Annotated in this window: 46 protein-coding genes, 2 rRNA genes and 1 pseudogene (1 of these 49 running past the window's edge); 29 read left to right on the forward strand and 20 right to left on the reverse strand. The window is 35.3% G+C overall.

The window, feature by feature from the left end; genetic code table 11:
• Nucleotides 1-812: ribosomal RNA gene (locus ACO1DI_RS11435) — 23S ribosomal RNA — on the reverse strand (it extends 2,124 nt beyond the left edge of the window).
• A 225-nt stretch (nucleotides 813-1,037) separates the two neighbouring features.
• Nucleotides 1,038-2,589: ribosomal RNA gene (locus ACO1DI_RS11440) — 16S ribosomal RNA — on the reverse strand.
• The 16S and 23S rRNA genes sit together here, the layout of an rRNA operon.
• A 1,028-nt stretch (nucleotides 2,590-3,617) precedes the next feature.
• On the opposite strand from ACO1DI_RS11440, the gene ACO1DI_RS11445 reads away from it, so the two are divergent.
• From ACO1DI_RS11445 to ACO1DI_RS11460, 4 genes are all read left to right on the forward strand, one after another.
• The gene (locus ACO1DI_RS11445; protein WP_014462144.1) at nucleotides 3,618-4,958 is read left to right on the forward strand and encodes an FAD-binding oxidoreductase; all 1,341 of its coding nucleotides are present in this window, start codon (nucleotides 3,618-3,620) and stop codon (nucleotides 4,956-4,958) included.
• 494 nt (nucleotides 4,959-5,452) lie between these two features.
• Entirely contained in the window at nucleotides 5,453-5,734 is a 282-nt protein-coding gene (locus ACO1DI_RS11450; protein ID WP_014462143.1) for a hypothetical protein, read from the forward strand.
• Between the two features lie 72 nt (nucleotides 5,735-5,806).
• Entirely contained in the window at nucleotides 5,807-6,049 is a 243-nt protein-coding gene (locus tag ACO1DI_RS11455) for a hypothetical protein (RefSeq protein ID WP_014462142.1), read from the forward strand.
• 208 nt (nucleotides 6,050-6,257) lie between these two features.
• A complete protein-coding gene (locus ACO1DI_RS11460) occupies nucleotides 6,258-6,446 on the forward strand; it encodes a hypothetical protein (protein WP_014462141.1) in 189 nt (62 codons plus the stop codon).
• A gap of 152 nt (nucleotides 6,447-6,598) precedes the next feature.
• Here ACO1DI_RS11460 and hepT read toward each other — a convergent pair.
• Together hepT and ACO1DI_RS11470 are read right to left on the reverse strand one after the other, a co-directional pair.
• Nucleotides 6,599-7,002, reverse strand: a pseudogene (gene hepT / locus ACO1DI_RS11465) (type VII toxin-antitoxin system HepT family RNase toxin).
• A 69-nt stretch (nucleotides 7,003-7,071) separates the two neighbouring features.
• Entirely contained in the window at nucleotides 7,072-7,197 is a 126-nt protein-coding gene (locus ACO1DI_RS11470; RefSeq protein ID WP_423145258.1) for a hypothetical protein, read from the reverse strand.
• A 357-nt stretch (nucleotides 7,198-7,554) separates the two neighbouring features.
• Between ACO1DI_RS11470 and ACO1DI_RS11475 the strand changes: the two genes are divergently transcribed.
• The 6 genes from ACO1DI_RS11475 (at nucleotide 7,555) to ACO1DI_RS11500 (ending at nucleotide 13,830) form a co-directional block, all read left to right on the forward strand.
• On the forward strand, nucleotides 7,555-8,802 hold the full coding sequence (locus ACO1DI_RS11475; RefSeq protein ID WP_053074099.1) for a S8 family peptidase: 1,248 nt from the start codon (nucleotides 7,555-7,557) through the stop codon (nucleotides 8,800-8,802).
• Nucleotides 8,803-9,014: 212 nt separating this feature from the next.
• Nucleotides 9,015-9,695, forward strand: coding sequence for a DUF1796 family putative cysteine peptidase (locus ACO1DI_RS11480; RefSeq protein ID WP_423145259.1), 681 nt, complete (start codon nucleotides 9,015-9,017; stop codon nucleotides 9,693-9,695).
• 140 nt (nucleotides 9,696-9,835) lie between these two features.
• Nucleotides 9,836-10,531, forward strand: a complete 696-nt coding sequence (locus ACO1DI_RS11485; RefSeq protein ID WP_014462135.1) for a DUF1796 family putative cysteine peptidase — start codon at nucleotides 9,836-9,838, stop codon at nucleotides 10,529-10,531.
• A 403-nt stretch (nucleotides 10,532-10,934) separates the two neighbouring features.
• Nucleotides 10,935-12,026, forward strand: coding sequence for a non-hydrolyzing UDP-N-acetylglucosamine 2-epimerase (gene wecB / locus ACO1DI_RS11490; protein ID WP_014462134.1), 1,092 nt, complete (start codon nucleotides 10,935-10,937; stop codon nucleotides 12,024-12,026).
• Nucleotides 12,019-13,005, forward strand: a complete 987-nt coding sequence (locus tag ACO1DI_RS11495) for a polysaccharide biosynthesis protein (protein WP_014462133.1) — start codon at nucleotides 12,019-12,021, stop codon at nucleotides 13,003-13,005. The genes wecB and ACO1DI_RS11495 overlap by 8 nt, the downstream gene beginning before the upstream one ends.
• Nucleotides 13,006-13,830 (forward strand): dTDP-4-dehydrorhamnose reductase family protein, encoded by an 825-nt coding sequence (locus tag ACO1DI_RS11500; protein ID WP_014462132.1) that lies wholly within the window; start codon nucleotides 13,006-13,008, stop codon nucleotides 13,828-13,830. It abuts the gene before it with no gap.
• 204 nt (nucleotides 13,831-14,034) lie between these two features.
• On the opposite strand, the gene ACO1DI_RS11505 is transcribed toward ACO1DI_RS11500, so the two are convergent.
• The 4 genes from ACO1DI_RS11505 to ACO1DI_RS11520 form a co-directional block, all read right to left on the reverse strand.
• Nucleotides 14,035-14,223, reverse strand: coding sequence for an SPOR domain-containing protein (locus tag ACO1DI_RS11505; RefSeq protein ID WP_014462131.1), 189 nt, complete (start codon nucleotides 14,221-14,223; stop codon nucleotides 14,035-14,037).
• Between the two features lie 309 nt (nucleotides 14,224-14,532).
• On the reverse strand, nucleotides 14,533-15,156 hold the full coding sequence (locus ACO1DI_RS11510) for a DUF1796 family putative cysteine peptidase (protein WP_115652733.1): 624 nt from the start codon (nucleotides 15,154-15,156) through the stop codon (nucleotides 14,533-14,535).
• A gap of 137 nt (nucleotides 15,157-15,293) precedes the next feature.
• A complete protein-coding gene (locus tag ACO1DI_RS11515) occupies nucleotides 15,294-16,211 on the reverse strand; it encodes an NAD-dependent epimerase/dehydratase family protein (protein WP_014462129.1) in 918 nt (305 codons plus the stop codon).
• Between the two features lie 114 nt (nucleotides 16,212-16,325).
• Nucleotides 16,326-17,549, reverse strand: coding sequence for a glycosyltransferase family 4 protein (locus ACO1DI_RS11520; RefSeq protein ID WP_115652734.1), 1,224 nt, complete (start codon nucleotides 17,547-17,549; stop codon nucleotides 16,326-16,328).
• A 215-nt stretch (nucleotides 17,550-17,764) separates the two neighbouring features.
• On the opposite strand from ACO1DI_RS11520, the gene ACO1DI_RS11525 reads away from it, so the two are divergent.
• The 3 genes from ACO1DI_RS11525 (at nucleotide 17,765) to ACO1DI_RS11535 (ending at nucleotide 21,479) form a co-directional block, all read left to right on the forward strand.
• Nucleotides 17,765-18,655, forward strand: coding sequence for an NAD-dependent epimerase/dehydratase family protein (locus ACO1DI_RS11525; RefSeq protein WP_014462127.1), 891 nt, complete (start codon nucleotides 17,765-17,767; stop codon nucleotides 18,653-18,655).
• A gap of 276 nt (nucleotides 18,656-18,931) precedes the next feature.
• Nucleotides 18,932-19,663 carry a glycosyltransferase gene (locus ACO1DI_RS11530; RefSeq protein WP_014462126.1) on the forward strand — a complete coding sequence of 244 codons (732 nt, stop codon included), beginning with the start codon at nucleotides 18,932-18,934 and terminating at the stop codon, nucleotides 19,661-19,663.
• 571 nt (nucleotides 19,664-20,234) lie between these two features.
• Nucleotides 20,235-21,479 carry a glycosyltransferase family 4 protein gene (locus ACO1DI_RS11535; protein ID WP_115652735.1) on the forward strand — a complete coding sequence of 415 codons (1,245 nt, stop codon included), beginning with the start codon at nucleotides 20,235-20,237 and terminating at the stop codon, nucleotides 21,477-21,479.
• A gap of 34 nt (nucleotides 21,480-21,513) precedes the next feature.
• Here the strand turns inward: ACO1DI_RS11535 and ACO1DI_RS11540 are convergent, their stop codons facing one another.
• Both ACO1DI_RS11540 and ACO1DI_RS11545 read right to left on the reverse strand, forming a co-directional pair.
• Nucleotides 21,514-22,143 carry a glycosyltransferase family 4 protein gene (locus tag ACO1DI_RS11540; protein ID WP_423145261.1) on the reverse strand — a complete coding sequence of 210 codons (630 nt, stop codon included), beginning with the start codon at nucleotides 22,141-22,143 and terminating at the stop codon, nucleotides 21,514-21,516.
• The gene (locus ACO1DI_RS11545; RefSeq protein WP_423145262.1) at nucleotides 22,061-22,597 is read right to left on the reverse strand and encodes a hypothetical protein; all 537 of its coding nucleotides are present in this window, start codon (nucleotides 22,595-22,597) and stop codon (nucleotides 22,061-22,063) included. Before ACO1DI_RS11545 ends, ACO1DI_RS11540 begins: the two co-directional genes overlap by 83 nt.
• Before the next feature lie 154 nt (nucleotides 22,598-22,751).
• Between ACO1DI_RS11545 and ACO1DI_RS11550 the strand changes: the two genes are divergently transcribed.
• From ACO1DI_RS11550 to ACO1DI_RS11560, 3 genes are all read left to right on the forward strand, one after another.
• On the forward strand, nucleotides 22,752-23,468 hold the full coding sequence (locus tag ACO1DI_RS11550; protein ID WP_034327523.1) for a glycosyltransferase family 2 protein: 717 nt from the start codon (nucleotides 22,752-22,754) through the stop codon (nucleotides 23,466-23,468).
• Between the two features lie 145 nt (nucleotides 23,469-23,613).
• A complete protein-coding gene (locus tag ACO1DI_RS11555) occupies nucleotides 23,614-24,138 on the forward strand; it encodes a hypothetical protein (RefSeq protein ID WP_243558046.1) in 525 nt (174 codons plus the stop codon).
• Between the two features lie 15 nt (nucleotides 24,139-24,153).
• Complete coding sequence (locus ACO1DI_RS11560; RefSeq protein WP_014462120.1) at nucleotides 24,154-24,372, forward strand: hypothetical protein; 219 nt, start codon at nucleotides 24,154-24,156, stop codon at nucleotides 24,370-24,372.
• A gap of 1 nt (nucleotide 24,373) precedes the next feature.
• Here the strand turns inward: ACO1DI_RS11560 and ACO1DI_RS11565 are convergent, their stop codons facing one another.
• Nucleotides 24,374-25,690, reverse strand: coding sequence for a glycosyltransferase family 2 protein (locus tag ACO1DI_RS11565; protein ID WP_014462119.1), 1,317 nt, complete (start codon nucleotides 25,688-25,690; stop codon nucleotides 24,374-24,376).
• A gap of 243 nt (nucleotides 25,691-25,933) precedes the next feature.
• Between ACO1DI_RS11565 and ACO1DI_RS11570 the strand changes: the two genes are divergently transcribed.
• Nucleotides 25,934-26,368, forward strand: coding sequence for a hypothetical protein (locus ACO1DI_RS11570; RefSeq protein ID WP_014462118.1), 435 nt, complete (start codon nucleotides 25,934-25,936; stop codon nucleotides 26,366-26,368).
• Nucleotides 26,369-26,574: 206 nt separating this feature from the next.
• On the opposite strand, the gene ACO1DI_RS11575 is transcribed toward ACO1DI_RS11570, so the two are convergent.
• The 3 genes from ACO1DI_RS11575 to ACO1DI_RS11585 all read right to left on the reverse strand — a co-directional run bounded on the left by ACO1DI_RS11575 (nucleotide 26,575) and on the right by ACO1DI_RS11585 (nucleotide 27,943).
• Nucleotides 26,575-27,003, reverse strand: a complete 429-nt coding sequence (locus tag ACO1DI_RS11575; protein WP_014462117.1) for a spore coat protein — start codon at nucleotides 27,001-27,003, stop codon at nucleotides 26,575-26,577.
• 25 nt (nucleotides 27,004-27,028) lie between these two features.
• Nucleotides 27,029-27,589, reverse strand: a complete 561-nt coding sequence (locus ACO1DI_RS11580) for a spore coat protein (protein ID WP_014462116.1) — start codon at nucleotides 27,587-27,589, stop codon at nucleotides 27,029-27,031.
• Nucleotides 27,590-27,727: 138 nt separating this feature from the next.
• A complete protein-coding gene (locus ACO1DI_RS11585; protein ID WP_014462115.1) occupies nucleotides 27,728-27,943 on the reverse strand; it encodes a spore coat protein in 216 nt (71 codons plus the stop codon).
• Between the two features lie 296 nt (nucleotides 27,944-28,239).
• Between ACO1DI_RS11585 and ACO1DI_RS11590 the strand changes: the two genes are divergently transcribed.
• A complete protein-coding gene (locus tag ACO1DI_RS11590) occupies nucleotides 28,240-29,061 on the forward strand; it encodes a YncE family protein (RefSeq protein ID WP_014462114.1) in 822 nt (273 codons plus the stop codon).
• A 142-nt stretch (nucleotides 29,062-29,203) separates the two neighbouring features.
• Here ACO1DI_RS11590 and ACO1DI_RS11595 read toward each other — a convergent pair whose 3' ends face one another.
• Nucleotides 29,204-29,947 (reverse strand): hypothetical protein, encoded by a 744-nt coding sequence (locus tag ACO1DI_RS11595; protein WP_014462113.1) that lies wholly within the window; start codon nucleotides 29,945-29,947, stop codon nucleotides 29,204-29,206.
• A gap of 169 nt (nucleotides 29,948-30,116) precedes the next feature.
• Here ACO1DI_RS11595 and ACO1DI_RS11600 point away from each other — a divergent pair, with 169 nt between their 5' ends.
• The 6 genes from ACO1DI_RS11600 to ACO1DI_RS11625 all read left to right on the forward strand — a co-directional run bounded on the left by ACO1DI_RS11600 (nucleotide 30,117) and on the right by ACO1DI_RS11625 (nucleotide 35,277).
• The gene (locus tag ACO1DI_RS11600) at nucleotides 30,117-30,266 is read left to right on the forward strand and encodes a hypothetical protein (RefSeq protein ID WP_014462112.1); all 150 of its coding nucleotides are present in this window, start codon (nucleotides 30,117-30,119) and stop codon (nucleotides 30,264-30,266) included.
• Between the two features lie 240 nt (nucleotides 30,267-30,506).
• Nucleotides 30,507-31,163, forward strand: coding sequence for a PIG-L deacetylase family protein (locus tag ACO1DI_RS11605; RefSeq protein WP_033580846.1), 657 nt, complete (start codon nucleotides 30,507-30,509; stop codon nucleotides 31,161-31,163).
• Entirely contained in the window at nucleotides 31,160-32,464 is a 1,305-nt protein-coding gene (locus tag ACO1DI_RS11610; protein ID WP_049166414.1) for a glycosyltransferase family 4 protein, read from the forward strand. Before ACO1DI_RS11605 ends, ACO1DI_RS11610 begins: the two co-directional genes overlap by 4 nt.
• Before the next feature lie 3 nt (nucleotides 32,465-32,467).
• Nucleotides 32,468-33,643, forward strand: a complete 1,176-nt coding sequence (locus ACO1DI_RS11615; RefSeq protein ID WP_014462109.1) for a carbamoyl-phosphate synthase — start codon at nucleotides 32,468-32,470, stop codon at nucleotides 33,641-33,643.
• A 5-nt stretch (nucleotides 33,644-33,648) separates the two neighbouring features.
• On the forward strand, nucleotides 33,649-34,704 hold the full coding sequence (locus ACO1DI_RS11620) for a phosphotransferase (RefSeq protein WP_042992646.1): 1,056 nt from the start codon (nucleotides 33,649-33,651) through the stop codon (nucleotides 34,702-34,704).
• A gap of 102 nt (nucleotides 34,705-34,806) precedes the next feature.
• Nucleotides 34,807-35,277: a hypothetical protein gene (locus tag ACO1DI_RS11625; protein ID WP_243558044.1), complete on the forward strand. Its 471-nt coding sequence runs from the start codon at nucleotides 34,807-34,809 to the stop codon at nucleotides 35,275-35,277.
• Nucleotides 35,278-35,468: 191 nt separating this feature from the next.
• Here the strand turns inward: ACO1DI_RS11625 and ACO1DI_RS11630 are convergent, their stop codons facing one another.
• Nucleotides 35,469-35,981: an exosporium protein D gene (locus ACO1DI_RS11630; protein WP_154990972.1), complete on the reverse strand. Its 513-nt coding sequence runs from the start codon at nucleotides 35,979-35,981 to the stop codon at nucleotides 35,469-35,471.
• A 428-nt stretch (nucleotides 35,982-36,409) separates the two neighbouring features.
• Nucleotides 36,410-36,886, reverse strand: coding sequence for a hypothetical protein (locus ACO1DI_RS11635; RefSeq protein WP_033580848.1), 477 nt, complete (start codon nucleotides 36,884-36,886; stop codon nucleotides 36,410-36,412).
• Nucleotides 36,887-37,572: 686 nt separating this feature from the next.
• On the opposite strand from ACO1DI_RS11635, the gene ACO1DI_RS11640 reads away from it, so the two are divergent.
• Together ACO1DI_RS11640 and ACO1DI_RS11645 are read left to right on the forward strand one after the other, a co-directional pair.
• Nucleotides 37,573-37,824 (forward strand): hypothetical protein, encoded by a 252-nt coding sequence (locus ACO1DI_RS11640; protein ID WP_423145264.1) that lies wholly within the window; start codon nucleotides 37,573-37,575, stop codon nucleotides 37,822-37,824.
• The gene (locus tag ACO1DI_RS11645) at nucleotides 37,824-38,090 is read left to right on the forward strand and encodes a DUF4183 domain-containing protein (protein ID WP_148262944.1); all 267 of its coding nucleotides are present in this window, start codon (nucleotides 37,824-37,826) and stop codon (nucleotides 38,088-38,090) included. The genes ACO1DI_RS11640 and ACO1DI_RS11645 overlap by 1 nt, the downstream gene beginning before the upstream one ends.
• A gap of 86 nt (nucleotides 38,091-38,176) precedes the next feature.
• On the opposite strand, the gene ACO1DI_RS11650 is transcribed toward ACO1DI_RS11645, so the two are convergent.
• A complete protein-coding gene (locus ACO1DI_RS11650; RefSeq protein WP_243558042.1) occupies nucleotides 38,177-38,461 on the reverse strand; it encodes a DUF4183 domain-containing protein in 285 nt (94 codons plus the stop codon).
• A 316-nt stretch (nucleotides 38,462-38,777) separates the two neighbouring features.
• On the opposite strand from ACO1DI_RS11650, the gene ACO1DI_RS11655 reads away from it, so the two are divergent.
• The 3 genes from ACO1DI_RS11655 to ACO1DI_RS11665 all read left to right on the forward strand — a co-directional run bounded on the left by ACO1DI_RS11655 (nucleotide 38,778) and on the right by ACO1DI_RS11665 (nucleotide 40,692).
• Nucleotides 38,778-39,182, forward strand: coding sequence for a DUF4183 domain-containing protein (locus ACO1DI_RS11655; RefSeq protein WP_014462102.1), 405 nt, complete (start codon nucleotides 38,778-38,780; stop codon nucleotides 39,180-39,182).
• 211 nt (nucleotides 39,183-39,393) lie between these two features.
• Entirely contained in the window at nucleotides 39,394-40,095 is a 702-nt protein-coding gene (locus ACO1DI_RS11660) for a DUF1796 family putative cysteine peptidase (RefSeq protein WP_014462100.1), read from the forward strand.
• Nucleotides 40,096-40,203: 108 nt separating this feature from the next.
• Nucleotides 40,204-40,692, forward strand: a complete 489-nt coding sequence (locus ACO1DI_RS11665; protein ID WP_243558040.1) for a spore coat protein — start codon at nucleotides 40,204-40,206, stop codon at nucleotides 40,690-40,692.
• A gap of 415 nt (nucleotides 40,693-41,107) precedes the next feature.
• Here ACO1DI_RS11665 and ACO1DI_RS11670 read toward each other — a convergent pair whose 3' ends face one another.
• Both ACO1DI_RS11670 and ACO1DI_RS11675 read right to left on the reverse strand, forming a co-directional pair.
• Nucleotides 41,108-41,431, reverse strand: coding sequence for a hypothetical protein (locus tag ACO1DI_RS11670; RefSeq protein ID WP_243558038.1), 324 nt, complete (start codon nucleotides 41,429-41,431; stop codon nucleotides 41,108-41,110).
• 357 nt (nucleotides 41,432-41,788) lie between these two features.
• On the reverse strand, nucleotides 41,789-46,873 hold a 5,085-nt coding region (locus tag ACO1DI_RS11675; RefSeq protein ID WP_423145263.1), incomplete at its 5' end, for an Ig-like domain-containing protein.

A 46,873-nucleotide genomic window follows, 5' to 3' on the forward strand; every position in this document is an offset into this window, starting at 1 on the left:
ACCTCATCCCCGCACTTTTCAACGTGCGTGGGTTCGGGCCTCCATTCAGTGTTACCTGAACTTCACCCTGGACATGGGTAGATCACCTGGTTTCGGGTCTACAACCACATACTAAACGCCCTATTCAGACTCGCTTTCGCTACGGCTCCGCCTTATCAGCTTAACCTTGCATGGGATCGTAACTCGCCGGTTCATTCTACAAAAGGCACGCCATCACCCGTTAACGGGCTCTGACTACTTGTAGGCACACGGTTTCAGGATCTCTTTCACTCCCCTTCCGGGGTGCTTTTCACCTTTCCCTCACGGTACTGGTTCACTATCGGTCACTAGGTAGTATTTAGCCTTGGGAGATGGTCCTCCCAGCTTCCGACGGAATTTCACGTGTTCCGCCGTACTCAGGATCCACTCAAGAGGGAACGAAGTTTCAACTACAGGGTTGTTACCTTCTTTGACGGACCTTTCCAGGTCGCTTCATTTACTTCGTTCCTTTGTAACTCTGTATAGAGTGTCCTACAACCCCAAGAGGCAAGCCTCTTGGTTTGGGCTAATTCCGTTTCGCTCGCCGCTACTCAGGAAATCGCATTTGCTTTCTCTTCCTCCGGGTACTTAGATGTTTCAGTTCCCCGGGTCTGCCTTCAATATCCTATGTATTCAGATAAAGATACTGTTCCATTACGAACAGTGGGTTTCCCCATTCGGAAATCTCCGGATCAAAGCTCACTTACAGCTCCCCGAAGCATATCGGTGTTAGTCCCGTCCTTCATCGGCTCCTAGTGCCAAGGCATTCACCGTGCGCCCTTTCTAACTTAACCATTAGCGAATAAATGGTACAACATATTGTTGTGTTATTTATTGGTTTGATTAAAGAAAAGTTTCACTTTTCCTCAGCAATTACTGTTATCTAGTTTTCAAAGAACAATCGCAACCAAAATTCTTCTTATCTAATAAGAAGAAAGTAGTGTGCTTTCTATAATTGAGAGATTGAACTCTCAAAACTGAACAAAGTGTCAAAACGTACGTCATGTAAAAATCCTTAGAAAGGAGGTGATCCAGCCGCACCTTCCGATACGGCTACCTTGTTACGACTTCACCCCAATCATCTGTCCCACCTTAGGCGGCTAGCTCCTTACGGTTACTCCACCGACTTCGGGTGTTACAAACTCTCGTGGTGTGACGGGCGGTGTGTACAAGGCCCGGGAACGTATTCACCGCGGCATGCTGATCCGCGATTACTAGCGATTCCAGCTTCATGTAGGCGAGTTGCAGCCTACAATCCGAACTGAGAATGGTTTTATGGGATTGGCTTGACCTCGCGGTCTTGCAGCCCTTTGTACCATCCATTGTAGCACGTGTGTAGCCCAGGTCATAAGGGGCATGATGATTTGACGTCATCCCCACCTTCCTCCGGTTTGTCACCGGCAGTCACCTTAGAGTGCCCAACTAAATGCTGGCAACTAAGATCAAGGGTTGCGCTCGTTGCGGGACTTAACCCAACATCTCACGACACGAGCTGACGACAACCATGCACCACCTGTCACTCTGTCCCCCGAAGGGGAACGCTCTATCTCTAGAGTTGTCAGAGGATGTCAAGACCTGGTAAGGTTCTTCGCGTTGCTTCGAATTAAACCACATGCTCCACCGCTTGTGCGGGCCCCCGTCAATTCCTTTGAGTTTCAGTCTTGCGACCGTACTCCCCAGGCGGAGTGCTTAATGCGTTAGCTGCAGCACTAAAGGGCGGAAACCCTCTAACACTTAGCACTCATCGTTTACGGCGTGGACTACCAGGGTATCTAATCCTGTTTGCTCCCCACGCTTTCGCGCCTCAGCGTCAGTTACAGACCAAAAAGCCGCCTTCGCCACTGGTGTTCCTCCACATCTCTACGCATTTCACCGCTACACGTGGAATTCCGCTTTTCTCTTCTGCACTCAAGTTCCCCAGTTTCCAATGACCCTCCACGGTTGAGCCGTGGGCTTTCACATCAGACTTAAGAAACCGCCTGCGCGCGCTTTACGCCCAATAATTCCGGATAACGCTTGCCACCTACGTATTACCGCGGCTGCTGGCACGTAGTTAGCCGTGGCTTTCTGGTTAGGTACCGTCAAGGTACGAGCAGTTACTCTCGTACTTGTTCTTCCCTAACAACAGAGTTTTACGACCCGAAAGCCTTCATCACTCACGCGGCGTTGCTCCGTCAGACTTTCGTCCATTGCGGAAGATTCCCTACTGCTGCCTCCCGTAGGAGTCTGGGCCGTGTCTCAGTCCCAGTGTGGCCGATCACCCTCTCAGGTCGGCTATGCATCGTTGCCTTGGTGAGCCGTTACCTCACCAACTAGCTAATGCACCGCGGGCCCATCTGTAAGTGATAGCCGAAACCATCTTTCAATCATCTCCCATGAAGGAGAAGATCCTATCCGGTATTAGCTTCGGTTTCCCGAAGTTATCCCAGTCTTACAGGCAGGTTGCCCACGTGTTACTCACCCGTCCGCCGCTAACGTCATAGAAGCAAGCTTCTAATCAGTTCGCTCGACTTGCATGTATTAGGCACGCCGCCAGCGTTCATCCTGAGCCAGGATCAAACTCTCCGAAGAAATGTTTGACTTGCTCATTTAAAAAATAAAAATTAACGTTGACGTTTGTCGCTTTGTTCAGTTTTCAAAGTTCAAGCGCCGCCCTTAAGCGACTTTAATATCATAACAATCCATTAAACAAATGTCAATAACTTTTTTTAAAATCGTTATCAACACTTTCTCTCTTAAAGACGCTTTACTATTATAATTCACTTATTTTTAAAAATCAATAGTTTTTTATTTTTTATTTTAGTTGTATTTTGATCTCCTACCTGAATTGGTAACAATTATATTTCAGTTGTAAAATTTATAACTCAACCCAAAATAAGAGATTTGATGAAATAGTGTTCCATAGCTTAAACGAGACTTAATTAAAGTACCATACCCTTCAGAATATATGTTGAAACAAGAAAAAAGCAAAAAGATTAATCTTTTTGCTTTAAATTAACTATTACTCTATTCTATAAAAAATAAAAACGATTAGTCTTTAGAAGTACAAGGTATATTAGGTACACAATTTGGAACGTCAGGTACACAGTTTGGTATCTTAGGCATACAGTTTGGCACTTTAGGTAGACAATGCGGTATCTTAGGCATACAACGTGGAACATCAGGTATACATCTTGGCATCATTTTTGTCCCTCTTTTCAATATTCATTTACTTATTATATGTATAAACCTAAGGACAAGCTTGTACGCTCGTCCAATATCATTGAAATTTTTCTAACTTAATATATTGACGCAGATAGAAATAAACTTAGTATAATTCCTTAAATCGCATAATCTTCAATTAACGTAATTCATTCAAAGAAATTAGAATCATTCAGTTCAATAATTTTTATCATGTCTAAATAGGTGCAACCTCTTTTTTTCTTAATCCATAACCTTTCTAATAATAAAAATTTCTTTTCTAAAACATATTTATTACAAACAATACCTTTAACAACCTTGGCATATATTTTTTAGTTACTAGATAACTCACCCAAGAGTTTGTCCTATTTTCACATATACTAATATTAGAAATCTAACCTTTATTGGGAGTGAAATACATGTCAACACCGTTAACAGGACGAGTCATCTTTAAGGGAGATCCTGGCTATCAACAAGCGATTAAGAACTGGAACCCTTATGTTGATGTCTGTCCTCTTGTCTTTGTTTTTGCACAAAATTCTTACGATGTCAGTAATGCTATTAAATGGGCTCAGGAAAATAAAGTACCTTTACGTGTCAGAAGCGGACGCCATGCTTTAGATAAGAACCTTTCAGTAGTAAATGGCGGAATTGTTATTGATGTAAGTAACATGAATAGAGTTTGCCTTGATAAAAAAAGTGAGATTGCAACGGTTCAAACAGGAATTCACGTGGGTCCACTTGTAAAGATGCTAGCTCGAGAAGGCTTTATGGCTCCGTTTGGAGATAGCCCCACTGTTGGAATTGGAGGAATTACGATGGGAGGAGGATTTGGAGTAGTCTCACGATCAATTGGCCTTATAAGCGATAACCTTCTTGCCCTGGAAACAGTAGATGCCAAAGGCCATATTCTTCAAGCAGACCAATCTTGCAATAAGGACTTATTTTGGGCTTCTAGAGGTGGTGGCGGTGGGAACTTTGGATATAATACCGAATACACGTTTAAAGTTCACCGTGCCCCTAAAACTGCAACCGTCTTCAATATTATTTGGCCATGGGATCAATTAGAAACAGTATTTAAAACTTGGCAAGAATGGGCACCATTTGTAGACGAACGATTAGGGTGCATACTTGAGATTTACAGCAAAGTAAATGGTTTGTGTCATGCAGAAGGGATTTTCTTAGGTTCAAAAAAAGAACTGACTAAATTGTTAAAGCCTTTACTAAATGCTGGAACCCCAACACAAACAGTTATAGAAACATTGTCCTATCCAGATGCTATAGATTTCTTAGACCCTGACGAACCAATCCCTGGCAGATCCGATCAGAGTGTTAAATTTTCATCGGCTTGGGGACTTGATCTGTGGTCCGAAGAGCCTATTTCATTTATGAAAAAGTTTTTAGAAGAAGCTACTGGTACAGAAGCCAATTTCTTTTTTATAAATTGGGGTGGTGCTCTAAGCAGAGTACCAAGTAATGAAACAGCCTTCTTTTGGCGCCGTCCATTGTTTTATACAGAATGGACATCTAGTTGGGAAAATAAATCCCAAGAAGCTTCCAATCTTGCATCAGTTGAAAAAGTACGTCAGCTAATGAAACCATATGTAAAAGGGTCCTATGTTAATGTTCCAGACCAAAATATTGAAAAGTTCGGAAAAGCATATTATGGGTCAAACTTCGCAAGACTTCGAGAAATAAAGGCTAAATATGATCCTGAAAATTTATTTCATTTCCCTCAAAGCATCCCACCATCTTGTTAATTACTCAAAATTCAATCAAGCCTCAACCTATACAACTGAATATTTAATATAGAAAGAACTATTGACGGAAAAAAGCAGCAATAGTTCTTTCTATATTTAAACCCTATATAGTATAGAAATCTCTTTAATACAATGGCCTGTATATCACACATAAAAATCTTTCACCTTAAAAAATTTATCCAAATCTATGAAAAAGAGCTTTACTATTACATATAACCCCTAAACCCCCTTGGCTTTTATAACAGGCTGTTTTAGAAGTCGTAGTTTCCTTAGGAAGGAAATGTTCGTCCAATTAGATTTTTTAACAATAAAAACACCCCTTGTACATTTAAATGTACTTACTCTCGTATCACAACAGCCACTAGACCTAATATGAAAGGCTCTTTTTACCAAATATAGGCTTTTTCATATTGCAGCTTGTCTACCTATGAATACACTATTAATGAGTAAAAGTGAATTTACTCACGTCTTCTCCCTAACTTATCAGAAAAGAGGTGATCGAAATAGAAAGGAATAATTCTCATCATAATAAAAAATCTAATTGCAGCTCAAAAAACAAAAAGAAAAAAAGAGAAAAAAACTGCACCTATATTAGCATTTATATTTATAACCATGCAGAAACTGGAGGACAGATTAGTGGTAACCACAGTCAAAATGCTAATCAGGGCGGTCAGGTTGCTAAACATGGGGGACAAAATGCGAACCAAGACGGTGTAATTGTTAAAGAATGTGGAAGAAGAAATAAAAATGCTAAAGTAAAAAAAGTTCAGTTTTGAAGAGAAGTGAAGAAAAAACCATTCTAATAATATCTCGCAAAATCCCTCTAAAATATAAGGGGTATAGAAAAGGTGATTAAAATACAAACATATTATATGAAGTATAATTTTAAAAATGGTATGTATTATGTAGACAAGTCCTTCCCACAAAAAAAGAAGAAAAGAAGTGTAAGTATTAATCCCCCAGCAGAAACAGCCAGTAAGAACCCTAATTCTAAAATAGCTACTCATGCTTATAACGTAGGAATGGGATTTACAAACACTGAGATAATTTCTTCAAGGATAATTGTAATAGATGGCGGTATGAAGTTTTAGCTAGTGTGGAAATTCCATTATATGTAAGGACTTGAAAGAGATTTCATATAACAATTCCCTCTTAAAGTCCTTATTTTCAATCACAAAAAAAGATTAAATGAAAATGATTAAATAGTACAAGCCTTTGCTTAAAACTTACATATAATAAATTAAATATAGATTCATATGATCTGTATTTAATTTGGTATAGCAAGGGGGGACACCGCGTATGATTCCAGAGGTTTTGAGAATTCTTGATCCTGGCACACCGATTGCAAGTGTACTTTTAAGCGGTACTCAAATTAATAACGTTATTTTTTCAAGCTTCGATGAGGCAAGATCTTTAGCTTATTTCGCTACTTCAGCAGGAGTGATTGTTTTAGACGCTGAAGAAATCCAAGGTCTGCAAACAGCTTAATTATTTAAATTAGGACAAGCATTTAGTAGGGAAGCTTGAAAGTATGCTTCCCTACTGTCTAAATATATATTAGATACAACTTTAAGAGATATAACTATTCATTTAGAACAAAAACGAAGATTGTAGGCCTAAAGGTTCTAACACAAACTTAATTACATAATATGTAAGTTTCTATACACCTTATATTTACCAATGCCTTTCCAAAGCCCATAATAAAGAATTTGCTTTGTATAGGTAGTAAAATCACTTAAATGTTTGTCCAAAATTTGCTGAAGAATATCTTGATTAATGGCTTGATAATCGTGAACAGCAATATTTTTGAAACCTACCATAGCTTTCATTCTATAAACAATCTCGCTTGTAATAATAGATTGAGACTCCTACATGTCAAAAGCTTCTCAGCTCGTTTTTGGAAGACCCAAACGTTCTTCAGCTACAATGTGCATCGCTAAATCAATAAAAGCTTGGCAAGCGCGTTGTATATTTAAAATAATAGAGTCCTGTTTCGTATAATCCAGTAAGTTTTGGGAATTTTGCTGGTATACGTGTAGGACATATTGCATGTTTCAATCACATTTATTTTATTTAAAATGATATCATTTTAAATAAATACTCCCAGTCTCATCTACTTTCTGCAGTACACCTTTGCACACACCTTTAAAGCCTTCATTTGCTCATTCATACGCAGCGTGTCATCATCTGAATAAATAACAATGCCTGTCGTATAATTTTGGCTAATGGCTTTTCTCATACACAAGATGACGTAGAACAACCTGTAAATCAGGGCATTAAAGAAGGCAAAATTGCAGATTTAGAACACGTTTCTGGACCTTTAGATGACGATGATCTCGAAGAATTTAGCGATTTTTAAAGACTAAGCCACTAGATATACTAGTGGCTTTCTTTCTAATTACAAATTTGGTGCTTTAAAGCGAGACATAACACTCATTATCTAAAGATAAATTAGTAATATGACAGATAGGATAACTTTTCACTTTTAATAACTCTCTTAAAATACACAATTATTTGTTTAAATAAAGACTCTGTCCAAACCCTTTTAATAAATCGTGAATACTCTATAAAGAGTGCGATTTCCAGGAGGGAACAAATGCTTCATTTATTAGCTACTACTTTATCAGTTTCTGTTGTTATCCTGTTGTTTTATGCAGTGAAATATATTATTAAGATTTTAAAACAACAATCAGTCAAAAACCTAAAAACCATTCCAATAAAAAAGGCATCACCACTATTTAAGCGCCGTATCAACGCTAGTACTAAGGAATTTACAGCTGATGATTTTCAGAACTCAAGCCAAATCATTGTAAAGTTCAAAAAGAATGTGTGCTTTGAAAACCAAGTAAATATTCATCGTAAGAATAAATGTACACTGATATATCACAACAAAGATCTTGATTTCCAGGTCTTACATTCTAAAAAAAATATTAATGACTTAATTAAACGCTATAGTGAATTAACTGAAGTAGAATACGCAGAACCAGATTATACATTTAAAGCTTCATATACCCCGAATGACCCCTTTTTTCCTTATCAATATGGTCCTCAGAAGGTACAAGCCCCAGATGCTTGGGATGTTACTACTAGTAATGGAAATATAAAAATTGCTATTGTAGACACGGGAATTCAGTTAAATCACCCTGAACTATCTATTAAGCTTTGGCCTGGCTATAATTTTGTAGATGGAAATCTAGTTCCTAACGACGGTAATGGACACGGAACTCACGTAGCAGGCATAGCTGCAGCCCTTACAGAGAATGGTTTAGGCATTGCAGGAATGGCTCCGTCAGCATCAATAATACCCGTTCGTGCTCTTGACAACAGTGGAAATGGTCTATTGAGTAATATTGCAAATGCAATTACCTATTCAACAAATGCAGGAGCAAAAGTTATTAATTTGAGCCTAGGTTCAACTCAAAGTTCAATCACTTTAGAGAATGCCGTGAATTACGCTTGGAGCCAAGGAGTAGTAGTTATAGCTGCAGCCGGAAACGAAGCTTCTAGTACCCCAACATACCCAGCTGCTTATCAAAATGTAATCGCTGTGGCCTCTACAGATAGCAATGATCAAAAATCTGATTTTTCCAATTTTGGCACTTGGGTAGATGTTGCTGCTCCAGGTTCAACAATTTTGTCTACTTATATAGGCAGCTATTACGCATATCTAAGCGGTACTTCTATGGCTGCCCCTCATGTTTCAGGACTTGCAGCCTTGCTAGCAGCTCAGGGAAAAACCAATCTCCAAATTAGAAATACTATTCAATCCACGTGCGATGTAGTACCAGGTACAGGATTATACTGGACTTATGGAAGAATTAATGCAAATCGAGCAGTTCGCTAGCATTAAACTTTAAAGAATTCATCTATTGCGGGTGTTAACAATTTTATTTAACACAGGTCTATAAAGGGTATAAAAAGCGCTGAAACCCCGATTATCAGTGCTTTTTATATTATAAGAGCAACTTACTGAATAACTATGTACATGTATGTCTTCTAAGTAAATCTACCAATCAAATATGTGTATATAAAAATTTAAATAATAGGAGAATTAATGTGAATTTACAGGATGTTAAAGGGCAATATGATTTAATCATTAGCTTAGGTAGTGCTTGTAATCCTGCACTACAACTGAATCGATTAAATTTGAGAAGTTTTACCTCAAGTCCACTTGACTGGAGCTATTCTCCGTATCTTTCAGATGTAAATAGACTACTTCAGAATAAGTTTAATGGATTTATGCAGATTGAGAATATGAGTTTAGTAGATGACAGCGGAGATTATGTATATTTTAATGATAAAATGCTTAGATTTCCTCATCAAAATCTATATAAATCAACTAAATCTTATATTATACAGGACACTTATTACAATATCTTCTCAGCTCATGATTTTGCTATAGTGCCTAATAAAGATTGGACCGATATGTATCCAAAATTCAAAAAAAACCTTGATTACAGAGTTAACAGGTTTATGAAAAAGATGATGAGCAGTAAATCAATTTTGTTTATAAGGTGGGGAGCTAAATATGAGGAAGCAACTGAATTACAAAAAATCTTATCCTCTCTTACAAAAGCGCAGATTAGAATACTTATCCTTAATCCCTTAGACGGTATACAGACTCCTACCGAAGTTGACTGGGAAATTAATAATGTATGTATGGTCAATGTACCACACGATCCAAATAATGTTTCGACTTGGGACTATGTTCTAGATGGAATATTACTACGTCACTAAATGGACGTTATGTAAAAATCTCTCCCGTTTAGCCTCAGTGTCTTTTTAACTAACACTTTCTTATAAAGATATAGTTACTTTGTCCAATCAAATGTACAAGGTTTAGCATTTACTATAATAGAATTGCTAAATACAAAGGGATGATTATATTGAATTTACAGGATATTAAAGGATCTTATGACTTAATGCTAGGGCTAGGTAGTTGGTGTGGTCCTTCCCTTAATTTAAGAAGGCATAATTGGAGAAGGTTTTCATTCCCTTTAGACTGGATGATATCTAATTCAATTGCTGATGTCACTAGGTTGTTAAGAAATAGATTTAGTGGATTTATGGACCTCCAAAATCTGCAGCGAACTGATGGGTATGCTCATTTTCTTGATGACGGAGTCGCAATTTTCCCTGAAGAAGGTGGAACAGAACCAGTTAATGCTCATTTTATTCACGACATGCATTATAACATTATTTCTGTTCATGATTTCCCTATCATTCCAAATGTAGACTGGACTGTAATGTATCCTTCTTATAAAGAAAAGCTTAATCAACGTATCACGAGATTTTTTGAAAAAATTGAGAATAGCCCCTCTGTTTTATTTATTAGATGGGGAGCAGCTACTCCAGAAGAAGCGATAGAATTAAAGACCACATTATCAGAATTAGTAAACGGTTCATTTAATATACTACTACTTCAGCCTCTAGATGAATTAAAAGGCGTAATAGATATGAACTGGACAATTGATGGAATTTGTTCAGTTCAAGTACCTCTAGACAACCCAAATGATGAAGCTGTTTGGGACTATGTACTGAGTGGATTAAGTATAACTAATTTTTGGACGTAATTCCCACAACTATTTTCATACAATTTTATGTAATAAGAATAAAATTAAGCACCAAAGACCTTGTTTCTTTTTAAAAAGGAAGCAAGGTCTTTTCTGATTTTTAACCCCCTGTATTTACTCTTTAAATATTCGTACTTGACGGCCTAAAATATAAGATTTTAGTCCCTAGAAGAGAACTTACAGAGAAAGATTTAAACATTGAACCACAAAAAAGCAGCCATCATTCTTATTAATTTAAAGAGGAGGGCTTATTATTTTAGACTTATCACTTTTTATTGGGAAGATTAATAGATTAGCCTATAGCAAGAAAAAAGGAAAAGCATATTTTAATAAATAAGGGGCCGAATGCGAATTAGGAGAGGGTAATTATGCTTATAAATAAGGTGAATAGGGTGTGTAAAGAATGAAAGTTATGACTATTTTGGGTACAAGGCCCGAAATTATACGTTTAAGCCTCATTATTAAAAAGTTAGATGAGTATGCTTCACAGCACGTTTTAGTGCATACAGGACAAAATTTCACTCCTTCATTAAGTGAGGTATTTTTTCAAGAGTTAAACATACGCAAACCAGACTATATATTGGCTAATCAGCAGCTCTCATTAGGTGAACAGTTATCGAAGATGTATAAAGAGCTCGAACAGCTATTTTTAAAAGAAAAGCCGGACAAAGTTTTAATATTAGGCGATACTAATAGTGGTTTAAGCGCAATTCTAGCAGAAAGAATGAGTATATCAGTCATTCATATGGAGGCTGGAAACCGTTGTTTTGATTTAGAAGTGCCAGAAGAAAAAAACCGCCGGATTATCGATGCAATCTCAAGCTTCAATCTACCCTATACTCCTCAAAGTAAAGAAAATTTAATTAAAGAAGGTATCCCCTCAAATCGTATTATTACTTCTGGAAATCCAATTAACGAAGTTTTAAAACATTATGAACCTGCTATAAAAAAAAGCAGCATTCTTGAGAAACTGTCCTTAAAAGAAAATGACTACTTTCTGGTTACAGCCCATCGTGCAGAAAATGTAGATCATGAAGATCGACTGTTGGAAATCATGAAAGGCATCAATATGGTAGCTGAGTTTTACCAAAAGAGAATAATATGTAGTATTCATCCTCGTACTAAATCTCGAATAGAAAATATTTCACTGCTAGAAGTCCATCCGTTAGTAGAATTTCATGAGCCTTTTGGTTTTTTCGATTTCGTAAATCTAGAAAAAAATGCTTTTTGTGTCTTAACAGACAGCGGAACAGTTCAAGAAGAATGCTGTTTGTTTTATGTTCCTACGGTAACTATTCGTAAAACAACTGAAAGACCAGAAACCATTCAATGTGGAAGTAACATGCTGTCAGGAATAGATGCTAACCAAATCTTGACTTGTGTTCATGTAATGGTGAACCAATTAAAAAATTGGTATTACCCTGAAGGATATGGTGATGTAAATGTTTCAGACAAGGTAATTAAAGTTGTACTAGGAGGAATGAAAGGTGTTTAATAATAAGACAATTTTAGTAACAGGTGGCACAGGTTCTTGGGGATATGAACTTGTTAAGCAACTACTAACACATAACCCTAAAGAAATACGTATTTTTTCGAGGAATGAATCAAATCAATTTACCATGAAACAAGAATTTGATAACCATCCTAAATTGAATTTTATTATTGGAGACATTAAAGAAAGAGAAGCGCTAATTGAAGCATGCCAAGGCGTCAATTATATTTTTCACTTAGCTGCTTTAAAACATGTTCCGGTATGTGAAGATCAACCAATTGAAGCCTTAAAAACCAACGTACATGGTACTCAAAATGTAATAGACGCTGCAATAAGCTGTGATGTAGATAGAGTCGTTTATATCTCCACTGATAAAGCGTCAAATCCAGCTAATTTTTATGGTTTATCTAAAGCAATGGGAGAAAGATTAATCATTCACGCTAACACATTAAATACTAAAACTAAATTTGTTTGTATACGTGGCGGAAATGTGTTAGGAACTAACGGAAGCGTTATTCATGTATTCAAGAAACAGATTCAAGAAAAAGGAAAAATCGGTATTACTGATCCTGGGATGACTCGTTTCTTCTTGACATTAGAGGATGCAATAAAGCTAGTTTTCAAAGCCACATTTGAAAGTCTAGGTGGAGAAATTTTTGTCATGAAAATGCCCACTTGTCGGATTATTGACTTAGCAAATGTGTTAATAGAAGCTTCTGGAAAAGAAAAGGTTGAAGTTGAGATATTAGGTGTAAGACCTGGAGAGAAAATTCACGAGCTTCTGTTATCTGAATACGAAAGTGCAACAACTGTTACTTACGACGACGAGTATTATGTTATCCTACCTCCAATTCATATTGAAGGTTTAAAAGAACATTATTTAAATTATGCTCAAGTAAATCTAGAAAAATATGATTCAAGTAAACAAGTAATTAGTAAAGAAGAAATTAGAGAGATGTTGCTGAAAGGCGGGTTTATTTAAATGAAAGTACTAATTCTTGGTGGAAAAGGAATGGCAGGTCATGTAATCACTAGATATTTCATACAGCATACAAACCATGATGTTTTCTGTACATCAAGAGACCCTAAGGATAAAAATGCTATTTACTTGGACGTAACTAACTTTAAACATGTTGAGGAGACCATAGAATCTATTAAGCCAGACGTCCTTATTAACTGTATTGGAATTTTAAATGAACACGCTAGCCATAATCCAATGCATGCTTTTCAAGTAAATAGCCTACTTCCACATCAGTTAGCTAAATTTGTTGAACGGCATCAAGGAAAATTAATTCATATTAGTACAGATTGTGTGTTTTCAGGAAAAAAAGGAGATTATACAGAAAACGATGTTCCAGACGGTACCTCTGTATATGCTCAGTCTAAACAGCTAGGTGAAATTATTGACGAAAAACATTTAACAATCCGCACTTCTATAATAGGACCCGAGTTAAAGAAGGATGGCATTGGTTTATTCCTATGGTTTATGACACAAAAGGGCTCAATTAAAGGGTATAAAAAGGCACTGTGGAATGGAGTAACAACGTTAGAATTAGCTAAAGCAATTAATTTCTTCTTAGAAAATAATACTTCCGGACTCTATCATTTGCACTCACCGAAAAAAATATCAAAGTTTGCATTACTAGAATTGATTAAAGATATCTTTAAAAAAGATGATGTCAAAATTATTCCTAATGAGGATGTAATATTAGATCGTACTATTATTAGTACTCGGACAGATCTTTGTTATCCAACTCCTAGTTACCAGCAGATGTTAATGGAGCTGAAAGAGTGGATGTCAAAATAACTAGTACTCACCATATGTAAGAAAAACATGATAAGATGGGAAACACTAAAAATGATTTCTCTCATACTAGCTTATGATAAACAGATAATAAAATTCATTGTATACTTCTACAAGAATAAGAATAGACAGCTAGACTATTTCTATAAAAATAGTTTAGCTGTCTATTCTTATTCTAATTTATAGTAAAATGAAAATAAAGTTACGTTAGAGATTAGACTCAGCTTTTTCAACGTGCTCAGGTATCACGTATACAGTAAGACCGTAGCGTTCTTTTATTTCCTTTGCAACTTGTTCTGCTATAATCTTATCAATAAATGCTCCTGTTATAATTCGATAACGTTGCTTTCCAGTTATATCGTATCCTTGTTGCAACTCTATTTGCTTATGATCCATACCCTTTCCCCCTTATCCGGTTAACAAATTAATTTTTTTAACATTGACTTTTATATAGGCACCTCGAAAAGCACCTTAACATTAGCAAGGAAAAGTTTTTTGCACTGCATCTATTTCAATTAATACAACTTGTCCATTAGTATTGTATAGAGATTATATGTATAGAAAATATTAAATAAGCTTCAAGAGGCAAGTGAGTACATACACCAAGTAAGTATGATGGAGATTTTCTTCCCATTCAAACCTCCTAAGGATATCATTTGAAAAACATAACCTTTTATAAATACATTAAAGGGAGAGCTAACGTACTTATAAAAGGGAAACACCATCAAGTATCCTTTTCCAATAATGATTATTAGCGTTCCATTTATCTTGATTGGGTAATTCAATAGCACAAACTTTATTTAGCGACCATTCTTTTTCAACTAAATCATTCACATCCGTATGATTAATAATCAGAATGCTAAAGTCACTTTCAATCATAGTAGATAAAATACTCTCAAGCTCTGCAGCTTCTTCACGATTAGCTTCCGTTCTAATAAACAGAATACGCTGGCCAGTAGATAAATTCTCTAAAAACCGTTGAATTCTTCTATCGTACTTCTCTTTAACCTCCCCGTATCCTCCTAAGTGAGAAAGTGTATTTTTATCAGTCTTAAAATCGTGGTTAAACCCTATATTATAAATTTCATCCCACACTAATAAATCCCAATCAGATACGTACTGGATTATCCTTAAATTATCCGGGTTTAAAAAGTCAGCAAACTGATTTTTCAAAAGCATGTTTACCTTTTTCAGATCCGGTGAGGATACCCAATCCAAAATCCCCGCAAAGTTTCTTAAGTTATTGTCTCTCAGTTGAAGAGATGTCAAACATAAATCGCCTAAACTAAAAATGGCGCTATATGCCCCTTTTAAATCTTCTAGTTTCATATGGGTTGCTCCTTAAAGGGTCTTATTGTACAAGGCTATACAATATTAAATGCAGGACTATCCTAAAATGTTAGGGCTAATGAGCATATAGTTAATAAAATAGACAACTAGTTAAGAAATGTAGAAAAGCTTAAATACTAAGCTTTTTTTCTAGAGAAAGTATATGTTTCCTTTAACCCCTCTAAAACAGATACTCTTGAAGACCATTCTAATAGCTTTTGTGCTTTCTCACTGTCGAGACAACTATGTTTGATATCCCCAGGTCTCCCTTCCGTATAAACAACATCAATATTAGAACCATGAATATACTCAAGGTTTTTTAATAAATCGTTCACTGAAGTTTTCTTTGTAGTACTGGCGTGAACAACCTCTTGGTTCCCTTTTTTAATTGCTGCAATATTAGCTTGAACAATATCTTTTACATATATAAAATCACGTGTCTGTTCCCCATCACCATGAATATTAAAGGAAAGCCCTTTGCTCAACCTTTCTAAAAACACTGCTACTACTCCGCCTTCTCCTTTTGGCGTTTGCCGTGGCCCATATACATTTCCGTATCGAAGAATTGTATATGGTAAATTATACAAATAATGAAATAGACGTATATACGATTCAGCAGCTAGCTTCGACAGACCGTAATAAGAAGCTGGCACAGTTGCATCTTGTTCAGTAATTAATTCCTTTTGTAGATTTCCATATACAGCTGAAGTAGAGGCAAATATAAACTTACCTACCGAAGCATCTCTACAGGCTTCCAGCAAATTTATAGTTCCTTTTATGTTCACATCTGCGTCATATTGAGGCGATTGGATAGATCGTGAAACATCTGCCTGAGCAGCTAAGTGAAAGACTATGTCAGGCTTTTCATCTAAAATGATTTGTTTGGCTTTATCACTACATATATCTTCTATATGAAAAGTAGCAAGAGGGTGTATATTATCATACTTTCCAGAAATTAAGTTATCAATTATGTGGACATTAAAGCCTTGTCTAATGAGCTCTTCTACAAGATGGGAACCAATAAATCCCGCCCCACCAGTTACTACAGCCTTCATATACTATTCTCTCCTCTTTAAAGTTTTAATAGTATATGTCACCTATAGGGCTCCTGTATAAGCTACCTACCCAATCATTTCCAAAAAAGACATTTAGCTTCCTTTTCGATATATTTACATTTCACTCTTATGTGAAAGCACCTCTTTATAAACATCTAGAACTTTTTGAACTGCATCTTTCTGATCCCAATGTTTTAAAGCCCATTCTTGTGCATTGGCTCCTAACATGCCTCTATATGCTGGATCTATTAGCAAATTATAAAGGTTTTCACATAACGATGTGGCATCACCTGCCGGGAAAATTAAACCTGTAGATCCATGCTGAACCATTTCGGGTAATCCCCCTGCGTCACTTACTATTACTGGTTTTTTAGCAATCTGAGCTTCAATAACTGATAAAGGTTGATTCTCTATAAGACTTGGCAAAACAAAAATGTTAGCAAGAGAGAGTAAAGAAGGCACATCGTTTCTATTACCTAAAAATAAAACCCTCTTACCTAAACCGAGCGCTCTACTCTGAGCCTTCAACTCAGCTTTTTGATCTCCATCTCCAACGATCCAGCAGACCCAGCCTTTCTTAATTTTTTTGAGTTCACTGAGAGCCTCTAATAGATGATGAATACCTTTAATTTCAGCTAATCTCCCTGTATAAATAATTACTTGTTGACCAACTGGTGGATGAACATTAGATGGTGTTTGCATTCGCTTTAAAAAAGAATCTATATCATATCCGTAATGAAACACTTTAAGTTGATGCTCATTAACCCTAAATTCCTGAATTAAAATTTCCTTTAACCAATGATTTGCAACTATAGTACAATCAGCAGCCATAGCACCTGTATGTTCAAGTTCATTAAAATATTTAGTAGCTATATCAGCTGTAGGAGCCTTCAGAATGTCTTTGATGTAGCGATTTAACTCGTGAGCAACACAACCATGTATAGTTGCTACCACCGGCGTTTTTACACTCTTTAAGGAACGAATACACGCAGTTGCTACAACGTCTTGTGTGTGAATTAAATCATATTGGTTGATATTTAAACGAGAAACACCTCTTGTATAACCAATACGTTCTTTTTCATAAAATTTCACTACTGGATCTTTATATAGAATAGGAGTATTTTTCTCATGTTGTTCCAATTCTTCTACTAATAATAGTTCATCTTTAATTACCTCTATATTTTTATTAACAATATGAACTGATTTATTTCCAAGTCCATGTCCAAGTAAATCTACTTCATGACCCAACCCTTCAAGCTCTTGCTTTAATTGCTGCATATAATTCCAAACTCCACCTACATGGGGAACTTCCCAGAATGTAGCAAGCAGTATTTTCATTATGTTCTCTCCTCTTCCCGTAGCATTCACGTTCTAAAAGTCTCTCTATATAGGTATTCATGGAATTTGTTAATGCTATAGACCTCTGCCTGTATTTTCACTCTATGTTTTAGGATCGTGTCTTGTTGAGCATTAGATGAAATATTTAGCTTTTTAAGCATACATCTATAATAAGTTTTATTTATTAGATTATTATTCAGAGTGGGGTGTCGTGATTGGATAAGAAACCTACGTTACTAATTACCGGTGCTAGTGGATTTACTGGACTTCACGCATGTGATTATTTTTCAAGATTAGAGTTTGACGTCATAGCTATCACAAACATGAATTCATTTTCTAATAAGCAAATTAAACGCAGAACATGCAATCTATCTAATAATGAGTCGGTAAAGGAGTTAATTTCAATAACCAAGCCGGACTACCTCCTTCATTTGGCAGGTCAAAACGCTGTGGGATTATCCTGGGATAATCCCATTCAATCTCTAGAAGTAAATGCAATGGCTACAGCATACTTACTTGATGCTCTTAGAAAAGAGATGCCTTCTTGTAAAGCTGTTATTGTAGGTTCTGCTCTTCAGTTTGATCCAACGGTTCCAGCCACGTTTAATCACCCCTATGGTCTGAGTAAGACCATTCAAACCCTCATTTCGCAATTTTGGTCAAATCAATACAATATGAATGTTGTTGTCGCTAAACCATCAAATCTTATAGGTCCTGGCTTCTCTAAAGGAGTTTGTTCCATTTTCGCTAAAAAAATTATAGCTATGGAGAAAGAAGAGGGGGAAAAGTATCTGAGGGTGAGTAACTTAAATAATCGTTTTGACTTCTTAGACGTACGAGATGCTGTTAGAGCTTATGATTTTCTGCTCAGAAAAGGAGAAAATGGACGTTCATACAATGTCTCTTCTGGAAAAAGTAATTCTTTACAAGATATTATAAATATTTTCAAAAAGATAACTCCTATTAAATTTCAAGTGAAAGTGGATGATAAAAGTCCTTTAAATAATTTTGTTACTTCAAACCCTACAGCACTAACTGACTTGGGTTGGCAACCAACTACGACATTAGAATCTTCTATCCGGGACATTATTGACTTTTATCGTTAGAGATTCTTTCTGTCATTATAATTACCTATTCACCTTTATGGAAAATCAGAGTTTAGGTGCGTAGAAATAGCAATTCTCTTATAAAATCAGGTTTTTTATATGAATGAAGTTTCTGCGAAAGCATGTCACTTAAGAAGGTTTATGCATATTCTAATCAAGAGTGTGATTTCATTAATGAACTTAGAACTATCATCTCCACCTTTTATCCACCTACAAAAGTCATAATTTAGACTACGTTTCACTTATGCTATGAAAATTTTTTTCGGAGGGGAAACAATGGGTCCAAAAGTATCAATAATTATTCCTTTTTACAACTGTGCCTTTGTCGATCAAGCAATCAAAAGTGCCTTAAACCAAACTTATGAAAATGTTGAAGTAATTGTGGTAGACGATGGTTCTACATCCCACACTGCGAAGATAGAGTCCTTTAAAGATAAAATTGTTTATATAAGAAAAGAAAATGGCGGGACGGCTACTGCAATAAATACTGGTTTATTCACTGCTACAGGAGAGTATATAGCCTGGCTAAGCTCGGATGATTATTTTGTTCCTGAAAAGATTTCTAAACAACTAAACTTTATGAAGCAAAGGAACATAGATGCCAGCTTCACTAACTTTGACTATATTAATAAAGATAACCAAGTTTTAATACCTTGGTGCTGTAAACGTTTTTCTAATTTAGAAGAAGTGTATAATGCCTACTTAACGTATAATGCTATAAATGGATGTACCATTCTTATAAAAAAGAAGATCTTTGATGAAATTGGGATTTTCTCTCCGGATTTTCGTTATACTCATGATTATGAGATGTGGTTTCGTATGCTTGTCAATGGCTATGAAATCCATTATTATGATGAAGCACTCACAAAATTTCGTTCTCATGAAAAATCAGGCACCAGTAGATACCAAAATGAGATGAGAGAAGAAATGAAAACTATCGAGTTTCATTACCGCCCTCTGCTGCAAAAATATATAAGTAAATCACAATCAAATCCTTCACAAGATTAGGTGAGTTTATCCTTCTATGATTACTCCTTACACCCTCCTATTTAGTCTTTATTACAAGTATTTCCACTCGTTACTTTCATTTAATAAATGAAACGTATTATTAGGACACAAGTTTATCTTTCACTCTAAAAACTTTACATGGAAATGTGTAAAGTTTATTACATACAAATCTGTATGGAAACTTTAATAAACAAACTTTGTAAAAAAGAATTTGCAAAAATTGTTATTATATTTATCTACTATCAGCGTGCACTCGTCCGTGCCAATTAAAAATTTTGGACATATTATATAGATAGGAATTTGCAAAATAATAAAAATTTAAGCATATATCAATTTTGAGAAAAGAAGGGACATACATGAAGAATAATAAGGATTCGTTATTTGATGAAAATCTAATTGAGTTTTTAAATGAAGTAAAAACTAATTTACCTACCAATTATAAGATACCTGATCCTGGGGTTGTAAGTATAATTCTTTCTCATACTCAATGAGGTGCTTTAGGCGTTGAAAATTCTTATTCTTCTCCTCTTACTATTGAATAGAGAGAAAATAATTAAAGGATGATTATAAAATGAAGATTTTATTAGTTTCCTATTACCCACTCCCCTATACCGGAGGCGTTTGGACATTTGTATCATCACTCCAACAGTCACTGAAAGAGTCAGGTCATACAGTTCATATCCTTAGCCAGACCCCTGATTTAAATAAATATCGAATCATTGGACAAAAACCAGAAATAGATATTGCTGTTCTTTCTCCCTATATTGAAGAAAAATTGCTTACTGAGCTTCCTTCACTTCCAATGAAGAGTTGGATATACAACACTGAATTATTTCGTTATAGCTTAGAGCTTTCCGCAGCATATTACAACCTTCAGCAATATGACCTTATACATGCGCTAGATGTCACAGCAGCAAACGCTATAAATCGAGTTAAACCTTCTCATATTCCACTTGTTACTAGTGCTCTTGGAAATTTATCACGTGATATCTTTTTCACACTCAAAACCATGCACCCTCATAAAACAGACGAACAAATAGAAGCTACATTTGAATATCAATATCACCAGGTGATTGAGAAGTTAGGATATCAAGCCAGTGATTTCATTCATAGTCCAACCGAATGGATGTCTCGTAATATTGCAGATAATTTTTCTATTCCTTCAGACAAAATTGTTACCTTTCCATATGGAATTAGTAATCAACAGTTCCTTGGGGATGCCATGGAGAAGCCACTTATCGGACCCAAGCAGAGTAAAAAAATTATCCTTTATATGGGAAGGCTTGTCTATTTAAAAGGCATTCATCACCTCCTAGATGCCCTTGCTCTCTTAAAAGAAGGTAGACAGGATTGGGAATGCTGGATACTGGGGGAAGGCGAAATTAAAGGGGAATTAGAAAAACAATGCACAAACTTAGATCTAAAAGATAAAGTTAGATTTTTAGGTGCCTCGAATAATGTTCTTCATTTCCTTAGAGAAGCCGATATCTTTGTTCACCCTAGTATTCACGATACTCAGCCTTATTCTGTTATGGAAGCCCAGCTTGCAGGCCTTCCTGTTCTTATTAGCAATACAGCTGGATTACCTGAAATGATTGAAGTGGGAAGGAGCGGGCTAGTCTCTTCTGTAGGAAATATTTATGAACTGTATGAGCAATTAAAGTATTTGCTTGCAAATGATTTACTTCGAAACCAGCTAGCTTCTTGTACAAAAGAGTGGGCTCAAGATAAATGGGACCTTAACAAAATGGTTACTAATTTTTTGTCGCTTTACGAACAAGCAGAAAAACTTAACACAGAAAATCAAGAAAAATAAAATACCAGATACTAGAAAATATCTGGTATTTTATTTACTTACTGAGGTTTAGTCCAAGTGATTGAATCATTGAAATAAAATTCACACAGTATAAATCTGGGTTGAAATTTACTTTTACGTGCTCAAAAGCATCTTTACGTATCTTTTCTCTTAACTGAGAATCCGTCATTAACTCCTTTGCCTCTTTAACAGCTTCGGTAACGTCACCTAATGTATAGTATTTCCCCGTTTTATTATGAATAATTGAGCTTCTTACGCCATCGGAGTCAGTGGTTAAAACCGGACATTTACAACTCATCGCTTCAAGAAGAGAATATGGGGCTCCTTCTACCTTTGAAGTAGAGCATAAAAACCCGCCTGATTCCCCTATCATGGAAAAATAAACGGCCATTTGATCATTCGGAACGTTTGCATGAAGAAAAAGATGTTTTTCTAAATCTAACTGTTTAATTAATTTTTCAAATTGACCTCTTTCCTTAGCTTCGCTTAGAGTAGGGTCTTCAAACATATGTAATCGTATGTTTGAATTGTGATTATGGATTAATTCGCTACCGATTTTTAAGAACTCTCTCCAATTTTTGTTATCTTCGATTCGCCCAATCCATGCGAACGTTAGGCTGATGACTAGTAGGTACAGCTTTATAGGAGAACTGATTAGTATCAAAACAATTGTTGAAACTAAACTTTGGAAATGAGGGGTAGAGTTCATCTAGTAATTGCACGATATGAGGAGTCTTGGGATTAAGAAATCCTGAAGCATAGTTAGTGACAAGAGGTATAGCATCTGTAAGAGCAGATTTTGCTGTACTTTTTGGGCCGTACCCTTGTATTTCAATAATCATTTTCCCTTGATATCCAAGCGATCTAAACCGAGGAAGAGCTTGAAAATCTGAGACAATGACAATGAGACTATAATCTCCTTCATCAAGTATTTTTTTAATTTCATGGTCTTCATTCGTTACAAACGTTTGGGTCCCATGGTCATTTATGCTTTTCTTTCTATTTTCATAATAAAGGCAATGAGCATTAATGTTGTACTTTTTAAGGGCTTTACACCTTTGACGATTTAACGTTTCTACTCCTCCACTTGGAACATAAAACACGAATAATACATTCATTTTCCCTCTCCACCTTTACGTGTAGAATTAATAAACTTCTATTTCATATGTAAACCGTGTTACATATGTTAATAAATGCGATGTAAATTTAAAAATTGTTATTTTCCCTAAAAACATAATCACAGATTTTTAATTCTTGAAAGGAGAAGTGAATATGTCAAAAGTATCTATTGTTGTGCCATTCTTTAATTGCTCTTATATCGATCATGCACTAGATAGTTTAACTAAACAGACCTACACCAATATTGAAATTATAGTAGTAAATGATGGATCTACTAAGCATACGGATAAAATCCTTCCCTATTTAGATAAAATCATCTATATTACAAAAGAAAATGGTGGCACAGCGAGTGCTTTAAATGTAGGAATTCAGCAAGCAACAGGTGATTATATATGTTGGCTTAGTTCTGATGATATTTATGATCATCATAAAATCGCCATACAACTAGAATCGATGAAAACTCATAATGCCTTTTTTAGTCACACAAATTACTACGCCATCAATTATAGAGGACGAATTATTAGTCCGCCTTTAGGTATTCAGACGTTAAATAAATTAGATCTTATCACTAGAATAAGCAAAGGAAATATTATTAACGGCTGCTCAATTATGATTCACAAAAGTGTGTTTGACCATGTGGGTCTTTTTGACGAGACACTTCTTTATACTCATGACTATGACTTATGGTTACGAATCATTCAAATATTCGATTTACAATACATCCCTCAGCCCCTTTTGTTATCAAGGATACATGAAAATATGGGGAGCAAAAAATATGCTTCTTTTATAAAAGAAGAAAACAAAATTGTAATTAATCGTCATAAACACGTAATGGAACAGCTAGCGTTAAAATATAAAGAACACTCTTAATTACTATTTAGTTCTTGCTACTGTATAAGAAAGGCGGATTTTTAAGTAAATTAGGTAAACCGCCGAGCACCTTAAAATCGGATAAGCATATTATAAAACATAGATAATAATGCAAAAACTTTGCTTTAAGAAAGGATGAATTCTATTGGCACTATCAAGTGAAGCAAGAGCAGCGTTGTTAAAAAACCTGCTTTCATTACCTCAAACAGTCAACACAACTACTACTTCTGCTACAGACCTTTTAAATGCTGTCAACCCTGCTACTACTGTAACTAACGCCTTAAATACTATTAATCCTACTACTGTCGTAACAGATCTTTTAAATACTGTTAATACAACTACAACTGGCCTTTTAAATACCGTTAATACGACTACAGCTGATATCTTAAACACTACTACGGGTCTTGTAAGTACTACTACTACTTCTGCTAGTGATCTTTTAAGAAATCTTCTCTCCATATTAGCAGGACTACCAATTTCATCTGGTTCAGCCCCGATTAGAAACGACTTAAAAAATCGTGTTAATCAAACAGTTCAACTATCTACACCAAATGAAACCATTACAGGTGTTTTACTTGCTGTTTTATCAGACTACGTGGCAGTTGCTGAAAGTGACGGATCGTTAAACTATATCCCACTTTCTAAAGTTGAAACAGTATCATCACTTTAAGGAAGGAGTCATACTATGTTTGAAAGTACTTTAGTAGCTGAATTAACAAAGCGTATTGGTACACCAGTCGAAATCGCACTAGCAGATGGCTTTGTTGAAGGAATTATCACTGCTGTAACAAATGGCCTTATTACAATCCTTCAAACTGTGGGATATGGATATGGCGGAACTACTCTTCCTTTAACTATTGCTCTTCCATCAATTACTTCAATTAAAATTTCACCGGTTGCGTAAACTAGTCAAGGTATTTTAAGAAATCACTCCAACTGGAGTGATTTTTTTTCGTGATACTTAACGGATGTTCCCTTACGTTATAAACTGTCATATCCTTATATAACAATCGATGTGTTTTTATTAGATCATTTAATACACTTACATCCTCATACATTCGTCCTCCTTCAAAATCAATTAAAGGAAACCCGTTATTTTGTTTTAAAGTCGACGTACGATAGATGCGAGGTCCTAAGGGAAATACATAAGAAAGAAGGTCGTTTCTATTGAGAATCGCTCGTCCTTTCCTTAACCCTTTATACCTTATATTTTCTTCTCCATTCTGCTTCCATGCTCTTAAATTACCGTAGAGAACAGCTACATCTTCCTTTAAATTTTCTAAACATCTTCTTATAGTGTAAAATGCATCTGGGTCTAGCCAGTCATCGGCATCTAACTCCATGACAAATTCTGTTTCAACATATGATAGAGCCGCATTAAGAGCCCTTGCTTTCCCACCATTATCTTTACTAAGAAACCTAAAACCTGGTGTGTTTTTAAAACTTTTTATAATCTCTAGGGAATGATCGTTTGATCCATCATCAACTACTATTATTTGTTCTGGAAGACTACTTTGCAGAATACACGAGTTAATAGCTATCCCTACATAATTAGCCATATTATAATTAGCTATAATAACAGCAATTGAAGGAGCTAAGTTCTGTTTCTCTAACTTTTGCTGATACTTCTCTATAAAATTTAACTTTTGAAGATTACTACTGGTTTTATCTATGAATGTTTGATTAACCAATTTATTCGGTGAAGAAGCGATAGATAGTTCATCTACTGTTAAAAGCCAAGATGGAAGAACAGATTCTTTAAATGGAACGTGGCATCTCAAAGAGAAGGGATGTTGTTGGAGAAAAGAAGCCTTTGACAAAAACGGTCGCTGTATAACTTTATTATTAATTGTGATATCGTAAGTCATTACAACTTTCTCATCATCTAATGCTAATTGATGCTTCGTAATACTATTATCTAAATAATCATAACTATACAAGAACATGACATATTCACAAGACAGTGATTGAATGTGATGATTTAATGTTAACCCTAAATCATTATCAAGTAAGTTTATACATTTTGTCTTTGCACCTTCAAAAGTCAATCCTAATTGGTTTAAAGTCTCCGGTATGTCCAAGATAATAATTTCATCTATACGATTATTAATAAGATGCACCGAATCTATAGCTTTTTTTATCGAACTTGAGTTTACATATCCAATTAAAAACAAATGAATATCCTTCATATATACTCCTCCGCCTTTAAAAATTCTAGCCATCATGAGGCCTCATTAAGCTGTTTTCCTGACACCTAATTTATTGCTTTACATATGATCATTCTATGTGTATCTCTCAGTATGTATGGTTTAAATTCGAACACTTTTTCATTAAAAGAATCCTTAATCAGATGTTAATCTAATTAATAACAGTTTAAATAACACTATAAGGTAATTAGTTTGTCCAATCACTACAGGTCACCATTTCATATAGTAATAGTACATAGAAAGGAGGTTAAAAATACCATGACGATATTATTAGATTCTAGAACATCTCAAAATGCTAGTATAGCTAACTCTATTTCTATCCCTATTACACTTCTCTCTAATCCAGGTCTATTCGGTCAAATTGGCCTCAACGTTACAAGTGCTACAGGTGCTATTCGTACTCAATTAAGTGGTACTGTAGCTTGCCAATTACCACTCCTCCCTGTCGCAACTACTGTTACAATTACTATTGTAAGAGGTACTGCCTTTAACGACCCAGTTGTCTACTCTTCATCGGAGGCGTTGAATATTAACCTTTTAGGACCACAGCTTTTTACGTTTACTGCTTCAGATTTTAATGTACCAAAGCCAGCTTCTAATCTTTTAATTTACACAGCTTTCATCACTTGTAACATCCTAGGAACTGTGAGAGTTGGACCAGAAAGTTTTAATGGAGTTGCTTATTCGGATTAAGAATATTATTCAATTTTATTTAATAAAAAAGTCTTCGCTTTTATAAACGCGAAGGCTTTTTTACTTTCTTTTATTTACTAAAACACGCACGAATAAATTTAGCTAAATGCATTCACAGAATAAAATTCCCTGTTTATTCTGTTTTCCTATATAGGATTACAATAATTTCCCTTCCTTGTTTTTACGCTCAGAAGGTTAGTTACATATTAAAGGATGTCTAATGTAACTAAGATAGCGATTAATACTTGTAATAGTACTTGAAGATTTACAGCGATATCTGTGTCAGTAGCTGTAACATTTACATTTGTAGAGTTTTCAATAATTGTTTTTTGAGAATTTTTTTGTTTAATGCTAGCGAATTGTTTTAGTTCTTCAACGACGCTGTTTCCTTGCACATTATCACCGATTGTAATACGAACTACTACTGCAATAGCTATCTGTAAAGCTACTTGAATAGTCGCTGCAATTTGAGTATCTGTCGTTTGTACTCTAACACCTTCTGAATCTTTAACAATAATTTTCTCAAAAGATTTTTGTTCAGTAGCAGCTATTTGATCAGCTTCTTGCCATACGTCTCTACCACTGAACCGTTTATTTTCACAATGGTCTAGTGCTCTCCATTTTCTTTCACCCATTTTTCTCACCTCGTTTAATTTTTAATTAAAGAACATCGACAAGTACAATAATAGCTACTAATACTTGTAACAATACTTGAACGTTAAGAGCCACGTCTGTATCAGTCGTTGTAATTTCTACGTCTTTAGAATTCTCAATATAAATTTTTTGTTTATTTGTTTGCTCTATTTCAGATAGCTGTAATAAGTCTTGAAGCACACCATCTTTTTGAACAGTATCGCCGATGGCAATACGGATTACAATAGCGATGGCTACTTGGATAGCCACTTGAATACCGATAGCTGCTTGAGTATCTGTTGTAGTGACATTAACATCACAAGAATCTTTGATCCAAATTAATTCATCTGATTCTTGGTCAATTAAAGAAAGTTGATCTGCCTCTTGAACTACTTCTGCATTAAAACTTTCAAAACTCTCCCTACTTTCGAAACTCTCACGACTATTATAGTAATCATATTCCGTAGATTCACTTTCATAGTGATCTACTTTACAGCCATCTTTACAATGCTTCTTAGGATCATCTTTTTTATGTTTGCTTTTGCATTTTTTCTTTACATCGTAAGAATAATACTTTTTAGATGACATAACTAACACTCCTTTTTCATGGTATGTATTAATATATGAACATACCAATCAATAGGATTGGGCCAATTGACCATTGAGTGCAACCATTTTAAAAAACAACAAAAACGCCTATTTAACGGCGTTTATAAATAATATAATTTATTTTTTTTTGTTGGTAGCATTTGTTTGTTTTACAAACTCATCCACTCGTTTTGACAAATCTTCAACCATTTCTTTAAGCATTTGTTTCTTCTCTTCAGATAGGTTTCCTTTAATTTTTTCTTTATCTATGCCATGTTTAGAAAAAACATCGTTTACTAATAAGTCCATTAACTTATTTGGAACAATCTCCGGTTTTTTAGGTGAATCACTCATATTAATCGCTCCTTCTATATAAGGTCGTTATTCATAACAACATATGCAGGAATGGCCTAAAAGGAAACAATTCCCCCTTGTTTTCACATGTTGTTGAAGCGATTTTTTACTCACCAATATTTTCATTTAAATAAAAACAGTAGCATTTCTATCTTAGGTTAACTGTACTAGCCATCTCTGTCGCCTAAAAATTTAAGATAATAAAATAAATTTAACATCATATATTTGTACATAAGGTAAGTGCCTTATGTTTTCAACAATTTTCTTAACAGTATTTATGAAAAGAGTTGAGTTAAATGGGAAAAAAAGCAAAGGTTGTGCATGTTGCAGGTGATTTTTTATCTCCAAAAGGAAAATCATCTACTAATCAAATTTATACAATAAATGAGGATAACAATACGGTTTCTGTGATGGATGGATTAACTGATGATTTAATTGCCACTATAAATGTAGGACGTCAGCCAGCAAACGTAAATGGCAATCCATCTACTAATCGTATTTATGTGACTAATAAAGGTGATAATACAGTTTCCGTCATTGATGCAGGTACAAATACAGTTATTGGAATTATTCCAGTTGGGAGTCAGCCTTCAGGTGTAGGGGTTAATCCCTACACGGATAGAGTTTATATCACAAATGCTGGGGATGATACTGTTTCCGTCATTAATGGTGCAACCAATATTGTTGTTGCCACAATACCTGTAGAAACCCACCCAATTAATTTAGATGTCCATCCCTATATTAACCGTATTTATGTAGCTAATAAATTTAAAAATACAGTCTCTGTCATTGATGGATTGACGAATGCTGTAATGGCTACAGTGCAAGTCGGTGATCAGCCTACTGACCTAGGGGCTAACCTATCTAACAATCGTATTTATGTAGCTAATAAAAATGGTGATACCGTTTCCGTCATTGATGCAGGTACAAATGCTGTAATTGGAATAGTACCTGTCATAGAACAACCTTCTATGGTTGATGTTAACGCAGCCAATAATCAAATTCACGTAACGAATGAAGAAAATAGTGTAGTCTCTGTCATTGATGGTGCCACTAATATTGTCATTGCTACCCTCCCTGTCGGTGATCAGTCAACTTATACAATAACCGATACCTAATATAAGAACATAACGTGGATACTTATGTTCTATAAGAGGTGGCATAACCATGATTTTATTTTATAACCTGTAGCAACAATAATCTTATAGAAACACAATTATTGTTGCTACAATTAATGATTTCAAATATTTCTTAAGGAGTTCACTCTTTATCAAAATTTCTCCATTTTTGATAAAGAGAAGGTTGAATATCTTTAACATGAGATAAAAATTCTTTTGATAAGTTTAATCCCTTCAAATCTTTTAGTAATTTAATAGGAGTAGGTCGCTTAGAACTAAAAGCTCTTTTAAGATCAATTATTTTTAAATTTCCCTGTTCAGTTATTAGAACATGCCGTAATTCCGTATCTTGTCTACGAAAACTTAATTTCTTTAATTCATTAAAGAGGCTTATCAATTGTACAACCAAAGCCTTTTCTATATATTGATTTTTTTTCAGATGTTTTGCCAAGGAAATTCCTTTTATATATTCCATGACTATGTAATTTGGTCCATAATCGTAGAGATGAGGAATAATAAAAGACGACTGCCCCACTTTTATTGCTTCTAACTCTTTTTTATATACCTCTTCCTTAAAAAATACTTTTACACATCGATTATCAGTCAATTGATAAATAACACCATCTTTGCCTTGTCCAACTACCTTATACCTTTTAAAATTCATAAGTTCATTTTCTTTTTCTCCTATTAATTTCTGAGAAGAGTGCCCAAATGCTTTATCATTCAACAAGTCTAATTTTTTAACGCTGTTAGACGGAACAAGCTGGACATTATTATTACTCAGCAGCTGATACTTTTTCTTATTGTGCCATTTAAAGAGAGTTTCTTTCGGAAGCCTATCCCACCTATCATAATCACTACGATAATGAAAATATGATTTTCCCATTCTGTTCCTCCTTCCCCATTTGTTATTCTATTCGTTTATAAATAAATTGCTTGTATACTTATCCATCTACATATAAGTTCGCGAAAAATTTTTGTTCAAATCCAAGACAAGCACCCTCTCCTGTTACCAACGGTTACATACTATAGTAATGAAAGAGGTGAATATTGATATGAAGTATAAAGAAGATTGGACTTTGGAAGAGAAAGATCATAAAAATCCTTGTAAAAAGTGTGAGAAACATAAAAAACATGATTCTTGTAAGGATACTTGTAAAGAAATGAGAGTTATAAATTTATGGAAATTAAACTCTAAGTATTAATTTTACCTAAAAAAGAAATAAGACCTATTGGCATTTAGCAATAGGTCTTATTTCTTTTATGGCTCTACTTTTTCTTACTACTAAAATTACATAATGAAAGAAGCAACAAATATGCCTTCTATATTAATTAGTATAGCTCTAATTTTTAATTCTCCGCCAATGACGGTTTCTAATATCTGGATAAGCTCATATATTGTTTATAGTACAAGTATAGAAGAAAAAGCTACAGGAGGCACAGATATGAGCAATTGTATATTAGTAATCGGGGCTCATCCTGATGATGAACTATTAGGAACCGCAGGAACCTTAAAAAAATTTGTAGATGAAGGGTATAAAGTAATTTCGGTAATTACTGCTTTGGGCAGAAAGGAAGAAGCTCATCATATTCAGAAATTTGGTCGACTTGCTAATAAAGAAATTGGTATTGAAGAAGTAGTATTTCTTGAGCATGTCAATTTGGAACTAGAAATGATTCCTCTTCACGAATTAACGAAAGAAATCGAGCAGCTTATCAAAAAATACAAACCGGTCAAGATTTTTACACATCACTATGGAGATCTAAATAGAGATCATCAGATCACTTTTCAGGCGGTATTAACTGCAACTAGACCACTCCCATATACTTCCCCCATAGAATTAATTACATTTGAAACCGTTTCGTCGAGTGAATGGGGTGCTTTCTCTTGTGAAAAGACATTTAAACCAAATTTTTTTGTAGATGTTACGGCCACCATGGAAAGTAAACTTAATGCCCTTAAACATTATGATCTCGAAATGAGATCGTTCCCTCATCCTCGTTCTTATGAAGGTGTTAAGTACTTAGGAAGGCTAAGAGGCATGAGCATTGGCGTACCTTATGCTGAAGCTTTTGAAATTATAAGGAGGGTTTGGAAATGAACCATGAAATTGCCTTTCCCTACCCCTATCTAATCGACACGTTAGACCAATATTATGGACTTAAGTCGCGCTCTTCTAGAAAAACCATTTCAAAAGAAAATTCGAAAAGAAGAAGCTCTTCAAGAAAAAATTCGAAAAAGAAATTTTCTATTTTAATTGCTACCTTTTGGAGCTTCCCTCACGTGGGTGGACTGTCGAATTATATCTCTACTTTAAGTAAAGGTTTAAAAAGTCAAGGACATAAAGTAGACATTATTTCTCCTAATCAATTTTCAATGTCAAAAGTAAAGCAATTCCGAGAAGTTGCTACCCCAAATTTAAAACATTTTTTTACCAAACGTTATGGAAGTTACAATGACAGAATTTTAAATCATCAAAGACTTATATATGTATATGAAAAAATGCTCGAAACAATAAATTTAGAAAAATATGATATTCTTCATGCACAAGATTTATTTACAGCAAATATCTTGGGAAGATTTAATGAATTCTATAATAAACCCTTATTTTACACGCCCCATGGAATGTTCACATCTAATAGACTCAAATTTAACATCATTAAAAAGTCGTCTGTAGAAGAAGCATATTTTACGGAGCTTGAAAGTAAAGCAATAGAATATGCAAGTCATATTATTGTTTTAAGCGATTCGTTTCGTGAACCATTAATAAAGCTAGGAGCAAAAAATAGAAACATCACTACAGTTATTACGGGAATTGATTATCCAGTGAACCAAAGGGAAGGAAAAGAAAAGGATTCACAAAAGCTAGTTATTACATGCGTAGCTAGGCTTGGTCCTCGAAAAGGACATAATTATCTGTTTGACGCACTGGCACGTCTAAAAAAATATACTTCCAATGTAGAGGTATTAATCGTCGGTGATGGACAAATGAGAGAGAAATTAGAAAAACAGAAAAAGGCTCTGGGTTTATCAATGGTAAACTTTTTAGGTTCTAGAGACGATGTACCTTCACTCTTAAATAAAACTGACATTTTTGTACTTCCAACAATCAATGATAGCTTACCCATTTCAATAATTGAAGCTATGCATAGTGGTACTGCTGTAATTTCCACAAATTGCGGAGGAATTCCTGAGCTGATAAAGCATAATAAAACAGGTATTATTGTCGAACCTGGGGACCCTGAACAGCTAGCACATGCATTAAAATTTCTCATTACAAATAAAGAAGTGCGAAATAAAATGAGCACAACTGCGAAAAACCATGCTAAAAACCACTTAACTGTAGACAGCATGGTAGGAAAAATAAAACATTTGTACACTGATTTTTGGGAGATGAATTAAAGTATGAACCATGAACACTCTGCAGTTATTCTTGATTTGAGCGCTAACGGGATTGGCATTATTAGAAGCTTAACAGCAAAAGGTATTAATGTTTACGCTTTTGACACAGAAAAACCATATAAAATAGGAAAATCACGCCTAGCTACTTGCAGTATATGCCCTAGTCCTGTAACTGAGGAAAAGAAACTATTAAACTTCTTAATTAACCTCTCTAAAAAAATTGGTTCAAAACCTGTCTTGTATACAGGAGCAGATGACTACGTACAATTCATTTCCAAAAACCGAGACGAATTGCTAAATTACTTCTTGTTTTTATTACCTGATGATAATTTAGTTGAGCAAGTGCTTGATAAAAACAAAACTTACGAGCTCGCCGTCAAGCATAATATTCCATGTCCAAAAACATATGTAATAGATAGTAAAGAGGAACTTGAAGAGGCTATCTTAAATGTTGAATTCCCATGTATTTTAAAACCTGTTCTCGGCCACGAGTTCAGAAAGAAAATCAACAAAAAAGCAATTGTATTTGATACTCCTGAGCAGTTAAGGAATGATTATTGTTTTTATAGAGAATGCGGACAATTAGTTATTCAAGAACTGATTCCTGGAGACAATCAATGCTTTTATAAAGTAGCTACTCTCTATAATGAAAATATGGAACTACTTGCATTATTCTCCTTACAAAAAAACCATCAGTTTCCTGCCGAATTTGGAACAGGTGCTCATATCGTCAGCAAAAGAGTTCCTGAACTTATCGATATATGTCTCCCATTTTTTGAAGAAATAAAGCTCAAAGGCATAGGCATGGCTGAATTCAAAAAGGATCCAAGAGATGGAATTTATAAATTCATTGAAATAAACCCTCGCTTTTGGCTTACCCATAGTCTCACAGGCCCCTCAGGTATTGACTTTGCCTACACCTATTATTTATACCTCACTAACCAAAACCCAGAGCCTAGATTGAATCAAATAGACGGTATTAAATGGATTTACCTTATAAGGTATTACCTTACTTTCCTTCAAAAGAAAAAAACTTCCGAAATGACATTCAAAGATTTTTATCTGGGGCTGCAAGGTCAAAAAGAGTTTGCTCTATTTGCATGGAATGATCCAATGCCATTTTTCAGAAGCGCATGGTCTCATTTAGTTAATACGTGGAAACGTAAGCGAAAGGAATGATTACTATGTATGATCTTAAGGCGCTCTATTATCAGATTAAAGATTTAAAAATAGCAGAAAAACTTTCTTATTCGATGGGTGAGAAAATTACAGTTATCCCTTCAGAAATTAAGTGTTTAAAATCAACAAAAAGAAGTAGTATATATAAATTACTGCTTCAAAGAAAAAATGGTTATTATCCAATTATCTTTAAGGTCTACAATTCGACAGCCTACAAAAATGAAGTAGAGATTAATATTTACAAAAAATCTTACCCCATTTTAAAAGAGTTTTTGCCTCGCATTTATCTTGTAGAAACAGTCAAAAATGAAACCTGGGTCTTTATGGAATTTGTTAATCAAATACGTGGACAATTGACCTTCTCTCCGTCTCACTTTCAATATATTATTCCCAGTATAGCTAAACTTCATGGTCAAACTTTTGAAAATAGGTTTAAAAAGAATGAAAACGTTTGGAGAGATTGGCTACCTGTTTATACTGCTACAAAAAAGAATAGGGCCAAATCTATGAATCAAACAGTTGACCTATTGCATGCAGCAATGAAAGATGATCGTATTGGCCATATTATAAAACCTTATTATTCATCATTAATTAAGCTATACAATAAAGGACCGGATTTCTTTCCTGAATTAACTAAAAATGGATTAGCTATTACGCATGGCGATCTACACATGCAAAATATATGTAGCAAAAATGTTACTGGACATACACCATGGCCTATTCAATTCATTGATTGGGAGTCAGCCAAATACGCTCCAGTATGGTTTGACATGGTTGTATTAGTGGAACTATTGTTAGGCTTCAGAAAAGACTGGCAACCAAATGCAGAGAAAATACGTACTCAGTGTGTGGGTCTATACGTGGCTGAAATGAAAAAACACGGAATTACCTTTAAAACAAACCCTATGATTCTTTATAAAATGGCCTATCTCCAGCGAACCTTGGAAAGAGGCCTTCACACTCAACTGAGAAGGATTGCTGATAACCGTGAAGGTGAACTTTTAAGTTACCATCTTGAAAAAATTTCAACATGGGGTAAAGAGTTAGGAATATATCAATAAATGCTTTTTTTATGCTGCTTTTACCTCAATGTACAAGCAATTTTTCTGTTTGAAAATAGAATATATAGAAACACCAATTTTAAACAAAGGTAGGGAATTCATTTGACTAAATTTTATTATGATCAAAATGATGAAAGTAAGCACTGCTTAAAAGCGATGTATGACCTTCGTAAGAACAAAGATGAAAAAGATAAATGCAAAGACAAGCACGAAAAAGATTATGGCAAAGATAAATGCAAAGACAAGCACGAAAAAGATCATGGCAAAGATAAATGCAAAGACAAGCACGAAAAAGATTATGGCAAAGATAAATGCAAAGACAAGCACGAAAAAGATTATGGCAAAGATAAATGCAAAGACAAGCACGAAAAAGATTATGGCAAAGATAAATGCAAAGACAAGCACGAAAAAGATCATGGCAAAGATAAATGCAAAGACAAGCACGAAAAAGATCATGGCAAAGATAAATGCAAAGACAAACATGAAAAAGATTATGGCAAAGATAAAGTTGTCTTTTACGAAAAAGACTATGCTAAAAATAAATGTAAGTGCAGTAAAAGTTATTACAATTAAGTTATTTAATTCTAACTCTAATTACTTGTAACTAAATAATGAGTAAGGACTATTAGCTCTCGGGTTAATAGCCCTTTTCTTTTTTTACAGAATGTCTAAAATATAGATGCAGTAAACTACTTGAGATTTTCTAGTAATAAAAAGCCACCTTGCACAATTTGCTTTGTGCAAGGTGGCTTTTTATTACTGTTCTAGAAGCAACAACCTTTGTTCGGTTTTTTATTTTGATTACTGCAACCAATACAAAATGTTTTTTGGATAAAGACATTTAAAGTTCCAGCCGTAGTAGCAGAAGGATTCGAAACAGTTAATTTTTCAAAGTTTTCAACTTGAAAAGCTCTTGTAGAGCCTGCAGGTATAGTCGCTGAGATCGGTAGTCTAGATCCTCTAACAAAAATTGATACCGTAAGACCAGTAGCTACACCAACGCCAGTAGCTGCAGCTGATAACTGAAGAAGCGTTTTGTTATGGTTTCTAGTAAAGTCTTCAAAAACAGTTACATCTATAGCATTAGCAGGAACTGCAATAGTTAGTGGGATATTTCCTGTTAAATTGGTTCCAGAACCCTCAATTGTATGATTTTCAACAAAGAATTTTTCATTCTCTTTTTTCTTATTATATGAACCCTTAGATGGGTAAGCAGCTTCTACATAATATACTTCATCGTTTTTATTATGGTGACGATAGCTTTTTATAATAATCACTCCTTTTTTATTTATATACTATTTTATTCATTTGTTTATAAAATGTTTGTGTGCTTGTCCAATAATAGTCATTTTCATAAAAAAAGTGATTATTCGACTATCTAATTTCAGGTTAACAACACGTTAAAGGAATTATTTGTATGTAGAGATAAGAAAATTAGAGTAGAAATTTCGCAGAGGTTGGTTGTTTGATAAGCTAATAGAAACAGTAGTAGTGAAGTTTAAGGCGTAAACAAAGATGTAAAATTCAAGTACAATACAATGCTTTAATTGCAGAATTTCACCCCCTCACCATTTGGTGAATAGAAAATGCATTCATGCATGATTACTTTAACAATTAGAACATTCACCTTTTGTTCCCTCTCAGGTGTCTTTCTGGAATCAAAAGGTGAATCTCCACACCTATATAAATACATATAATAAACTGTTTACAGAGTTAGTTTACGTTCATTAATCATTTTGTAAACTATATCTTCATTGTTTTCTAAAAGCTCTTTAGTAGTGGCACTATGGTTTTTGGCATGCCGAGAAAAATTCGCTTTGCTATACCATTGGTGACATAGAGGACAAGGTAATTCGTTTTCCACTTCATAATTAATTGATGTCCACCTAGTAGAAAAAAAAGGGGATTTATCTGTATTTTCCTTTGTATACGAAGTGTTTTCACGATGTATACGATTTTGTATTCGCTGTGTAGTTGCAGCAACTTCATTTGTACTGGCGTTGTATAGACCATCTTCTAATTCTTCTTTAATGAGCAAATATCCAGCTTCAGACATAGATAACCCTAACTCTTCACAACGTTGTCGAAATTGCTCATATATACTTTCAGGTAACCGAATGGGCAGAACCTTACTTGGTTCTTTCGCTTTTGATTGCCGAGCGTACTTATCCAATTTCCCCAACCTTATCACCTCATTTATACAATTTGTATATACATTCAATACAAATCTTTATTGTTCCTGCTAACGCCTTAACTACATCCTGTATACGCTATGTAGTTAAGGCGTTTTAGAGTGAAACCTATTTACTTAATAAACTTGGTGGATGAAGAGGTAAAAATTGTATCGATAATGCTCCTAAACAATGAGCCCGGATGATGCTAGTTATCAGTAGGATTCACTCTTAGGTTATAGATTCTATAGCACTTATACTATCATTAGGCGCTCATTTACCAAGTAAATGAATACCATAAGTATTGGAAGTTCTATTTGAAGAAACAACTGAAAAACTTACAGTTATTTTAATATTTGTTAACAAACCTATATATAATCATTTCAGATAAAGAAGACACGTGTGAATGTATATGTTGGACAAAAGTCGCTAGAGTAATATTTCTTCATCTTTTCCTTATAACAGCTATAAAAGGTCAAGTTATAATTAACTACTCTAATGTATAAAGAACCTCAAGGTTACCTTTCTTCTTTTATCCTTCTTGTATGTCTACTCTCCCCTTCACCGATTTAAGGTAGATGAAATTACAATAAAAGGAGGTATTGACACTTGATACGTAGATACGTTCTCTGTAAAAAGATCTCTTACAAAAAAAAGAAACGAAAAGCTCATTGTTACAGATCACCCCATTCTGTATATGTTTCCAATTCACAATCTATATTGGTATTTTGTTCCATCCATAACCTCTGTAATCAAAAGTACAGAGGGCCTCAAGGGCCTCAGGGACCTCAAGGACCTCAGGGGCCTCAAGGACCTCAGGGGCCTCAAGGGCCTCAGGGGCCTCAAGGGCCTCAGGGGCCTCAGGGGCCTCAAGGACCTCAGGGACCTCAAGGACCTCAGGGACCTCAAGGACCTCAAGGACCTCAAGGGCCTCCACTCTCAGATTTAATTCCCTCCACTAATTTATTATATTTTACTTTTTCAGATGGTCAAAAACGCCTATATACCAATAATGATGGGATAGCTCAATATGGAACCACTGAAATATTGGCACCTGAAGAAGCTTCTTATATCAATTTATTTATTAATGGTATTCTACAGCCTCATATTAATTATCAAATTCAAAAAGGAAGCTTAACTTTACTCACAGAAGAAGTACCTTCAAAAGGGGTTCCTATTATTATCCAATTTGTGTTAATTAATAAGGAAGTATAAAAAAGTTTATAAATTCTAAGATAGTCATAAAAAAAAAGAACTGACTTCCCCAGTTGGGAAATCAGCTAAAAAATAGAATACATTAGTTAGTTTACAACAAACTCAACCACAATAGGGGTAGCAGATGCAAGGGTGTCTCCATCAGGAATGGTAATAGAACTAGTAGTAACTGTTGAAGTATCACCTGTTTGAATTTGCCCGTTAATATAAAGATTATAATAAGCAGGAGCAGTTGGAAAAACTGTAGCAGCTGTTCCTCCATCAGTAGTAAAAGCTGTAGCAAGAATACTATAGGTAGCGCCAGTACCTATTCCTGCTCCTGCAGTGCTACTAAACCTTAAAGAATTCATAAAGGGCTTAACGATTGGCATTTATGATCCTCCCTTCTTAATTATTGAATTATTTATCGCTCTTCTTTTTTAAAAATTTTAAAGTGCTTCTTTACGAATACACTTTGAAATCGTTAAAGGAAATATAAAACAACGCTAATTCTCTATTTATTATTCTTCTACTTTAATTTAGAAACGGCAAAAGACCTAAATAGTAAAAAGATTCTTCACCATTTAAAATTTGGACTACCTCTATAGACTATTGACCGTGGCAAATAATAGAAATCTGACTATTAATAGATAGAGGGGATATTAACATTCTTTCTACATCCTATGCTTCGAAAGGAGAATAAGACATATGCCTATTATTAAACCTGTTTTTACAGCCACTAGTACAATTGCTGGAGATATTACAGTAGCAACAGCAACGAGTGTGGCTCCTACCCCAGCAAGATTTACAACATTTGTAACGGCCCCAATGGTTGCAGGAGGAGTCACGTCGATACCTGCTGGAAGCTTTATTGATGATGTAGGAGCAACAATCACAGCTTTGCCGGATGTAACAGCTAATTCTTACGCTAATATATATATCAATGGAGTCATGCAACCTACTAATGTCTACACTTTATCTACTACAGCATTAAACATTGATGATGCTGTAACGATTGGAGCACCTGTAATTGTAGAATTTGTTACTCACTCTGCAACTTCTACCTCAACTCCAACTAGTACGTTATCTGTCACTACCGTAATTAATACGTAAACCCATATCCAATAAGAAAACATGACAAATCTATAATATTGTCATGTTCTTTTACATATAAGACGTTAAGAATTTGAATTTCAATATAAATTATAAATAACTTTTTCGACATATAATTCTCTCAAAAAGGTGATTTTCATAAATATACTTTTTATTGTCCAAGCAATTTAAAATCCCTTTATATATATTAATAATGTAAGAAAATAAAGGAGTGATTAATATAAACTTACAAGATATCAAGGGCTCTTATCATTTGATAGCTGGTTTAGGAAGCTGGTGTGGGCCAGCACTTTATTCGGAACGTCGCAACTTGAGAAAGCATTCGTTTCCCCTCGATTGGATGCAATCTCCTTATCTCCCTGATGTAAATACATTATTAAGAAATAAGTTTCAAGGTTTTATGGAAGTAGAAAACATAGTTGAAAAAGACATACTCGCTAATTATATGGATGATAACGGATATCCTATTTTTAAACCAGGAACTTCTGAATCAATAAGAGCTCATTATGTTACAGATATTAAATATAACATTGACTCTGTCCACGACTTTCCCATGATTCCTAATCAAGACTGGTCTGCCCAATATCCACCTTATAAAATAAGATTAGATCATCGTATTCAAACATTTCTTAATCAAATCGCGCAAAGTCAACGTACGTTATTTATAAGATATGAATGGATGCCCACAAGCTACGAAGACGTAATTAACTTAAAATCAATTTTAACAGACATGACTAACGGTAACTTTAACCTTCTGTTAGTTGAGACTGTTGACGAAGAATTACATGGAGTAAAAGACATGAATTTTGGAACACCTGAAGACAAAATTTGTTGGGTTCAAGTTTCGCGAGATAATTGCACCAATACTTCTGTTTGGAATGATTTATTAAGCGGAATAACACTATTAAATTAAACGTTACTCTTTTTTCCTATAATATATAAAAGAAAAGGGACAAGTATACAAGCAAACCTCCTTAATTTTCATATTAATATAATAGAAACATATAAAGGAGGTTACACTTTGAGTTGTTCTAAAAAAAGAAAGTGCTACTGTAGTTGTCTAAATTCCAAACCTTCAAGAAAAGAAGAAAAAAATTGTAAAAAAACAAGATGTGCAGAGAAAAATTATTTTTGTTCCAATAGATATAACAATGCACTTATTGAAACTGATACAAGACAAGAGATCCTCAGTGATCAAGTTTCTGATTCAATCATTCTTGTGAAAAACTCCTGTGATGTTACTATTACTGCAACAGATACACAGACAACCATATTTCTTCAAAGCTTCATACAAATATTAACCATTTTCTTACTTTCAATAGGTCTCGATGCCAATTCGATGAGGCTGTTTTTACAAGAAGTTTCTCAGACCGCAAGGTCACTTCAATTAAATAGACAAAGAGTTATCGTTAAAAACAGTAAAGGTGTCAATGTAACAACATCCAATAACGATACAGCTGTTTTTATACAAAATTTTTTACAAGCGTTGACCTTATTACTAACTCCTTAGAAAACCATTGACCGTTTAATAACCTGTTAATAGAATTGTTGAAAATACTATGCGAACAGAGTTATGACAAGTAGTATCTTCAATATATCCTCATAAACTAACTAACAGTGTACAAGCTATTGAAAATTCTTTGCTACTACAGCCTGTACACTATTTTATTACAGAGAAAGTTATCTAAAGCCACTACATTTATAGAATGCCTATATTACAACAAAAAGCAAAACACTTTTTATAACCTCTATGTAAACGATTTTCCATAACTATAAAAGAGTTTTTCATTCATCATAAATACATATGTACGTAAAAAAGAAGCGTGTTAGCACACATTCCATATCTGGGGGCAAATAAGTAACGCTTGAAAAAAGGAATGGAGTAATTCAGTAACTTATAAATTACCTATAGGTAAACGTTTTTTCTATCCGTATTTCCCATTTCTTAATGTAGCAAGTAATTGTTCTAAATTATATTTTCTCGCAATGTGAAATAAGCTTTTCCCTGGTTCTCCTTCATGCTTCTGAAAAAGATCCAATATAATAGGTCGATTTTCTTGATGAAATTTATCTATTTTATAAAAACTTTGTTTAGTCAATTTTTCAGTTATTTTTATATACATTTGTTTATTCTGTTCTCTTATTAAAAATCGTTCTTTTGATTCTTGAGGAAAAACATCTAAAAAAATAATAATATCGGCTTTACTAAAACGTACATCATATGTATCAAGATATCCCCCATCCCTCAACAACCCAACTTGCTGTATTTAACACCTTTTCCAACCTTTTTTTAAAATATCTCTTTCTTTGCCGAATTTGCGTTATTTTTCTCATTTTAGGTTCTCTAAACCACAAATCTAAATGATGGATAGGTATATGTAATTTTTCACTTAACTGTGTAGCTAGTGTAGTTTTACCAGAACAATAATTTCCTAATATAAAAATTTTATACACAAATATCACCTCAATTCATGTATAAAATTAAATCAAGCTATTTATTACCATTTCTATACATTCAATTATGCTCGTTACGTACAAAACATCGTGAATCTTAATTCAAAAAGCTATCCAACAAATGACTTGCTGGATAGCTTTTTAACTGTTACTTATTTTCTTATAACAAATTTAATAGTAACTTGAACCGATTCTCCTTCTATACTAACTATCTGCACAACAGCTGAATCCTCTCCTATAAAGTTTACGTTAGGGATGTAAATAAACTCGCCTGTCTCCGTATTAAGTTTAAATTTACCATTCTTCGTCCCTTTGACGATTTGATATTTAAGAGGTAGGTTTTTGACTGTACAAGCATCGATTTCACCACATATTTTCTTGTTAATGGTTCCTTTTATACATTGATCAGATACCTTTATAGGACATTTACCTTTTGATTTAGTTTTGCGTGGATCTCGCAACGATTTCTTTTTAGTATTAGATTTACCAGGAACTGGTGTGGGTGCCGGCGACACTCTTCTTTCCACGATGAAAGTAAGTGCTGCTTCACTTGAAGCTCCATCCGAATTAGTAACTCTTATAATCACCGTATCGGTCCCCACAAAATTAACATTAGGGACATAAATGAACTGGCCTGTATTCTGATTAATTCTAAACTGGCCGTTTTGAGGACCTGTTATAGCTTGATAAGTTAGTGGTAAAGAATTTGGATCAATAGCAATGAGCTGACCAGTAGTAAGGGTATTAACAAATAACTTAATTACTTGCCCTACCACATTAGGAGGCTGAGGGTCTCTGCCTACTACAACTGTTACCACTACGAGTAATTCTGTTCCTAAATCATCTCGTACTAATACAGTAAAAGTGTCTGTTCCTACAAAATTAGGTGCAGGCTGGTAGACAAACCTTCCATTGGAATCAACGGTTACGCTACCACTTAAAGGAGCTGTTGCTAGTGTGTAATTTAATGGACGTTCTAGCAAATTTGTTACCTGAATATTACCAACCACTTGAACACCCTGCAAAGTAGCAAAGGTATTATTTCCTGGAGTAATTATATTATTACTTGCGGTAGAATTGACAGTAACAATTGAAAACGCTTGTTGTCCGTCACTGTTTCTTACAGATACCACAAATTGATCCTGACCAATAAACCCTAAATTTGGTGTATAACTAAACGTTCCATCTGATCGTAGTACAAGTACTCCATTTGTTGGTGGGGTAGCCACAGCAAAGGTAAGAGGTCTTCCAAGTGCATCTGTTGCGATGATTTGGCTTTCAATAATTTGACCAGTTGGTGTGGTTAAAAGTTGATTTTCAACTGTAATTGGATCATCAACTCCCTGAATCAAAACAGTAACACTAGTTGTTGCTGACTGACCAAGATTATTTGTAACAATTACTGTGAAAGAATCTATTCCAGTAAATCCGAGGTTTGGCGTGTATATAAATGAACCATCCGGATTAAAATTCACTGTTCCGTTTGCAGGTAAACTCTGAATTTGATAGGTTAATGGATTACCTAGTGCATCAACTGCCGTAACTTGACCGGTAACAGGTTGATTCGTTACTCCTTGAAGCGTAAGAGGGGTAACAACAATGCTATCTTGGTTTTCTTGAACAACTATCCGCACAATACCAATTGCAGAATCGCCTCTGTCATTTTGAATTAACACAGTAAAACTATCTACGCCAAAAAATGCTGGATTTGGTGTATAACTAAACGTTCCATCTGCATTTACCACAGCTGCTCCATTGGATGGAGATGCATTTAAAGAAAATCTAATTGGTCTCCCAAAAGGATCAGTGGCCGATATCGTCCCTGAGACAGTTACACCTTGCTGAGTCTGTACTGTGATGTCTTGTGGTGTAATAGTACTTTGAACCGGATCAATTATAATTGAAACTGAAGCAATTGCTTGATCTCCTTGATCATTTTGAACCAGAACGTCAAATTGATCAGTTCCGCTCACACCAGGAGTTGGTGTATAAACAAACGTTCCATCTGGATTTAAGATAACCGTTCCATAAGCAGGGAGAGTGTTAATGCTGTAGGTTAGTGGCCTATTTAGCTGATCTCGAACTGAAAGTGCACCATTTACACTCTGCCCTTCTACTGTTCGAACAATGGTATTACTGGCTACAATTTGATTAGCCAATTGTGTAACAGTTATTTGAACCGTAGTAGCTGCATTTAAACCCGTTTCATTTTGAACAGACACTGTAAAAGAATCCGTACCGACGAATCCTGGATTTGGTGTATACGTAAAAGTACCGTCTGGGTTTAGTATTAAAATTCCATTCACTGGTCCGCCAAGTAAGGTATAAGTTAATGCTTCTCCTTGTGGGTCAATAGCTGCAATACTTCCTGTTACAGGCTGCTGTTCGGTTGTTGATAGTGCTTGATTAGCTAAAATTGGCGCCTGTTCTATCGGCCCCTGAGTGACAACAGAAATAGTTGCAACAGCTGTATTGCCAAGAACATCGCTTACAAGTACTTTAAATTGATCTGTTCCAAAAAATCCAGAATTTGGCGTATAGATAAATGTCCCATCTGGGTTAACTATGGCAGATCCACTATTTGGATTAGACGTAAGCGTATAAAACAATTGGTTTCCACTCAAATTTGTAGCACTTACTTGCCCAGAAACTGGCGTATTGAATAAAGTCGTTATTTCACTATCTACCACTGAAATCCTGTCTCCTACTACTACTGTCACAACAGCATTAGCAATACTTTGATTTCCAGCTGAATCTATAACAACGATATCAAAGATATCTTCTCCTGTGAATCCAGAATTTGGCGTATAAACTAAAGTTCCATCTTGATTTAATACAACAGTTCCATTTGATGGCGGAATGGCTACAGCATAACTTAATGGAGAGCCTGCTGGATTCACAGTGGCAATAGACCCACTCACGGGTTGATTTGGTAAAGTAGTTAAAGTTAGCCCTTCAGCGCTAATCGGTAAATCTTGAGACTGAACTTCTACAGTAATAGTTCCAAACCCCTGGTTTCCAAGAGGATCTCTGGCAAAAACAGAGAATGAATCTGTTCCTACAAAACTTGGGTTCGGCGTGTACGTAAATGTTCCATCTGAATTAATAATGGCAGTACCATTAAGCGGTGCTAAATTTAGACCATATACTAGTGGATCTCCTTCTGGGTCAAAGGCAGGAACTTGCCCTGTTACAAACTGACCCTGTACAGTTGAGAGTGATAAATCTACGACAATCGGTGGTTGGTTCACTCGAATTACACTGATAGTTACAAGAGATTGTGCACTAGCTCCACGACTATCCCTTACCTCCACTGTGAAAGAATCCAAACCAATAAAATTAGGGTTTGGGGTATATAAAAAGGTACCATCTGGATTTACCACAGCTGTTCCATTAAAAGGAGTACCCGATAAACTAAAAGTGAGTAAATTATCGTCTGGATCTGTGGCAAAAACTTGCCCACTAATTGCTACATTTTCTATAGTCTGAAGGATAACATCACTTGTAATTGGCGAACTGTTCACGTCGATAACTGTAACATTTACAATAGACACTGCTGTGAGACCTGTTGAATCTTCTACAATAACCGTAAATAAATCTGGACCTACATAATTAGAATTAGGTGAATATATAAAACTGCCATCTATATTTACTACGGCGCTTCCATTGACTGGAGAAGTGCCTAAACGATAAGTGAGCAAATCCCCATTCGGATCGCTTCCTACTACCTGGCCAGTTACAGATTGATCTTCAGGAGTAGTAATCGAATAATTTGGGACAGTAGGTGGTTGTTCAACTGGAATAACAACAACAAATATGTTTGTGATGATAAATTCTCCTGCTGCATTGGCTATACGCACAGTAAACGTGTCGTTTCCAGTGTAATTTTCATTTGGCGTGTACGTAAACGTTCCATCACCATTGACCACTGCCACTCCATTGGTCGGTGGATCCTGTAACGCATACGCGAGCACTCCTCCATCTGGGTCAGTTGCTACAATTTGGCTAGTAACAGGTGTTTCTTCAAGGGTAACAATCGTAATCTCGTTTGGACCTACTGGTGGATCATTTACTGGTAGAATCGTAATTTTAATTATGGAAATGGCCGTGCCTCCCTGGCCATCACTTACCACCACACTAAAGCTATCTACTCCATTATAATTCTCATTTGGCGTATAGCTATAGCTGCCGTCTGGATTTACTACCACCGTCCCATTTGCTGGACCTGCCAGTAACCCGTACGTCAGTGGGTTTCCGTCTACATCCGTTGCTACCACTTGGCTATTCAAACTCGTATCTTCATTAATCACAAACGCGTAGTCTGGCACCACTGGTGCATCGTTCACTGGCGTGACTATTACTAGTACGTTCGTTACTATGAACGCACCCGACGGATCGCTTATTAGGACTGTGAACGTATCATTTCCAGTGTAATTTTCATTTGGTGTGTACGTGAACGTTCCATCTCCATTGACCACTGCCACTCCATTTGTTGGTGGGTCCTGTAACGTGTACGTCAGTACTTCTCCATCTGGATCAGTGGCTACGATTTGGTTAGTAACAGGTGTTTCTTCAGGGGTAACAATCGCAATTTCGTTTGGACCTACTGGCGGATCATTTACCGGCAGAATCGTAATCGTGATAGTGGAAATGGCCGTACCTCCCTGGCCATCACTTACCACCACACTAAAGCTATCTACTCCATTATAATTCTCATTTGGCGTATAGCTATAGCTGCCGTCTGGATTTACTACCACCGTTCCATTCACTGGACCTATGAGTAACCCGTACGTCAGTGGGTTTCCGTCTACATCTGTTGCTACCACTTGGCTATTCAAACTCGTATCTTCATTAATTACAAACGCGTAGTCTGGCACCACTGGTGCATCGTTCACTGGCGTGACTATTACTAGTACATTCGTCACTATGAACGCACCCGACGGGTCGCTTATTAGGACTGTGAACGTATCATTTCCAGTATAATTTTCATTTGGCGTGTACGTAAACGTTCCATCACCATTGACCACTGCCACTCCATTGGTCGGTGGATCCTGTAACGCATACGTTAGTACTTCCCCATCTGGATCAAACGCTGTAATTTGACTAGATACAGCTGTATCCTCATTCGTGGTCAACGTCACTACCACTGGACCTACTGGTGGATCATTTACGGGCAGAACCGTAATCGTGATGGTGGAAATGGCCGTGCCTCCCTGGCCATCACTTACCACCACACT

The organism is Priestia sp. 40 (assembly GCF_049368575.1).
GTDB classification, from domain to species: Bacteria; Bacillota; Bacilli; order Bacillales; family Bacillaceae_H; genus Priestia; species Priestia zanthoxyli.

What these genes read in the sequence shown, in the direction of transcription:
- ACO1DI_RS11445 (WP_014462144.1), top strand. Translation starts at nt 3,618, where the DNA reads ATGTCAACACCGTTAACAGGACGAGTCATCTTTAAGGGAGATCCTGGC.
- ACO1DI_RS11460 (WP_014462141.1), top strand. Translation starts at nt 6,258, where the DNA reads ATGATTCCAGAGGTTTTGAGAATTCTTGATCCTGGCACACCGATTGCA.
- ACO1DI_RS11470 (WP_423145258.1), bottom strand. Translation starts at nt 7,197, where the DNA reads ATGAGAAAAGCCATTAGCCAAAATTATACGACAGGCATTGTTATTTAT.
- ACO1DI_RS11475 (WP_053074099.1), top strand. Translation starts at nt 7,555, where the DNA reads ATGCTTCATTTATTAGCTACTACTTTATCAGTTTCTGTTGTTATCCTG.
- ACO1DI_RS11485 (WP_014462135.1), top strand. Translation starts at nt 9,836, where the DNA reads ATGATTATATTGAATTTACAGGATATTAAAGGATCTTATGACTTAATG.
- wecB (WP_014462134.1), top strand. Translation starts at nt 10,935, where the DNA reads ATGAAAGTTATGACTATTTTGGGTACAAGGCCCGAAATTATACGTTTA.
- ACO1DI_RS11500 (WP_014462132.1), top strand. Translation starts at nt 13,006, where the DNA reads ATGAAAGTACTAATTCTTGGTGGAAAAGGAATGGCAGGTCATGTAATC.
- ACO1DI_RS11505 (WP_014462131.1), bottom strand. Translation starts at nt 14,223, where the DNA reads ATGGATCATAAGCAAATAGAGTTGCAACAAGGATACGATATAACTGGA.
- ACO1DI_RS11510 (WP_115652733.1), bottom strand. Translation starts at nt 15,156, where the DNA reads ATGAAACTAGAAGATTTAAAAGGGGCATATAGCGCCATTTTTAGTTTA.
- ACO1DI_RS11515 (WP_014462129.1), bottom strand. Translation starts at nt 16,211, where the DNA reads ATGAAGGCTGTAGTAACTGGTGGGGCGGGATTTATTGGTTCCCATCTT.
- ACO1DI_RS11520 (WP_115652734.1), bottom strand. Translation starts at nt 17,549, where the DNA reads ATGAAAATACTGCTTGCTACATTCTGGGAAGTTCCCCATGTAGGTGGA.
- ACO1DI_RS11530 (WP_014462126.1), top strand. Translation starts at nt 18,932, where the DNA reads ATGGGTCCAAAAGTATCAATAATTATTCCTTTTTACAACTGTGCCTTT.
- ACO1DI_RS11535 (WP_115652735.1), top strand. Translation starts at nt 20,235, where the DNA reads ATGAAGATTTTATTAGTTTCCTATTACCCACTCCCCTATACCGGAGGC.
- ACO1DI_RS11545 (WP_423145262.1), bottom strand. Translation starts at nt 22,597, where the DNA reads ATGAATGTATTATTCGTGTTTTATGTTCCAAGTGGAGGAGTAGAAACG.
- ACO1DI_RS11550 (WP_034327523.1), top strand. Translation starts at nt 22,752, where the DNA reads ATGTCAAAAGTATCTATTGTTGTGCCATTCTTTAATTGCTCTTATATC.
- ACO1DI_RS11560 (WP_014462120.1), top strand. Translation starts at nt 24,154, where the DNA reads ATGTTTGAAAGTACTTTAGTAGCTGAATTAACAAAGCGTATTGGTACA.
- ACO1DI_RS11565 (WP_014462119.1), bottom strand. Translation starts at nt 25,690, where the DNA reads ATGGCTAGAATTTTTAAAGGCGGAGGAGTATATATGAAGGATATTCAT.
- ACO1DI_RS11570 (WP_014462118.1), top strand. Translation starts at nt 25,934, where the DNA reads ATGACGATATTATTAGATTCTAGAACATCTCAAAATGCTAGTATAGCT.
- ACO1DI_RS11575 (WP_014462117.1), bottom strand. Translation starts at nt 27,003, where the DNA reads ATGGGTGAAAGAAAATGGAGAGCACTAGACCATTGTGAAAATAAACGG.
- ACO1DI_RS11580 (WP_014462116.1), bottom strand. Translation starts at nt 27,589, where the DNA reads ATGTCATCTAAAAAGTATTATTCTTACGATGTAAAGAAAAAATGCAAA.
- ACO1DI_RS11585 (WP_014462115.1), bottom strand. Translation starts at nt 27,943, where the DNA reads ATGAGTGATTCACCTAAAAAACCGGAGATTGTTCCAAATAAGTTAATG.
- ACO1DI_RS11590 (WP_014462114.1), top strand. Translation starts at nt 28,240, where the DNA reads ATGGGAAAAAAAGCAAAGGTTGTGCATGTTGCAGGTGATTTTTTATCT.
- ACO1DI_RS11595 (WP_014462113.1), bottom strand. Translation starts at nt 29,947, where the DNA reads ATGGGAAAATCATATTTTCATTATCGTAGTGATTATGATAGGTGGGAT.
- ACO1DI_RS11600 (WP_014462112.1), top strand. Translation starts at nt 30,117, where the DNA reads ATGAAGTATAAAGAAGATTGGACTTTGGAAGAGAAAGATCATAAAAAT.
- ACO1DI_RS11605 (WP_033580846.1), top strand. Translation starts at nt 30,507, where the DNA reads ATGAGCAATTGTATATTAGTAATCGGGGCTCATCCTGATGATGAACTA.
- ACO1DI_RS11610 (WP_049166414.1), top strand. Translation starts at nt 31,160, where the DNA reads ATGAACCATGAAATTGCCTTTCCCTACCCCTATCTAATCGACACGTTA.
- ACO1DI_RS11615 (WP_014462109.1), top strand. Translation starts at nt 32,468, where the DNA reads ATGAACCATGAACACTCTGCAGTTATTCTTGATTTGAGCGCTAACGGG.
- ACO1DI_RS11620 (WP_042992646.1), top strand. Translation starts at nt 33,649, where the DNA reads ATGTATGATCTTAAGGCGCTCTATTATCAGATTAAAGATTTAAAAATA.
- ACO1DI_RS11640 (WP_423145264.1), top strand. Translation starts at nt 37,573, where the DNA reads ATGTTTCCAATTCACAATCTATATTGGTATTTTGTTCCATCCATAACC.
- ACO1DI_RS11650 (WP_243558042.1), bottom strand. Translation starts at nt 38,461, where the DNA reads ATGCCAATCGTTAAGCCCTTTATGAATTCTTTAAGGTTTAGTAGCACT.
- ACO1DI_RS11655 (WP_014462102.1), top strand. Translation starts at nt 38,778, where the DNA reads ATGCCTATTATTAAACCTGTTTTTACAGCCACTAGTACAATTGCTGGA.